Genomic DNA, 48,780 nt, shown 5'->3' with positions numbered 1-48,780 from the left:
TTAGAAAAATTACAGAATAACTTTACTTACACACTTTATGGTTTAGTACCAATAAATAACATAAAATACGATTGTTATTTTCTGTTGGGTTTAACTAATTTTGGGACAATTTTTTTTCTGCTATTTGCAAGTAATAATTTACCTATTCTGTGTGGAAACGAAGTCTCTAATTTTAAATACTTATCAGTATAGTTTTTAGTATTTTTAAATTCTTTTTCTCCAATAAAATTTAGAATAGTAATGTAAACTTTACAAAAAGTAACAAACATTTTTTTGAGTTGTTCTACTTTTTGATCATAGATAATTTGCAAATCATCAATATTGCTATTGATACTTGATGAGAATTCACTTCCTTAACATTTATGTGGATTATCATTTTTCCAATAATGAGCAGTTGATGGTTTTATTGTTAATGTAAAATTATCAAGCAATAAATGATTTTGAATTCCTAAAGCATAACAAATTTTACTGAAGAATGACAAGAATTATACTTTTTTATCTCACAAATAAAAGTGAATTTTAAGTAAAACTAAAATTGTTTTCAAAATTTAGAGCTTTTCAAAAATTTGAAAAACAAACTCAAAAACTGAATGATTCGATGTGTAAAAGGGTTCTAAAATACACTAACTCTCTGATAGTCAAACAAAATTGGTCTGATAGTAGCGCATGAGTGGGAGCACTAGTAAATCTTCACATTAGATATAAAATAATGGTAATAAATGTTTATCTTTAAATTGAAATAATTGTTAAAAATAAATTTCTTGGTTTTGAAAATATAATTCCTATATTTGGTAAACCAAATTGGTAAACCAATTTTTATGAGAAATACTTCAATCCTATTCTGCATATTACTAGTACTAATTTCATGTAAAATAAATAATTCAAATGAAATTTTAGTAACTAACAATGAATCGCTACAAAAAGCATTAAAAAATACAGTTGCTGGCGATATTATTGTGTTAAAAAATGGAGTTTGGACAGATGTAGAAATTAAATTTACAGGAGAAGGAACAAAAGAAAATCCAATTTCACTAAAAGCAGAAACTGCTGGGAAAGTATTTATAGAAGGAGTTTCTAGTTTAGAAATGAGTGGAAATTATTTAAACGTTTCTGGTTTATTTTTTAGAAACGGACATTCTCCTAAAAAGAATGTAATCGCTTTTAGAACAAGTGAAAAACAAGTTGCAAATCATTCAAAAGTTACCAATTGTGTAATTTTAGATTTCAATAATTTAGAACGTGATCAAGATAATCTTTGGGTGCAATTATATGGTAAGCACAACGAATTTAGTAATTGTTATTTAGCAGGAAAAACAAATGGAGGACCAACTTTAAGAGTAGATTTAAAAGGGAATCAAAGTATCAGAAATTACCATAAAATCATTAATAATCATTTTGGACCAAGACCAAGAAAAGGTGGCGCAAGAGGTGAAACCATTCAGTTAGGAAGTAGCTTTACATCAATGTCACCAAGTAATACATTAATTGCAAATAATCTATTTGAAGAATGTAATGGAGAAGTTGAAATTATCTCAAGCAAAACCAATTTTAACATTATTAAAAACAACGTTTTTTACAAAAGTGAAGGTTCAGTAGTTACAAGACATGGTAATTATGTATCTATAGATGGTAATTATTTTATTGGTGATGGTAAAAACGAAAATTATGGAGGAATCAGAATTATAAATACGGGCCATTGGGTTACAAATAACCTGTTTTACAAAATAAAAGGTAAGAATTTTAGAAGCCCGATTGCAATTATGAACGGAATTCCAAAATCGCCATTAAATAGATACAACCAAGTTACAGATGTAGTTGTGGCTTACAATACGTTTGTAGATTCAGACTCACCTTTTCAATTTGGAGTAGGACAAAATTTAGCACAAAAAGACGTATTACCAAAGTCAGAAATTCGTTCAGCAAGAGCCTTAAGAACAGAAGTTGTAAATAATGTAATTTATAATTCTAAAGGTGATGAAAACCCAATTATTGAACATGATAAAGCAGATGGAGTAACATTTAATAGCAATATAATTGATAATAATGGAGTTGATTTTAAAGAAAAAGATTGGTTAATTTCAAAAGATTTAACTTTAACTGATATTTGTTCTGATATTTCAGTACCTGTTTCAGGTTTTAGTGATGTAGCACCTTATAATGGTTTCGATTTTGAGAATATTACTGAAGATTTATTAGGAAATTCAAGAGGAAAATCGAATCAAATTGGTGCATTAGCAACATCACAAAATATCAAGCTAAACGTATTAGACAAATCTAAATATGGTGCAGATTGGTATTCTAATGTGTTTGAAGCTAAAGAACCAAAAACTATTTCTGTTGGTATAAATGATAATTTACAGGCAAAAATAGATGAAGCTGAAAATGGAGATATTATAGATTTAGGATTTGGTTTATTTGAAATTAATAAGCCATTAGTTATTAAAAAGTCTATTACTATTACAAGCTCTGGAGATGGAAAAGCTCATATAATTTATAATGGAGAAAAAGAAACTCCACTTTTCTCATTACAGCCTTATGGAAAGTTAAAAATTGAAAAAGTAATTTTAAAAGGAAACAATACAAACTATCTTTTTGCAACATTAAAAAAGAACATGTCAAATCATTTTGGCTTAAAAGTTAATTATTGTGAAATCAGTAATTTTAATTATGTATTAAGAGTTTACAAACAAGCATTTTCAGAAGAAATTATTTTTAAAGGTTCTTCAATTACAAATTGTGAAAATGGTTTAGAATTATCAGAAGAAACCAATGACAGAGGAGATTACAACACAGAATATTTAACTATAGATGGTTGTATATTTACTAACGTAAAACAAAATGTGATTGATTATTACAGAGGTGGTTATGATGAATCTACAATAGGGGGAAATTTATTAGTAACCAATTCAACGTTTACAAATTCTGGTGCATCAGAAAAAAATAAAAGACTTTTTAATCATAATGGAATTCACAATGTAAACATCAACAATAATATCTTTAAAAATAACAAAGTCAAATTTGTATCAATTCTTTGGGGTGCAAAAAATAATATCGAATCTAACAACACATTAATAAATTCTGGAATATTAAAAACCGAGGAAAACCTGAAGCAAACCTTAATGTACTAATTAAAAAAACTGCTAATGATAATAAATAAATTTTTATTTTTTACAATCTTTTTTTCTGCAATATGTGTTGGACAAAATAAAGAAAAAAACACAATAAAAGCCAGATTGATTATTACTTCTGATATGGGTGAAAATAAAAAACCTGTAGATAACTTAAAAGAAATTAAAGTAAAAGAAGAAGATAAAGTGTTTTTTTATGTGAAGTGGTTTAATCTAAATAAAAATAAATATGTTACATCTATTGATATTTTAGATATGGATGACAACTATTTAGTACAGAGTAGTAAATATAAATTTAAACCTAAAAAAAGAACACATAATACGTGGAATTCAAGAAAATTTAGAGAAGTAATAATACCAGAAGGGAAAATTAAAATCAGAATTATTTTAGATGAAGAAGTAATATCAGATAAAGTTGTTAATGTTAAATATATTAGAAACTAACTTATAAGATTCTAAGAAAAAACGAGATATTTATTATGCCAAAAAAATTAATAACATTTGGTGAGGTAATGATGCGTTTATCGCCTCCTGGATATGAAAAATTTTCACAAGCTTCTTCTTTCGAATTGGTTTATGGAGGAGGAGAGGCAAATGCAGCAATATCTTGTGCGTATTTGGGCATGAAAGCTGCTCACGTTACTAGGTTTCCAGACAACGCATTAGGTAAAGCTGCAACCCAATTTTTACGTAAACATTGGTTGAGTACAGAGCATGTTATTTATGGCGATCAAATGATGGGAAAATACTTTCTAGAAAAAGGAGCTGTGCATAGATCTAGTGAAGTAATTTACGAAAGAGAAGGATCTGCTTTTTCACAGATTAAACCTTCTATGATTAATTGGGAAGAGGTGTTAAGAGACGCAGATTGGTTTCATTGGACAGGTATTACACCTGCAATTTCAGAAGGTGCTGCACAATGTTGCTTAGAAGCTATAAAAACTGCAAATAAATTAGGCATTACTGTTTCTGGAGACATTAACTCAAGAAGCAATATGTGGAAATATGGAAGACCAATGCAAGAAGTAATTCCAAGTTTAACAGAATATTCTGATGTTGTAATTACCAGTAGTAGAGGAATTCGTGAAATGTTTGGCATTGGGAATGATGAGGATAGTTTTAAATCTTTATCAAAACAATTAATTGCTGCAAATCCTCACATTAAGAAAGTAGTTAAAAAAACGAGAAGAACTTTAAGTGCCTCTCATCATCAAATTCAGGGTAAAATTTGGAATGGTAAAAAATACATAAAAACTGATATGTTAAATATCACGCATATTATAGATAGAGTTGGTACAGGTGATGCTTTTGCTGCAGGTTTAATTTACGGGTTGTTACATTTTGATGATGAAAAAGCGATTGATTTTGCTGCTTCAGCTTGTGCTTTAAAGCATACTGTTCCTGGAGATGTAAATACTGTATCATTAGAAAATGTAATCAGTTTAATGCAAGGAAACACTAGTGGTGCTATTGTAAGGTAATTTAATTCAAAAGAAACAAAAATTACACTTTTTAATATTAGAAAATATGATTTTAAAAACCAAAAAACCAAATATTTATCTTGCTATTTTCTTAAGTTTATTTTTTGTGATAAGTAGTTGCAAAACAAAAACTAGTGATAAAAATAAAGATTCAAAAACTGTAAAATATCCAAGTGATGTACTACCTTTTATGGATAAATGGAAAATTCTTTTGGGTGATGGAACACGTACAGAGAATTTAATAAACTTTAAAAAAGATAATTTCTTTTATGTAGAAAATGATGGAAAAACAAATTGGGTTGTCTATAAAACACCAAATTCTGGAATCACATCAAGAACATCTAGTAATACAAGAACAGAATTAGGAGAAAAGAAGCACTGGATTCCTGAAGAAGGTGGAAGATTAACAGGAACCTTAAAAGTGATGCACGTTTCTACAACAGGTCATGCAAATGCTGCGTCATCATTTTCTGTTGTAATTGGTCAAATTCATAGTGATGAAGGTCATGAAAATGAACCCTTAAAAATTTATTATAAGAAGTTTCCAAATCATAAAAAAGGTTCTGTTTTCTGGAATTATGAAATCAATACAGAAGGAGATAATATTGGCAGGTTTGATTATTCTACTGCAGTTTGGGGTCATGATTTTTCAGTAGTAGGTTCTAGTCCAACAGGTTTTCCAGAAGAGCCCAAAGACGGAATTGAACTAGGAGTAGAGTTCACTTACGAAGTAAATGTTTACAAAGGAATAATGTATTTAACTTTTACAAGTAAAAATCATAAAACAATAAAATTCACCAAGAGTTTGATACAATCTGAATTTACAAAAAGAGCAGATGTTCCAAATCAAGTTAAAAAAGTATATGCCAATAGAGAAAAAGGAGGTGGTGTAGAGCGTAAAATAGCTTATGCAGGTGAATTAAACTACTTTAAACAAGGAGCTTACAACCAAGCCAATGCTAAAAGTACCAAATCAGAAGTTTATGGTGGAAATATTGCAAAACAATATGCAAATGGAAGTTATGCAGAAGTATGGTTTAAAAAAGCTACAGTAGGCAAAAGTATAGCTCCTAATTAGCTTTATTATCCAAATACCTATACTGAAACATAAATTCTTTTTCAAAACAAGAAGTTAATGGTTCAACAAAATTCATTTTCCAAAATAATTATAATTTCTAATTAAATTAAATATTTAAAAATTGTTTTTACAAATAAATTTTGATAATTCAATTTAATTTGTAAATTTGGTAAACCAATTTGGTTGACCAATTAATTTTTAAAACAATCTTTATGAAAAAAACATTACTTTTTATTACTTTATTAATAACATTTGTAGGCTATTCACAAATGTTTGATAACATTCCAACAGCTTCTGGTATTTACATAAACAAATTAATCGCAAGCCCTTCAGGATCAGATTTAACAAATGAATATATAGAAATTAGAGGAACTGCTAATGCAGTAATTCCTTCTGATTTATACTTTATTACTATTGAGGGTGATGGAAATAGCTCTAGTAGAGGTAAAGTTAGCGAAGCTATACTTTTAGGAGATGGGACAAGAACGTTTGGAGCTAACGGAATTTTAGCAATTATCACCAATTACACAGATACTGATGACAATTCTTTTACTGCAAGTCCATATAAGAGTGTTATTTCTTCTGACGCTACTGTTATCGAAATAGCATTGACAGGAACAGATGTAACTAGTTCTAGTTCTTCTGCTGTGGCTACAAAAACTCCAGATATTGGTTATGATGGTAATCTTATTGATGCAACTGCAACCTATATGTTGGTTACTGCAAGTTCAAATCCCAAAGGAGTTAGAATAGATGGTACTAGTGATTCTTCTGATGCAGATGGAAATATAAATGCATCTGGAGATCATACATCTTGGATGCTCTATGATTCTGTTGGTTATGGAGATGATGATGATGTAGATGCTAATGAAAATGGTGAGTTTTTATATGCACAAATAGTTTACGTACAAGATCACGCTTCATTTTCTGCAAAACACAAAATTACCACTAGTGCAACCATAGTAGATTATGCAACTACATCTGATGCAAACTATATTTTAAGACAAGGTAACAAGACAGGTTATACTATGAATGATTGGGTTATTTCTGCAAATGGTAGTAATTCTAGCGTGCCAAATTGGGTGTTCAGTACATCTAGTGCAAAAGTGTATCCAGATGAATTTTTAGGTTGGGAAGGTATTAAAGATGTTTACGGTCAATTAAATCCGGAAGCAGCAGCGCTATCTGTAGATAATGTTTTCGCATCTAAAGTAGGTATCTATCCAAACCCAGCAACACTGCAAGTAAATATTTCTTCAACATTAGAAATTAATACTATCAATGTTTACAATTTAATTGGTAAAAGAGTATTAAGTACATCAGCATTAAAAAATAATATTTTAGACGTATCTAATCTATCATCTGGTGTTTACTTAATGAAATTAACAAGTGGAACATTAACAGCTTCTAAAAAATTAATAATTAAATAAGAATTCAGACAGAATTTAAATAAGAACTCATAATTTTATGGGTTCTTATTTTTTTAAATTGTTCTAATGATAAAAATTCAAATACTTTTACTGGTATTATTAATCATAATTTCTTGTAATCAAAAAAAAGAAATTACCAATATTAATGATAATAATCAACATCCAAAATTAATACTTACAGCTAGAGGTGTTCAAGATATTAGATCAAAATTAGGAACTATTCCCATTTTTGATAACTCACTACAAAAAGTAAAAGAAGAAGTAGATGCAGAAATTGATTTAGGAATAGATATTCCAATACCAAAAGATTATTCTGGGGGTTATACACATTCAAGGCACAAACAAAATTGGTTCATTTTACAAAAAGCAGGCGTTTTATATCAGATTTTAGATGATGAAAAATATGCCAAGTATGTTAAAAATATGTTGATGAAATATGAGGAAATGTATAAAACATTACCTCTTCACCCAAAAACGAGATCTTATGCAAGAGGTAAATTATTCTGGCAATGTTTAAATGATTCCAATTGGTTAGTATATGTAAGTCAAGCTTATGATTGCATTTATAACTACTTAACAGAAGAAGAGCGAAACAAATTAGAAACCAATTTATTTAGACCATTTGCAGATCATATTTCTATAGATAGTCCTCAATTTTATCAAAGGGTGCATAACCATAGTACATGGGGTAATGCAGCTGTAGGTATGATTGGTTTGGTTATGGATGATGAAGACTTAATAAAACGTGCTCTCTATGGAATTGAAGGGAAAGAAATGGATAAAACTGCAAAAGATGATGATGGTGGCTTTATCAATAAAGATGGTAAAGCTGGTTTTTTAGCAAATATTGAAGAGCCTTTTTCACCTGATGGATATTACAATGAAGGGCCATATTATCAAAGATATGCAATGTACCCTTTCTTAATTTTTGGCGAAGCACTTCATAATGTAAAACCAGAATTAAAAATATTTGAATACAAAGATGGGGTACTTCTAAAATCTATTAATGCACTCTTAAATTTATCAGATGCAGATGGCGATTTTTTTCCATTAAATGATGGTCAAAAAGGAATGTCTTATTACACAGGCTCTTTAGTTACTGCAGTAGATATTTCTTATAAATATGGAAATGCAGATTCTGGTTTATTAAGTATTGCAAAAAAACAAAACAGAGTATTATTAGATGATTCTGGTTTAGCAGTAGCATTAGGTATTAAAGAAGGTAAAACACAACCTTTCCAAAAGAAATCTATAAACCTTTCTGATGGACCAAATGGAAAACAAGGAGGAGTAGGTATTTTAAGAAATGAAGATATTGAATTGGTTTTTAAATATGCATCACAAGGTTCAAGCCATGGACATTATGATAAATTATCTTTTTCATTATATGAAAATGGTGAAGAGCTAATACAAGATTATGGTTTGGCTCGTTTTGTAAATATCGAACAAAAAGGTGGTGGAAATTACCTAAAAGAAAACAAAACTTGGGCAAAACAAACCATAGCTCATAATACTGTTACTCAAAATGAAACTTCTCATTACCAAGGTAAATATGAAATAGGTAGTCAAAATCATCCTGACTTGCATTATTTTTCTTCAGAGGATGAAAATGTGCAAGTAGTAAGTTCTAAAGTAGCCAACACTTATAAAGGAACTGATTTACTCAGAACTATGGCTCTTATAAAAGATAAAGATTTTGAAAAGCCTTTTGTGTTAGATATTATGAGGGTTGAATCAAACACATTCAATCAATATGATTTTCCATTTTACTTTTTTGGACAAGTATTAGATACGAATTTTGAATATAAAACTTCTGAAATTCTCAAACCTTTAGGAAAAAAGAATGGTTATCAACATTTATTTATAGAGGCTTCAGGAAAAGCTATAGCTGGTAATAGTAAGTTTTCTTGGTTTAACAATAATAAATTTTACACATTAACATCTTTGACGAATAAAATTGATGATTTAATTTTTACAAGAATTGGTGCAAATGATCCAGAGTTTAATTTACGAAGAGATCCAGCATTAATTTTAAGAAGAAAAGATAGCAAGAACACAACCTTCATATCTGCACTAGAATCTCATGGAAGTTATAGCCCAGTTACTGAATCAGCTTTTAACTCTAAAAGTAGTATAAGAGAGTTAAAAGTAGAATTAGATTCACAAGAATATACAGCGATTTCAATTACTAGCATAAAAGGAAATACGACCTTATTTATAACTTCAAATAAAAAGGCTTCAAAAGAAGCAAAACATACAATAACAATTAATGGTAAGCACTATTCTTGGACAGGAGCTTACTATTATAAATAATTAAAAAAATATGAAACGAGTTAGCGAAAAGTACATTATTGCAAAAGATATAGAATGGGAAGTTCTTGGTGGAGGAGTATCAAGAAAGTTTTTAGGATATGATAATCAAATTATGATGGTAAGCGTTAAGTTTGATAAAGGTGCATTAGGCTCACCACATCAACACTTTCACACCCAAGCAACTTATGTTGTTTCTGGTAAGTTTGAGTTTGAAATTGACGGAGTTAAGCAAATTGTAGAAGCAGGAGATGGTGTATATATTGAGCCTAATTTATTGCACAGCGCAATTTGTTTAGAAGAAGGTCAATTAATTGACACATTTAGTCCAGTAAGAGAAGATTTCTTAACAGGAAACGGACCATCTTATTTTGGAGATAAAAAATAGTTATCTAACCTAAAACTCAATCTATTTATTAAATTATCATATCAGAGCATTATTTTTAAATTTTCATCATTTTATTAACTTTTTTTTAAGAATTATTTGTTTAAATAAAAAAAAGATTTATATTTGGTAAACCAATCTGGTAAACCAATATTTAATCAATCAAAAAAATAAAATATTATATGCAAATAATTTGAATTAATTTAACAAAAAAAGGATAGGTGCACGCCTATCCTTTTGAAAATACTTCGTCTGAAGGAAGTATAAATTAACACATAATATTAATTAAGCATTAAGTAAATCAAAAATACAAAATTCTATTTTTAATTAGCATTCAATTTTTGATTTTGTTTAAAATTATGTGGAATAAAATCGCATTACACATGCGTATCAATTACATTTTTTAAACATAAAATACAATTATGAAATTAAAATTAACATTTTTATTAATCTTTTTAGGAGCCATAACAATTTATGGGCAAAACTCTTACACTATAACTGGCGTTGTTATTTCTAAAGAAGATAACTCACCTTTACCTGGAGTTTCAGTAAGAATTTTGAAGGCGAGTAATGGAACACAAACCGATTTTGATGGTGACTTTTCTATTAAAGTAAAAAAAGGAGATGTATTAGAATTCTCTTATCTGGGTTACGCTTCTCAATCAATAACAATAGCAGATCAAAAAACATTAAAAATAATAATGGTAGAAGATGCTAGCGTTTTAGATGAGGTTATTGTTACTGGTTATGGAACACAAAAGAAATCACACTTAACAGGTTCAATATCTAAAGTAAAAAATGAAAAGTTAGATCAAATTGGTGTAGCAAGAGTTGATGACGCTTTGGTAGGGCAAGTTTCTGGTGTTAACATTCAAGCTACAGAAGGTGAAGCTGGTTCTGCCCCCACAATTAGAATTAGAGGTACTGGTTCTTTAATAGGAAATGCTGGTCCTCTTATTGTTGTAGATGGTGTTCCAGTAGATGAAGATTTTTTAGGTTCTTTAGATATGAATAATATAGAATCTTTTGAAATTCTTAAAGATGCAGCTTCAAGTGCAATATTTGGTTCAAGAGGTGGTAATGGTGTAATTATTATCACTACTAAAAGTGGTAAAGAAGGTGATATGAAAATTAGTTATAATATGTTAACTGGTTACAAATCCGCTCACCAAAGTGATGCTTACTATACTTCTGTTGCAGATGCTGTAGCTTTAGAGCAAGCAGCTACAGGTACACTTTCAGATAGAACTAGAGTAAAGCAATTAATTGGAGTTGATAATAATTGGCAAGACGTTATATTTGATGGTGGAATTTTTACAGACCACTCGTTATCATTAAGTGGAGGTACAGAAAAAACGAAATATGCAGCTTCATTTGGCTATTTAAACGATGAAGGTGTACTATTATCTGATAATTTTGAAAGAAGTACAGTAAATCTTAAAATAGATTATAAAGTAAATAAGAAACTAACTCTTGGTTTTTCTGCAAATCCATCTTTTACAACTCAAAAAAGATTTGATGGTTCAACACACGATATTTTAAGACAACCTTCTTGGTTACCAGTTTATCTTGATGAAAACACGATTAATTTTGTAAATAGATTTAGAGATGGAGGTAGATATGCTAATGCTCAAATTGGGGATTATGCAATACAAAGAATGTTTGATGATTTTGATTTAACAACTGGTATGCCAAGTACTGGAAGTGGTACAGATATTAGTAATACTTCAAATACAAACCCAGCTGCTAAAATATTAGAGAGAGATAGAGTAGTTCAAAGAAATAAGTTTTTAGGAAGCGTATATGGTAAATATAAAATTATAAGTGGCTTAACATTTAGAACTAAAGGATCTATGAATTACCAATATAGAAGAGAAACTAGATATCAGGGTGTACTTTCAAATAGAAATGGTGCTAGTGCTTCTAGATTAGATAGTACTGTAATCAAAACAACAAGATGGGTATTAGATAATACTCTTACTTATAAAAAAGAAATTGGTAAGCATGAAATTAATGCAGTTTTAGGTACTTCTTTAGAATCAAGAACTAGAAATTATGAAACTATTCAAGGTTCAGTTTTTCAAGATGATATTAATCCAACTATTGACAAAGCAGCATCTATCACGAATCAAAATGAATATAATTGGAAAAGAACCTTATTATCTTTCTTTGGTAGAGTAAACTATGCGTATGAAGATAAATATTTAGGCTCTTTTAGTTTTAGAAGAGATGGTAGTTCTGTTTTTGGTCCAAATGTAAAATATGGTAATTTTGCTGCAGCTTCAGTAGGTTGGAATGTTGCTAAAGAAGATTTCTTAAGAGATAGCGATATTGTAAATACTTTAAAGTTTAGAGTAAGTTATGGTGTTACAGGTAATAATGATTTTAGAACCGGAAATGAACTAGTTGATAATTATCCTTATTTAGCAATTTTAGATAATACTACTACTTCTGGTGTTAGTAATGGTGGAACAGCTTTAGTTGTTAACCCTCTTAATATACCTAATCCTGATCTCTCTTGGGAAAGACAAATAGAATTTAACCCTGGTCTTGATTTTGCTTTATTCAACAACTTTTTAACTGGTTCAATCGACTACTACAAAAGAACAAGTGATCAATTATTACTAAATAATCCTGTTTCTGGTACAACTGGTTTCAGTAATGCATTAGTTAATTTAGGTGAAGTTCAAAATAGTGGTATTGAAGTAGAATTGAGAACTAGAAATATTTCTAAAGAAAATTTTAGATGGTCTACCACGATTATAGCATCAAAAAATAAAAATGAATTAACTAATTATGGAGATTCAGATGGATTAATTCAAAGTGTAGATTCTAAAAGAGCTGCAGAATGGATTAACCTTGTAGGTAACCCAATATCATCATTTTATGGATGGGTTGTAGATAAAGAAATACCATTAGAATATATTAATGACCCATATCATCCAATAGGTGCATCTGCTCAAGATGTTTATGTTAGAGATTTAAATGGTGATGGTTTAATAGATGATGATGATAAAACTATACTTGGTAGTCCTTACCCAGATTTAGTATGGAGTTTTGCAAATGATTTTAGAATTGGAAATTTTGATGTTAGTTTTATGTTTCAAGGTAGCCATGGTGCAGAAGTTAGAAATATGGGAGATCAATATATTTTTAATCACTTTAATAGTGCTCAAGATTTTAATACTAGTACAACTCCAGATCAGCAATTTATTAGACAAAAGATATTTACTGATAGCATTATACAGGATGCATCATACATCGCTTTAAGAAATCTTAATATAGGTTATAATTTCTCTGATAATTTACTTTCTAAACTAAAATTTTCTAGAGCAAGGGTTTATGTTTCTGCCCAAAACTTGTTGTATATAACTGCTGATGGTTATACAGGTTTTAACCCAGAATCTATCAACAATACAAGTGCCACAACTTATGGTTATCAAAGAGCTGGTTCACCTGTATTTAGTACAATGTCATTAGGTTTAAATCTTTCATTTTAATATAAAAAAAATATGAAACAAATAAAAACAATACTTCTAATTCTAGTCATTACTGTTTTTTACAGTTCATGTGAAGACTCATTCTTATCTCCAGAATTAGAAACAGGTATAAACGCTGATAATTATTTTAAGAATGATGCAGAAATTGAAGCAGGTGTCTTAAATATTTATGATGGTATACAAGGTGTAAATCAATTACAAATTACTAACAATAACTTTAATCATGGAGTACAAGTAGAGTTTTACTTAACAGAGATGAGAAGTGATAATACTGAAACTAAATCTAATGAAGGTGAGGCTGCACAATTCGAATTCTTTAATGTAGAAGCTACTAATGGTTTAGTTGATGATTATTACAGAAGCTATTACAATGTTATTTTTAGAGCGAATTTAGTATTAGAAAATTTAGGTACAGCATCTGCAACAAAAAGTCCAGTTTTTGAAGGTGAGGCAAAATTTTTAAGAGCATACTCCTATTTTAATTTAGTAAGACTATTTGGAGATGTCCCTTTAGTAGATAAACTTATTTCTCCACTAGATAAGCAAACAGCTTTTACAAGAGTAGCCTCTACTCAAATTTATGATTTAATTGTATCAGACTTGCAAACTGCTATTTCTAATTTAGATGACAATGGTCCTAATGATAGAGGTAGTAAAGCAGCAGCTGAAGGAATTTTAGCAAAAGTGTATTTAACATTAGGTAGATATTCAGAAGCACAAACTTTATTAGAATCAATTATGAACCCATCTAGAGGTTTTGCTTTAGAAAGTAACTTTAAAGATGTTTTTTATAATGAAGGTAATGACGAGGTGTTATTTGCTATTGGATTTTTACCAGACTCAAGGTTAAATAGTCAAAGTTTTTCTGCTGAATGGTTAAATGCAGTTGGTAGAACAAGTGGTGTAAACTATGCTTCTTTAGATGCCAAAACTGTTTTAGATGCCAATGGTGGTAATAGAACACAATATTCTTATAGAGAAGATCAAGCTCAAGCAGGCAAATATCAGGTTGTAAAATATTTACCAGATGGTGATACTAATTTAGGAATAGCTCCAACTTCAGCAGATCCAAGATCAGCAGGTAATGATTGGGTAGTTTTAAGATATGCAGACATTTTATTAATGCATGTAGAAGCAATTATGGCTGGTGGTGCTTCAACTACTAGTACTAATGCTATAAGTTCATTTCAAAAAGTAAGAGATAGAGCAGGATTAACCACTGCTGTTACAAGTATTTCAGAAGATGAATTGTTACTCGAAAGAAGAGTCGAATTAGCTTTCGAAAACCATAGATTTTTTGATTTATTACGTTTTGGAAAAGCACAAGATGTATTTTCAGCATATTCTGCTGCAAATGGTTTAGGATATTCGTCAACAGATTTATTATTACCAATTCCGCAAAGAGAAATAAATATTGGTAATGGTCAATTGTCACAAAATCCTGGTTATTAAATTAATAATATTAAAAAGTAAAAACATGAAAATAAAAAATTCTAAATTCGGTTTAATAGCTTTGTTTGTTATTTTTCTGTCCTTGGTATATTCTTGTGAAGAAAATAATTTACCTGAAATAGGTTCAGTTGAAGATTTAACACCTCCAGAAGCAAATTTCTCTGCAACTGCAAATAAAGGAGATTGGCAAACGATTGAGTTTTCTAATCAATCTGTAAGCGCAACTACTTTTGCATGGGAATTTGGAGATGGAAATTCTTCAACAGATAAAGAACCATTTAACAAATATGCAGCCGAAGGCACATACAATGTAACACTAACTGCATCAGATAATAATGGTGTAACAAGTAAATTTACATCTTCGGTAGATGTTGTAAAGCCAGCTGTAGTTGTAATTCCTGATCCAAAATTAATAAATGCAGATTTTGTAAAAACTGCAAAATCTTCAGGTTCAGATTGTGCTTGTTCAGGCTGGATAAATAAGAGCTTGGGAGATCAAGGAGAATCTAGTTCAGGTAATGGTTCTGATGTTGTAAAGTTTGATAATAATGAACCAGATCATATTTATCAAGAGTTTGAAGTTACACCAAATGCAGATTACACAATTACTATTATTACTCAATTTAAGCCTTCAGCAGGTGGTACTTATGCAAGTCAATTAAACATGAGGATTCTTGCAGGTTCTGGATATACTAGTGGTTACACTCCAGTATACTACACTGCTACAGATGCATTTCCTCAAGATGGATATGGTTACGCATCAATAGCTCAAGTAGAAGACGCTACAAATAATCTTTTGAATGAAACTTTAAATAATCCTGGCGATGATAGTTACCTATCAAATACTTACACTTTCAATGCTGGTAATAATACAAGCGTTGCATTTTTTATGAGAGGTGTTGGTGGAGATAGCAGTGTTGGTAATTTTGGTTACACTAGTGGTGATGAAGAAATAAGATTAGATTCAGTTACTATAACAGCTAACTAAATTATAGAATTTTTGAAGAATATATATCAATGTTGTGAGTTTTTTACACTACTTATGTTTTCATTAGATTTAAGTTGTCAATCTAATAATGATATAGATTCTTCAAATAAAAACAGAAAACATAAACCTTAATATTCAAGAACTGAATTAAGAAATCAAATGATTTCTGAAAGTAATTATGAATGGCATATATTTAAAAATAGGTATTTTAGAAAATTATTTTAAAGCTGTAAATTATTTCCTAACAATAGATTTGTAGGCAAAATCTAAAGTGGAATATTATAAAATAGAGGTTACCAATAAGTATCATAAATAAAATAGTTTTTATATATTTATAGTATTGATTTGGTTAACCAATAAAAAGATAAAAATTTAAAGTATGAAATTAGAAGTACTTACTAAAAACGATAACAGAAAAATTGAAAATACTATTATAGATGGTATAAGAAATTTAATCAATTATAAAAATTTAGAACCAGGAGACAAATTGCCTTCAGAAAGAATGTTATCTGAAAAATTTAATGTAAGTAGAAGTATTGTTAGAGAAGCTATACAAAAATTAGAGTTTTATGGACTATTAAAATCTAGACCACAAAGTGGAACTTTTGTAGCAATTGGCAATACTGCTTTTAACGGAATGGTTGAAGATATTTTAAGATTAGATGAACCTAGTTTTAAAGCTCTTGTAGAAACTAGAATTTTATTGGAACTAAAAACTGCAAGATTAGCGGCCTTAAGAAGAACTGATGAAGATTTAACACAAATAAAAAGTGCTTTAGAAGCTTATAAAGAAAAAGTTATTAATAGTGAAGATGCTGTACAAGAAGATTTGTTGTTTCATCTAGCTATAGCAAAAGCAAGTGGTAACAGTTCAATGAATACATTTATGTTAATTATTACTCCAGAAATTATTACAAATTTTGAAAAATATCATGTTTGTGATAAAGGTTTAGCACAAGAAGGTATTAAAGAGCATGAAGATATTTATCAAGCAATTTTAAAACAGAACCCTAAAGAGGCTAAAGAAAAAATGAAAGTACATTTTAAAACATTATATCAATATTGTTACAATATTTAAAGTGATAAAAGAGAGAGTGCACGCTTTCTATTATCATTAAAAAAAATAATATCTGAAGGAAGGAATAAATTAATATCATATTTAATTAAGTAACGGTTTTTTAAATAATCCACACTACTTTTTTAACTAAATCTTTACAAGTAACCTTGTAAATAATAATACTTATATGAAAATAAAAGGCTTAAGATGGTGGATAATAACATTAATATTCATTGCCACTGTAATAAACTATATAGATAGAACTGCCTTTGCATTACTTTGGCCTCAAATGGGAGAAGACTTGGGGATGAACCAAGAAGATTATGCATTTTTATTTAATGTTTTTCTTGCTTGTTATGCTCTAGGAAAATTTGCTTCTGGTAAATTATACGATCAAATAGGAACGCGTTTAGGGTTTACAGTATCTATTATTGTTTGGTCTTTAGCTTCTGTATTTCATGCTTTTGCTAGAGGAGTTATTTCACTGTCAATCTTTAGAGGGCTTCTTGGTCTTGGAGAGGCAGGAAATTGGCCTGGGGCTGTAAAAAGTAATGGGGAATGGTTTCCTATTAGAGAACGAGCTACAGCTCAAGGCATCTTTAATGCAGGAGCCTCAATAGGTAATGTAATTGCACCATTTATAATAGTGTATTTGTACACAAAGTTTGGATGGAAAACAACTTATATTATTTTAGGAACAGTCGGAATGTTATGGGTAATTCCATGGTTATTTTTAAATAAATCTACCCCAGAGAAACATCCTTGGATAACACAAGAAGAAAGAGATTTAATTTTATCAGATAGAATTGATAAGGATGAAAATATATCAGAAGTAAAAGCAAAAAGTTTACCCGTAACAAAAATTTTAAGCTACAAACAATCTTGGGGAGTATTATTATGTAGGTTTTTTATAGAACCCATTTGGTGGTTTTTTGCTGCTTGGATGCCAATTTATTTAAATAAAACATTTGGGTTAAGTATAGAAGAAATAGCATCTACTATGTGGATATCTTATCTAATGGCAGCAGCAGGTAGTATAATTGGAGGATGGTTTACAGGTTTACTGATGAAAACAAAATCTGTTGATGCTGCAAGAAAAATTGCAATTTCTACTGGAGGCCTACTAGTTTTTATTGGTTTTGTTGGTATTATCCAGTTTGTTGGAGAAAATAATTTTATGACATTTATCTATTTAGCAGGTTTAGTGCTTTTTGGATTTCAATTTGCAATTGGTAATGTACAAACTATTTCTAGTGATTTATTTAGAGGACCTTCAGTAGGAACATTAGCAGGTTTAGCAGGAACAATAGCAGCCGTTTCTCCAATGATTATGAACTGGTTTATTGGGCAAATAACTTCAGGTGGTTCTTATACACCAGCATTTATTGCAATTACAATATCAGTAATTTTAGGGGTTTTATCAATATTCTTTTTTATAAGAAAGATAGAACCAGTAAGAAAAACAATAGAATAAAATAAAATAACTAAAAAATAAAGTATAATAATGAGTAAAAATGAAGGAAGAATTGCAATAATCACAGGTGCAACTGGTGGTATTGGTTTTCAAGTAGCAAAAAGATTAGGTAACGAGGGTTATACAGTTATCTTAAATGGAATAGATGATGAAGCTGGTGCAAAAAGATTAGATGAACTAAAATCTGAAGGTATTACAGCAGAATATTATGGCTTTGATGTTACTGATGAGACTGCTGTAACTTCAAATATAAATTATATTGGAGAGAAATATGGTAAAATTGATGTTCTTGTAAATAATGCTGGTGGTTTAGGAGGAAGATCTAGATTCGAAGAAATGACAACCGAATTTTATAGGTTTGTTATGGCATTAAATCTAGATTCTACATTTTTTGCATCAAGAGCAGCAATCCCTTTTTTAAAGAAAAGCGATTATGCATCTATCATTAATTATACCTCAAATGCAGGTTGGAATGCAGGTGGGCCAGGTGCAGGAATTTATGGTACATCTAAAGCAGGCGTGCATGCAATAACCAGAGCTTTAGCAAAAGATTTAGCTGAATATGGAATTAGAGTAAATGCAGTTTCCCCTGGTACAATAGATACTCCATTCCATGCTCAAATAAAATCTACAAAACCTGAAGTTTTTGCTTCTTGGGCTAATAATATAATGCTTGGTAGATTAGGTAAACCAGAAGATGTAGCTGGTGTTGTATCTTTTTTAGCAAGTAAAGATGCTGCCTTTTTAACTGCTGAAACCATTCAAGTTGGTGGTGGACAAGCTTTAGGTATATAATTTTAATTATTTTGAATTGTAAGGTTAAGCCGTTTTGTTTATGCAAAACGGTTTTTAATTTTTAAACTTAATTTTTTGAATATCAATAAAGCTATTTTATTTATGATTTTGAGTATTATTTGCTTTGCGTTTATGAACGCAATTGTAAAATATTTACAATCGTTTAATACATATCAAATTATTTTTTTTAGAGCTTTAGGTACATTGTTTTTTACGATTCCATTATTAATGAAACAAAATATTTCTTTTTTAGGAACTCACAAAAAACTTCTCTTTTTTAGGGGTATAGTCGGGGTTATATCTCTTACGTGTTTCTTTTTATCTCTAAACTATTTAGCCATTGGTACAGCAGTATCAATAAGATACACCTCTCCTATTTTTGCTGCGATTTTAGCGTTAATTTTTATCAAAGAAAAAGTAAAATCTATTCAATGGTTATTTTTTACTGTAGCTTTTATAGGCGTCTTAATTATTAAAGGATTTGGTGAAGCTGTTAATTCATTTGGTTTATTACTAATTATCATTTCTGCTTTTTTTCAAGGATTAGTATTCGTAATTATTAGAAAACTTGGAGATAAAGAAAACCCTTTAGTCATTATTAATTATTTTATGATAATGGCATTACTTTTTGGAGGTATAATGTCTATTAATTATTGGAAAACACCAAATATATTAGAGCTCTTATTATTAATAAGTTTAGGTATTTTAGGCTTTATAGGTCAACTATACATGACCAAAGCTTTCCAGAGTAATGAAACAAACATTGTAGCACCCTTAAAATATTTAGAAGTAATATTCTCAATAATTATAGGTGTTTTTTGGTTTGGAGAAATCTATAATTTATTAACATTGTTTGGGGTTGTATTAATTTTACTTGGGTTAATATTCAATATCTATATCAAACAGAAAAATAATACTCTATGAAAAAAATTACTATTATTATTTTAGTTTTAAGTTACAAATTATGTGTTTGTCAAGTTTTATTGGATGCAAATGGACAAGGAAATACATATGAAGAAATTACCCAAGTTTTAGCTCCAGGATATAACCCTGTTGAAGTTCCTGATTGTAATCATAGTATTTTTGGAAGACATATAGATGAAATTTTTGATACTAGTTTAAATGTGTATGTTTTTCGTTTTATATTGCATACAACACCAGATAATGACAGGTGCTTAAATTTTGATAGACAGCGTAATGAAATTAAGTCTTATGATAAATCTCCTGATAATTTATTGGGTATTGAAAATGAAATTGTTGAATATAAATGGAAATTTAAATTAGATATTGGCCTACAGGTTTCGTCAAATTTTACTCATATTCATCAATTAAAATCAGTTGGTGGCTCTTTGGCAAGTATGCCTATGTACACATTAACTTTAAGAAAATCTAACCCAGATAGAATTGAATTAAGATATGCAGAGACAGATACACAAATAACTTTAAAACAGACTGATTTAACACCATTAAAAGGTGTTTGGATACAGGCAATTGAGACTATTAAATATGGCACTAATGGAACATATAAAATTGTACTTAAAAAAGTTAGTGATGACACTGAATTATTTAGTTACACTAATAATTCAATCATAAATTGGAGAACAGGTGCAGATTTTGTGAGGCCAAAATGGGGTATTTATAGAAGTTTAAAGAATAGTTCTGATTTAAGAGACGAAGAAGTTTTATTTGCAAACTTTAGTATTGAAGAATTATCAACATTATCTAATAATAATGAGCAAATGTTTGATGATAAAATTCAGTTATTTCCAAACCCATCTAAAAATTTAGTAAAAATTAAAGAAGGTATATCAGATTCTTATACTTCTTTAAAAATTTATAATAATCTTGGTCAAGAAGTATTGCATCAAAAAAGCAACCTTAAAATAATCGATATTTCTGAATTTACTTTAGGAGTCTATCAAGTTATTTTTCAAAAAAATAAAAAAAATATTGCTATTAAAAAATTAGTAATTGATTAAACCAATGGTATTTATTTTGTTATTCGTTTTTAATAAATAAGATTTTTTACTTGGTATAAAGTTATCTTTATTTTCCCATTTTGGATTTTTAAAAACAACATTGTCCCTAATTGCCCCTTCAGATATTTTTAATTGACCACTATTATGGATTAAACAATTTCTTATAATATTCGTTTGTCCTTTAAGTTTTATAAAATACGCCAAATCATAACTTTTTTCAAAAACAGAATTTATAATTTCTACTTTAGGTATTGATTTTAATTTTATAACATTATCTTTTTCTTTGCTTCCAACCTTACTAAAAATACTGTTAGTTATTTTTAAATTACCCTTGTTATCATTTATTAAAGGATCAGTTTTTGTATAATTAACAGCAAATTCGTCAATATTTTTAAATATAGAATTTTCAATTAAAATATGTTTGGCATTGTATTTTCCAAAACCAGTTTTTTCATAAGACAAATTTAAGCCTCTGTAACTGTCTAAAAAAATTGAGTTTTTTATACTTATAGTATCTGCTAATGTACCAACATAAGCTTTAAAAATACTACCACCATTAGTGTTATTGAAATTTTTAAAATCACAATTTTTAATAAACAAATTGTAAAGGTTTGCATTATTTTTATCTGGAGAAACAATAGCATATTTTACTTTAGTGTCATTATCTCCATCAAAAATGATATTTTCTAATTTTAAAGTTGAGTTTTCTTGTACTCTAAAAAAATAATTTAATGATTTTGGAAGATTATTATTTGCTTTGATAACAGTATTTTTACTTCCTTTTATTAATATATTTCCTTTTATTTTTTTTGTTTTATCAATAAAATAAATACCATCTTTCAAGATTATTTTTGTTTTTGAAGATGCTTTTTTTAATGCTTTTGCTAATGTTCCTGTACCTGGCTCTACAGTAATTATTTTTTCTTTGATAATTTTTTTTGGTTCTTCTATTTTTGGTTTCCAATAAGGGCCAGTTTTAACTAATAGAGCTTTAGGAAATTTAACATTATCAAAATTAAATGCACCTACAATAAAAGGGTTTCGTTCTTTGTCATTAATATCTTTTAACGGAGTTGTTTCATTTTTGAAATCTGATATCAAAAATTTATTTTTTGACGAAGGCATTGGAAAAGACTGAAGTAATTTCCAATCAATTTTTTGTTTTTTAAATTGTTGTGAATCAAAGAAATTTTCTGAATCTACGATGTTATTCTTAAATTTTATTCCAGAAATATCATCTGATATTTCAACAACTTTACCTCCATTGGTATTTGCTATTAAGTTGTTGGCAAAAACCATATTTTCAGCTGGTAGTGTACGTTCAGAATCTTTACCTGCACCAAATTCAATTGCACCACAATTAATGATAGTATTATTTTGAATATTTACATTTTTAACTTGTAGATATCTGTTTAAAGGAGAATTAGGAACTCCATTCATAACTACAATTGGTCCTCTAAAGCCATCACCTTTTAATCCTACTAACAAGTTATTCCTTATAATATGACCTTCATTAATAACCCTTATACCTCCAGTTTTTGCAATATTATTCCCTATAAAAACATTATTTTCAACTAAAGCATTATTTCCGTGCCTTAATGTTAAAGTTCCTTTACTGGCTAAAAATAAATTATTCCTAAAAATATTATCTGCAGATTTATTAGATATTATTTCAATTTCGCCATCACAATTTTTAAAAGTGTTATTTTCTACAATTGTTTTTGAAGATTTCATTGAATTTGTGCTAGTACCTATTCTTATTGTTTCTCCTCCATTTTTACCCAATTCAGGTCTTTTACCAAAAAAATTGTGATCTATTTTGTGATTGTTTTCAATATGTTCATCACCTTTTAACCAAACAACAAGTGTAGTTCCATCATTTGTTTTACCAGTAAAATTATTATGATCTACCCTATTATTTTTACCCCATAAATCTACCCAATGTGAATTTATTGTATCATCATCTGGGTTATAATATGATATTGTATTATGAGTAAATCTACAGTAAGAGGCAAATTCTTTAGAGTTCTTTTTAAAAGAAACTATAGATTTTTTAGTAGGACTCCCATCTTTAAACCATAAACCAGTAACTACAATGTGTTGTCCATAGATAACCAGATTAGAATTACCCGTAATTATTACTTTACCAGGAGTTTCAGCTTTTATAGTGATAGGTTTGTCTTTTTTCCCTACACCAAAAGCCTTAATTTCTACATCTCTCCAAATACCATTTTTTAAGATTATTTTAGTTCCAGGAATTGCTTTTTTTATAACATCATTATATTCGTCTATGTTTGATACTTTAAACACATTTTGAGAGTAAATTAAGCTACAAGAAAAGAATATCAGAATTGTTGTAAAAGTTTTCATTTAAAATTGGTTTACCAGTTTGGTTTACCAAATATAATAAATTTTAACAATTAGACTAACTAAAAAAGAAAAAAGCTGAATTGATTAAGTTAAAAAAAACATCACTCTATTATATACTTACCTGGTGTAGCTTTTTCCTTTTTATTCTTAAAATCTCCTGTTAAATTTGGGCTTCTTTCCAAAGAATAGTTACTAGATTTCTTTATGTCTTTATTAGAAACAATATCTAAAACACCATTGAATTTATTGGTTAAAACAATACTTTCTGTATTTTTTTCATTAATATCTAAATCGCTAGAAATTGCTATTGCAGATTGTGTTTTTAAAAATAGGTCTTGAGGGTAATGTTTCAAAATTTTAGCTTTGGTAATGGCTTTAAAAATTAAATATACTTGACCTGGATATAATATTGTATTATCTGGAACCATAAACATTGGTCGCTTAAAATCTCCATTATTAAAACTTTTTTCATTATAAATTTTATATTCACTGATGTCTATAATCTTTTTAGATTTGTTTACAATTTCTATAAAATCATCATTTTCATCAACTTTGCCATCAAAATTATAATCTTGTCCTTTACCACTTGCAAAATTCACTTCATTTATCACTAAACCTTTGTACCCTTTTCTACCTTTATTACCATAAAAATCTTTTACTTCTATGTAATCTCCTTTTTCAGTATTAAAGTCTATATCATCAAATTTGAAAACAATTTCAAAATCTTTTCCTTTTCTATACTTGAATTTTATAGGATAAATATCAAAATTATCTTCTGGATTTCTGTAGTCAAAATCGTAATTATTGCCTCTATTAGAGTTGTCTCCAGATTTTTTCTTCTTTAAATATGGCATTCCATCTCTGGAATTAAAATTCAATTTAAATGTATTTTCTTTGGAAGTGCCAGAATTGTGTTTCAACACAATCTCGTTAAAATGATCTTCTAAATGATCTGCTCTAACTCTTACATAAAGGTCATTGCCTTTTTTTATAGCCCAGTATTCTAATGAATTATTTTCATTTTTTGCGTTATCTAAAAACAACAAAGGATTAATCTGTGGATCTATAAATTCTCCATTTTCATCCTTTGAGTTTTTATCATATTTGTAATCGCTATCTTTATTATCTAGGTATCTTTTAGAGTAATAAGAGCCTATTCTAATCTCAAAATGATTATGAGGATAGTTTCTACTATTGGTGTTTCCTAAAGCAGCAACAACATCACCTTGTTTTATTTTATCTCCTTTATCTACATACCTTTCATTTAAATGCAAACTCATAGAATAGTAAATATCGGTTACTTTTCCGTGAAAATACATTGGAGTATCCATTTTGTGCTTAATCACCAAAGTGTGTCCAAAACTTTTATGCACAACACCATCTGCAACAGCTTTTATATCATCACCTATATTACCAACAATATCTAATGCTCTATGAAAATCGTAAGTAACTTCATTGGCTTTTATTCTGAAGGAAAAAGGAGAATCAACATCATAAATACTTCCACTTGGCCAAATAATATCATTTACATATTTTACTTTTAAACCTGTATCTGTAACTGTAAAAACATCTTCTTTACAAACGTTTTTTTGGTCATCAATTTGTAAGCAAACTTTGTAGGTTCCTGTTGTTTTATATTGATGTATAGGTTCTTTTTCTGTGGATGTTTCTCCATCACCAAAACTCCATAAAAATGTTGTTTCAGGTTTTAATTCTACTGAAAATTTATCAATATGAAATTTAATTTCTTTATCTACATTTCCTATTGAAGCAGTAAAATTTACTTGAGCAACTAAAGAAGTTGTTATAAAGAATAGGAGTGAAGAGATAATTTTTGATGTCATAATTAAAAATATTAATAAAAGCAATACGTTTGTGTTCTACTAAAAACAAACTTTATACCATTATTTGTCTAATGTTGTAAACACTATTCTTTAATAATTTTTTGAGTAAAATAGGTGTTATCCTCTTTTAAAATTCGAATTAAATAGATATTTTCCTGAAGTTTACTTACATCAACTTTATTATTTTCAATGAATCCTGATTTTATTTTTTTACCTAAAAAATTATATATTATGTAGCTTTTACTTGTATCATCGGATATAAATAGTGTGTTTTTTGCAGGATTTGGATATAGTGAAAGTTTATATTTATTTTTAAAATTGATTGTGCTTAATCTAGTATCATCAAAAATACCTGGTGTTGCTGCATCGTCTTTTCTTACAAAACCTCCTGTAAGTTCTGGCTCTCTAACTAAAGAAAATGTATCATCTGCTTGCCCAATATTCCCAAAATTATTGGTAGAAACATAATCTATCAGGTTTTTATTATTGTCTGTTAAATACATAGTTTCTTTAATTTCCTCATCAAAAATACTTAATGTAGAGGCGTCACTAGCATTATTTTTTACAGAGAGTATTTCTAAATTTGGATTGTTGTTTTTATAGTTTGCAATTTCTTGTGTAGAAATGTAAGTAAAAATCAATAGTGCTTTACCTGATGCTAAATTGATGTTAGGAAAAGTATATCTAGGCATCCCAAAATCAAACCGAACTTGGTCATAAATTTTATAATTGTTAAGATTTATGGTTTCATTGGAATAGTTTACAATTTCTATAAAGTCGTCTTTAAAATCTTCATCTCCATCTTTATTATAGTCAAAATTAGAAGTTGTTGCACTTTGGTAATTGATTTCATTAATAACGAGTTTGTTCTGCTCTTTTTTACCTTTGTTTCCAAAAATATCTCTTACTACAATATAATCTCCTACTGCTGTATTAAAGCTTTGGTAATTTTTAAATTCTAATCTTATATAGTAATCCTTTATTCTATATAAACCAGAAGTATTAATTATATCCCCATTTTCATCTCTTCCATAGTTTTGTGCAAAAATTTCTACATCTTCAGCATTACTATTATATCCATTTGTGTTATAATCTGTGTTTGATTTTTCTCCAAAAAAATCAAAACGACTTGTTCCACTTCCTGAATTTGGCAAACCTTCTCTAGTATTTAAGTTAAATTTTAATTCTTTTTCATTAGTTGTTCCTGAATTATATTTGATTGCAATTTCATTAAAATCATCTTCTAACAAGTTAGATTTTATAGTTACTATTAGTCTATCATTTTGAACATTTAAAGAATATCTTAAAGAATTATTATCATTAGAAGTGTTGTTTAAAAAAAGATACGGATTTACACTTGGATCTATTAGATTGGTAAAAAAAACACTATTAGCATTTGGTTGATCTGCAGTAATGGTAAGTGATGAGCCTATTCTATGTTGCGCACCTACATTAATTTCAAAATGATTGTGATAATAAGTTCCTGTTCCACTGGAACCTAGTTTGCCAATTAAATGTCCTTTTTGTATTAATAGGTTAGGGTTTACAGTTACCAATTGTTGATCTAAATGTAAAAATCTTGAATAATAAGTACTGACAACTGTTCCGTGAAAAAACATAGGTGTATCCATTTCGTGTTTCATTGTGATAATTTTTGCACCACTTGCTGCTGTATATACATCTACTACATAACCATCTGCTATTGCATAAATATTATCTCCTAATTCTCCTTTAATGTCTAACGCTCTATGAAAATCATTTACCACTCCAGAATTCTTTTTTCTGTGAGTAAAAGGTGCGTGAATGTCTTGTGCACTTCCATTTGGCCACATAATATCATTTACATATTTTATTTTTAAACCAGTTTCTGTGACTGTAAAAACATTGGTTTTAACTAATGGAGTGTTGTTGTTTACTTTTAATGAAACAGTGTATGTACCAGCATTTGCATAAGTATGGATAGGATTTATAGCTGTACTTGTTGTACCATCTCCAAAAGTCCACAAAAAAGTAGTGTAATTGTCTTTTGCGTATTGATTTGGGTAGAAAAATAGTTGCTTATCTGCATTACCCAAAGATGCTGTAAAGTTTACATTTGCATCTGTTTGCGAAAAGACAGTTAATGGCAAAAGAAGGTAAAAGAAAGCTATTTTCATAGTTGTATTTTATGCAGCTTTTTAAAAGTACTTATTTTAGAAACCAACTGCAGTGTCATCTCCTCTTGGATCTGCTGCTCCTTCCAATCTTCCATCAGGTAAAACTAGAATGGCATCTAATCTTCCAATAATTAAAGATTCTTTTTCTAAAATTTTATATCCAAAAGCTTTCAACTCTTTTTTAGTAGTAGCATCAAACTTATTTGGCTCTAATTTAATTTGATCAGGTAACCATTGATGATGAAATCTCCCTGATTTTACAGATTCTTGCATTCCCATATTAAAGTCTAAAACATTTAAAATATTTTGAGCTACTGTTGTGATAATTGTTGATCCTCCAGGGCTTCCTAAAACCATTTTTAATTTTCCATTTTCTTCTACAATTGTTGGTGTCATAGAGCTTAACATTCTTTTATTGGGTGCAATTGCATTTGCTTTAGAACCTAATAAACCAAAAATATTTGGAGTTCCTGGTTTGCTGGAAAAATCATCCATTTCATTATTTAAAATAAAACCACCACCTTTTACCACTACTTTAGATCCATAACGTAAGTTTAGAGTTGTGGTTACAGAAACTGCGTTTCCATAAGAATCTACAATAGAATAATGTGTAGTTTCATCACTTTCATAACCTAAAATTTTTCCGTGAGAAACTTCTGATGAAGGTGTAGCTTTATCCCAAGAAAAAGTACTCATCCTTTCTTTTAGGTATGTAGCATCTGTTAAACTATCAATAGGAACATCAACAAAATCGATATCGCCCAAAAAATGCGCTCTATCTGCATAAGATCTTCTTGAAGCTTCTGTGACTAATTGTATGTATTTTGTTGAATTATGCTCAATCCCTTTTAAATCATAAGGTTCTATAGATTTTAAAATTTGTCCTAAACAAATACCTCCACTTGCAGGTAAAGTCATAGAAGTAATGTCGTAGTTTTTGTATTTAAAAGCTATGGGTTTACGCCAAACTGCTTTATAATTTTCTAAATCTTCTTTTAAAATAATTCCTCCTAATTCTGTTACGTAATCTACTAATAAATTCGCTGTTTTGCCTTTGTAAAAACCATCTGGTCCTTGGTCACGAATTCTTTCTAATGTTTGTGCCAATTCTTCTTGAACCATTAATTCTCCCTCATTCCATTTTCTAGCAAACTGCGTTTTGTAGTTATTGGCCTTGTTAAACATTTCTGTATATTGAGAAATACGTTCTGCTTGCTGTTTTGTCATATTAAAACCATTTCTAGCCAAATCGATTGCTGGCTGAACCAAGTCTTTAAATGGAAGTGAACCAAATTTTTGATATACTTCATAAATACCAGCTACAGAGCCAGGAATAGCAACTGCATTTGCTCCTAAAACACTTTTACGATCTATAATATTACCATCTTTATCTAAATACATATCTCTATGTGCTTTACTTGGTGCTTTTTCTCTAAAGTCTAATGCTCCTTTTGTGCCATCGTTATTTCTATAGACCATAAAACCACCACCAGCAATATTACCAGCAACAGGATACACTACTGCTAAAGCCAAATGAGTAGCAACCATAGCATCATAAGCATTACCTCCTTTTTTTAAAATAGCTGCACCAACTTGAGAGGCTTCAATTTTTGCAGAAACTACCATTGCTTTTTCGCCAATTTCGCCAATAATTTTCTTGTCCTCTTTTTTACTTTGGCAAGTAATCATAAATAAAGAAAGTGAAAAGAGAAGTATTATTTTTTTCATAATTTAATAATTGTTATTGTAAATTTATGACAACATTTACTTTAAAACTATATACCAATTATAATTTTATCTACCTACCAATTTTATTAAAAAAACAGCTACCAATTTTGTAACTGTTTTTAATCTTTTTTTTACTTTTTTATAATTTTTTTGACTTCATGACTACCATCTTCTTTAAAAACACGTATTAAATAAATGCCATTTTTTAAATTACCCACATTTATTTGGTTATTCTTAATTGTGTTTGCTTTTATTTTTTTGCCTAAATAATTATACATTATAAAGTTTTTATATAAATGGTCTGACACAAATAAGGTTTTGTGAACTGGGTTTGGATAAATGACATTATCAACAGATTTTGTAATGTTTTCTGCTAATTGTTTTGTTTTGGTTGATGATTTAGCTCCTAAACATATATTTGAAGAAATACCTGGAGAGTTGTCTTCTAAACCAGAGCAGTCTGAATGCATTTCAAAATTTCCTGATGAATTTATTACTATTGAATGATTGTTATTAATTCCTGAAAAATCACTATTATTATAGACCTCTTCAATAATGACTACATTATTATCATTTTTTATATAAACTGCATCAACTTCATTTAAAGCCAAACTGCCATCAGAAGCTGTAGCTTTTACAACGTCATCATTATACGTGTCATCAAATAAATTATTGTCTCCACTAAAAACTAAATACACACCACTTTCTGGAATAAAAGTTGTAGCTGGTACAGTATGTCTTGGTGTGCTAGATGGATATCTAGTTTCATCATAAAACTCATATCCAGAGATGTTTAAGGGAAAAACGGTATTGTTTTTTAGTTCTATAAAATCGTCTTTGTAACTAGAAGCTCTGTAACTTACTTCACTTAAAATTAATGGATTCTCTATGTCGTTATTGTACCCTGGACTGAAAAGTAAACCATTTATGTCTTCTTGTGGGACAAAATTCCCACTACTATTTTTAGCATAAGATTGATTTTTGTTTGAGGTAATATTAGGAATACTTCCTAAATTATTAAAATTTAAAACCTCTTGATTTTCTTTTGTTTTTACGATAACGTTTACATTTGTTGGATTATTAAAACCAAGCCATTGAGAAGCTTTTGCCATTTTTGTATTACTTAAGTAAGAAGGTAAATTATTTCCTTTATTATATAAAACAAAGGTTTCATTTGGTGCTATTTCTAAACTTTGATTTTCTGTATATCTTAATGTTCCATTGCCTGAACCTGTATAAAATTTATAATCTTTAATATCTAAATTTCTACCTGATATATTTATAAATTCTAAAAATCTATCCTCTGAAGCAGCATTATTATCTTTATCAATATCTCCTATTTTATTGCCATTTACTGTTGTGTTAATAGTTCCTATAAATATTTCATTAAGAGCTAATTCTACTAAATCTACTTTCACTCCTTTGTTACCATACATGTCTCTTGCTCTAACATACACATCATTAATATTTTTATTATTAGAGTTATCTAAAATAAAAGTAATTTGATATTTTTTATCACTAGTAATTTCGTTTAATGTTCTAAATTTGAATTTAATAGGATTTATTATCACATTATTTACAGATGATATATCATACCTTTTATCACCATAGTTTCCTGAAACAAAAGGTAAACCACTTCTGGTATTGAAATCTAATGTTTGCTTTGTCTCACCTGTATAACCTAATGTTATTTTATTAAAATGATCTTCTAAATAATCTGTTTTAACTGTGATGTGAAAAGTGTTACCTACCTCCTTTATTGTATATTTTAGAGATAGATTATCATTGGCATCATTATTTAAAAATAATAGTGGGTTTACTCTAGAATCTATTGGATCTGTAGCGTCAAATTTATCTGTAAAAAACTCATTTCTTTTGTTATCATTGCCATTTGGTGATACACTGTAATTATTTACATTTGTCATTGAGCTTTGTGAGTAGCTTGTACCAACACGTATTTCAAAATGATTGTGAGGATAGTTATTACTACCTGTTGTTCCTAATTTGGCAATGAAATCTCCTTTAGTTATAGTTTGATTTTTAGCTACATACATTTCATTTACATGATAATACATAGAAAAATAGTGCTCTATTACTTGCCCATGAAAATACATTGGTGTATCCATAGTGTGCTTTATGGATACGATTCTAGAATCACTAGTGTCTGACTGATTTTTGTACCAATTTACAACACCATCAGCAACAGCGTAAATATTTTCTCCTTCATTACCCACAATATCAATTCCTCTATGAAAATCAAAATCGTCATTAGACATTATTCTATGACTAAATGGAGAATCGATATCAGATACACCTCCATTAGGCCATTGAATATTTGAGTTATCTACATATTTTACTTTAAAACCATCTTCATCAAAAACTGTAAATACATTATTCTTAACTTCAGCCCAATTTGTGTTATTTGTAACCGATAATTTTACAATAAGATTCCCAGTTTTGCCACTTGGTATTGTAAAAGTTGGTTCTCTTATGTTATCAACTGTTTCGCTATAACCATCTATTTCAAAATACCATTTGTAGTCATTTGCATTGATGTAAGTTTGTTTTGTATGATTATTTATCTTAAAATATATTTTATCTGAATTAGAAATACCTCTATAAGCTGTAAAATTTACATTATCAACATCATTAGAAAAATCGATACTGCTACTACTAGAATATTGGATGGAATTATTAAACGGTGTTTGAGTTTGAGCTACTATTACCGTAAACGAAAAGAGAAATAATAGTTGAGTAATTTTTTTCATAATAAGTTGGGTTTGGTTTTTTGGTTATTGACAATTAAACAACCTTAAAATAATTATTAATTAAAAAAATGTAGTAATTATTAGTTATTTAATACTAATTACTCAAATATAATATGAATTTATAAAAATTGATATATACCAATTTTATTTAATTTTACATACCAAAATAAATGAAAGAAACTTATTATTTTAAAATTATTACTTTTTGAAAGAAAGCTTTTTCTTTTGTAGAAACCTTGATGTAATAGATGCCTTCTTGCTCTATTTTTATAGAAAAAGTAGTACTATTTGAGGAATAGTTTTCAGTAAACTCAACCTCTTTACCAAGTAAGTTATACACTTTAATATTACCTATCTCTTTTAATTTGAAGCTAATTTTTCCTTTACTTGGGTTTGGATAAATTAGATTATTGTTGATATTTTCTGTTGTTAAATTTAATGCCTTGGTAAATACTCTATCAATAGCATTACTTACTTTTTGCCAGCCACTAACATTATTTCTTAACTTTTCGCGCTCTTGCTCTAAACTTATAAAACGCCCTGAAGCAGAAGAAAAGTGAGTATTACAAGGCTGTGAAGAACCATTAATTAATCTACCTTGAGTATTTGTAAAAGCAATTAATCTATTCCAAGATAAATCTTTATGTGGTATTTTAAAGGTTAAACTACTATCTTCAATTAGCAATTCATTTTTTAATAAATCTATATAATCAATAGTAGGAGTTGTTCTTGTTCCATTACTTAAAATCACACTAGGATCATCAGCAGTTTTTCCAAAACCATGCAATTGAATAAAAATTGAATTTGCTATTTTTTCATGCAAAATTTTAGTGGATAAATGAAAAATTGCTTCTTCTGAATGTGCTACATCAGAAATTCTAAATGGTTCTGAACCATTATCGCAAGTTGAAGTTGTACCAGAACAAGAAGAAAATGAACTGCTATTGCAACGTTCTGTACCATTTAAAAATACAGCTTTTGCTAATGTGTTTTTTAAACAATAAACAGCTTGCTGACCTGTATTTGTGTCATTTAAAACGTGAGGTGCAGTAATGATTAAATTGTTAATCACAGAATTTTTAGTAAAAATATATGTTCCCCAATGATTTGAAGAGTTGCTATTTTTTTCTAATATGTAAAAAGTTTGGTTAGTAGAATTGTCTAAAAACTCTGTGATTTTATAACCTATTTTACCTAACTGTAATCTTGCATTAGGTATATCATTAGTCAAAACATAATCTAGTGAATTTTCCCAAATATTAGATTGTGTAATTGATGGGCTTTTATAATCATCGCCTGAACTACCAGGAATATTTTTTATAATAGCATCAATATAATCCTCTAGATCTCCATTAGTATTTTGAGATGAACAATTAATACTAAAGTAAGTAAAAAGAATAATTAAAAATGGAAATTTTATTTTCACAATAGGTAGTTTTAAAAAAAACTTCACTGATGATTTTATGAGTTCTTTTCAAAGTAAATTAAATAGGTCTCGCAAATATGATACCTTTTAGTTTATCATATTTTTTTCCGTTTTTCTCTTTAATTTTATCTCCATATACTAAATTATACCATCTTTTACCTGTTAAACTCCATGTATATGCATAAGGTCTTTTTCTTTCGTTTTTACCCACTTTAAATACCATTTTACCAAAACCAATTCCACTTGGTTTTCCTTTTCTTTCTTCTGCAACAGGAGTGTCAAAATTGTATCTTGTGTCAATAGATTTTGTATGACCTATTGAAGAAGAGCTTAAAACTTGTACTTTAAATTGATTGCTTTTTTTACCTTGTTCTACATTCCAAGCCACCCAAATTAACCCAGTAGAATTATTATCTTGTTCTTTTCTCCATTTATCATGATATCTTGCTATAATTAAATCCCCTTTTTGCAAAGAATCTATAGAAGTAAATACTTTCCAATATTTGTTACTTACAGATATTTTTTTAGGATCTTTTAAAATATCATTTCTAAAATAATCATAAAAAGTAGGCACAGTAGGTCTTTTTATATTCCATTTTTTACCATTTGCTTTTTTGATTGTTTTTTTATTATTCAATAAATCTTGATAATGTTCTGGTAGTACTTTTTTTAATAAAATTTCTGCCACAAAACCTGGTCCATCATATTTGTAAATACCATTTTTTTCATCGATAACATGATCTTTAGATAACGCATATTTGGTCGTTTTCATATTCTCCCAAACCTCAATAGCTCTATTTGTAAATTTTGCGCTAGCAGAGTTACCATCTGCTTTTGTAAGGTCTATTTTCTGTTGTGCAATAAAACTTGTCTGGATTGATAATGCCACTAACATAAAAAATGTTAAAGCTGATTTTAAATTAGTCTTCATATTTTATATTTTTTCTTCTGTTTTTAAATGTGCTGTTTTTTTATTTTGATGATTAAATGTTTGCATCAATTGATATACATAAGGAATTTGTTCCTGAAAACGTGTTAAAATATCTTCTGAAATATTTTTTCTACTAAAAGGAACAACTTTAACGTATTCTTGAATTTCATCTGCATTTCTGCCATATTTATATTCGTAAGGAAAACGACCATCAACATCAATTTTATTATTTGCATTATTTTTATTGGGCACACTAATGTAAAACTCGCTGTCTTTTATATTTCCATTTGGATTAAACATTTTTTCTTGTGCCAAATATTCGTGCAATTCCTTTGCTGTATCTACTGCAGGATCAACTAATTTTATGTTTTCTACCATAAAATCTTTGTATAAATACGCTCCGTTTTTGTCTTTATAATTATATAATTCTTTTAAAATCAGACCGATTTCATCTGTTAAATATGGATAATGTGTACAGCCTAAAATGATAGATTTCAACTTATTTTTGGTTTTTGACAGTCTAATCTGCTCCATTAAAGTAACCAAATGATAGCGAACATAATTTTCTGCATCGTTAATTTGAAGTATAGAGCAGTCACCAGTTTTTTCTGTATCACATAACATTTTGCTGTTATCAAAATCAAAATTATAGACATCAAAAAGCATTTTATCTATTTTTACATCGCCATTTAAACTTGGTCCTTTGTAATCTTTTCTTGGCTTTTTCAAATTTTTATTAAAGTAGTTTGCATCTTCATCAACTGCTTCTGCAATACCAATACCTCCTTGAGAAAATACTTCAATATTACCAGTATATTCCATTTTATTTTTCATTTTTAAAATGGTGTTATGATATCCTTTAGAAGAAACTGTACCTGCAGTTGCAAGTACACCAATTATTGCATCTTCGTTTTTACCAATAGTTGCTAAAGTACCTCTTACACCAGCATCTATAACTCCAATTACTTTAATATTTGAGTTTGCTTTTTTAATAAAATCTTCAATATATTCTTTACCATAAGCAGTAGCTGTGTTGCAAGCAATTACTAATGCTTTTACAGGTTTTTTATCGGTGTTTACGGTTTGGTCATTTTCATCAGAATAAAACTTATTACTCATTAAAAACTGTGCATCTTTTATAATGTGTTCTTTTAATAAATCTACTTTGTTTTCTTTCGAGTAATTTCCATAAGGCATATTGGCTTGGTCTCCTAAATAGATAAAAGATTCTTTATCAAAATCTAAAACTCCGTCTTTACCTTTTTCTTTTGTATTATTTTGATTCTCATCATAATTTACAATCGCTTTTAAAACGGTTAAACCACCTGTTCCAGAATCAAAAACACCAATAGGTAAAGTTGAATCTGTTGTGGGATAATTATCTATATCTATGTGATAGAAACTTTCTTTATCGTTAATAATTGAACTAACAATATTTTCTTTTTTAACTGAATTTTTACCTTCATTTTTTTTGCAATTTGATAAAAATAAAAGTGAAAATAATACACTGTAAATAACTGTTTTGCTCATAATTTTTTACTTTTTTTGATGTAGCTATCTAAAACTACATAGGGATATAGTTTTAAATAGCTGAAAATGAGATTGTTTATTTTTTGAGGACTTTTCCGTTTAAAATACCTGTAAACTTGCCTTTATCTATGACAATTTTTCCGTTAATGATGCTATATTCTAATCCTTCAGAAAGTTGAAAAGCATCTGTATAGTCTGCTTTATCTTTAAATGTTTTTGGATTAAAAATGATAATGTCAGCAAAATATCCTTTTTGAATTTTTCCTCTATTTTTAATTTTGAAGATATCCGCAGTTTTTGCACTACTACCATTGATAAAATCTACCAAGCTTACAATTTTATCTTGTACCACATATTTATGGTACTTTCTTGGAAAAGAACCATATTTTCTTGGGTGCCCAGTATTTCCATCAGAGCCAGTAACCACCCAGTCTTGTTTCATAAAATTATGAATGTCTTCTGGATTCATATTAAATGATGCAACTCTTATGTAACCAGTTTTTAAAGCTTCATAAACTGCCTCTTCAGCAGAAATATTTAACATTTTAGAAATTTCCAAAAGGTTTTTACCCACAAAATCTTTTTTATTAGATTTTACGAATAACAATTTATCTGCACCACCTCTTCTTATAATATTTTTTTTGGTTTCTTCTAAAATTACTTTCTTCAGTTTTGGGTTTCTATATCTTATAAATAACGAATCATTTCCTCCACTTTCTACCCAACGTGGTACAACTGCAGCTTGCAAACCAGTTGCAGAAGCATCATAAGGATATTGATTAGCAGTAACAATAATTCCTTCTTTATTCGCTTTTTCAATAGCATTTATAATCGCTTTACTTTGCATCCAAACATCAACACCTAAACATTTTATATGAGAAATATGTATAGGTAATTTAGCTTGCCTTCCAATTTCAATAGCTTCTTCAATAGATGCTATTAAACCAATATTGTAAGAGCTTTCATCACGTAAATGTGTATCGTAAATACCATCATTTTTTGCAACAATTTTAGACAATGCAATTACTTCTTGAGTATTAGAATAACTTCCTGGTGAATAGAAAAGTCCTGTAGAAATTCCAAAAGCACCAGCATCCATTTCTTGCTGTACTAATTTTTGCATTTGTAGAATTTCTTTTTCTGAAGCTTTTCTATCACTTTTACCCATTACCTGATTTCTAACAGTTCCATGACCTACTAAAGGAACTACGTTTGTACCAATTTTATGTGTATCATAAAGTTTGATATATTTTGATGTCGGATAAAAACTATCTCCATCATTACCCGTAATTACAGTTGTAATTCCCTGAAACATGAAAGGTTTATTGTGCGATGTTTTAGAGTTTTTCAAATCTCTATCTGCATGTGTGTGCGGATCTATAAAGCCTGGAGAAACAATCATATCAGAGGCATCAATAATTTTTTTTGCAACTATTGAAGCTGAATTTTCATCACCAATAAATACTATTTTATCATTTTTTATGCCAATAGTATTATTTTTTGATGCTGAACTAAAACCATCGTAAACTTTACCATTTGTAATTAAGATATCTACTTCTAGTTTCTCTTTATTACAGGAAATTAGTAGTATGAAAACTAAAACATATATGACGTTATTGAAGACTTTCATATTAATTTATATATCCTGGAACAGCAATACTACTCATTGTTTGTAAACCTGCTGGTGCTTTTAAAATACTATTAATGCAGTTAATGGTAATTGCACAGGTACCAATATCGCCATTAATTCCGCCTTCTATTTCTGATGAAAAATTAGGAACTCCTTTTATGGAAACTTTATCGAAAGATTTTTTTTCGCCAATGGCAGCTTTAAAGTGCATCTTTATTTTTTCTACTCCATTTACATAGCCATAGCCAATTTGTTCTACACCTCTTGCTTGTCCTTTTTTAACTTGTATAGCATCAGAAGCAACTGCTTCTTCAGCCATAACTGGGTCTAAACTTTCGGTTACTTTATCTAGTTGCAATCCTATAGCATCAGCTAGTAGATAAACAGATTCTAATAAGCCAACGTGTCTTAAAGTGCCTTCTGCTTCTTTTTTTCTAAAGGCATCAACATCTAAACCTGCTCCAATTTTTTTCTGAAAAGGAACTCTTCTTGGTGTAGCGTCTTGAATTCTTTCTACTGTAATGTGTTCTATTTCTTTTGAAATTGATGTAAGTACAGATGGTAAATAATCCATTAAAAAACCAGGATTAATTCCTGTACCTAAACAAGCAATGTTATTTTCTTTACAAATAACATCTAATTTTTTACTCAACTCTGGTTGTAATTGCCAAGGATAAGATAATTCTTCACAGGTTGATATTACTGGAATACCAAATTTAGCGACTTCTTCTACTTGCGGAATTAATTTTTCTAAACTAGAAACTGTTGTTATAATTACTGCATCAGGTTTTTTTTCTAAACTAGCAATAGCACTTTCAACAGAATTGTATATTACTACTTCCTCTGATAAGTTTTCATTTAAATCAGATAGATTTTTGCCTACATAATTAGGATTTATATCTACACCTGCAACAGTTTTTACTGTTGTTTTATCTGCTATGTATTTAGCAATTTGAATTCCCAAAGGACCAAAGCCAATTTGTAAAATATTCTTCATTTAATAATTGTAATTTTATTGATTTATCTCTGTAGGATCAAAAATGGTAAGCCCTTGAGGAGCATTTGGGTTTGAGTTATATTCAGATTGAGCTGGTATAAATCTCTGTGGATAAATACTTATGTTATTGTTATTAAAAGGAACAGGTACCATTAAATCAGAATCAGTAGCTCTTAATCTTCTTAAATCATTCCAAGGCATGAACGTACCAAAACCTGTTACATAACGTTCTTCTATAATTTCTCTTAAAAGTGCTCTGTCTTGTGGTATATTATCTTGATTATCTATGCCTCCTGGAGCAAAATCAGCTAAAACATAAGGGTTATAAACTCTAGTTCCTGCTCTATTAAAAGACTCTGAAGTTAAATGAAAAGCTCTTACTTCATTTAAATGAATTAAACCTTGAGAAGATGAAATAGTTCTAGCACCAGTTTCTGCAAGAATTAATAAGTTCTCTTGATAAGTTACCAAGTTCATAGGAGTTCTTTCTCCATTAATTCGTATGGAACTATTAAAGCCACTTGCTGAATCTATGTTTAGATAATTTCTTCTGGCTACCTCGTTAGTTTTTGAGTTTCTTCGAGTATTAGGATTTGTAGATGCAATAGCAATTAAGTTTCTACAGAAAGTATTATTAACTGACATAAACCCTTGATTCCCTCCAGCTCCAAATCTGTACAATAAATTCTCTGTTCCAAAAGTAGTTGTTGGAAAGAATTTCATAGAATTATCTGGCGCAGAAATTCCTAATAATGCATTTTGATATGCTAAAGAATATTGTTTTGTTTGTAAATAATAACGTGCTTTTAAAGTATATGCAACTTCAATCCATTTTGCTTTGTCTCCACCAAAATGAATATCTTCATCTAAACCTGCACTTAAAGTTGATGTGTCTTGAAACATTGTAATAGCATCGTCTAAAAGATTTTGTAAAGCAGCATAAACATCTGTTTGTTTATCAAATTTAGGATCATGGTAAACATCATTTGGATCTATATCAGAATAAGGAATATCACCCCAAATAGCAGTTGCAGTTCCAACAGCATTGGCTTCGATCATTTTACTTATTGCTATTATTAGTCTTCCTTCTGCATCCAAGCCATTTACATCGTAATATTTGGCTATTTCTCTATTTTGTTTTAGTATACCATTGTATAAATATTGCCAAGCACTGTTAGATTCTGATGCTGTAATACTGTAATTGTACAAGTTTAAATAGTTTGCTATTTCTCCTCTGTATTGACCAGACCACATACCAGAAATACGTTGCAAATGACTTAAATTAATAGAAATATTTGCCAACATTGTTCCTTTAATCAATAAATCTGCAGGAATTATTTCTTCTGTTGTAACTGCATTCGGATTAAAGTTATGATCTTCAAAAGACTTCTCACAAGAGAAAAATAATGATATGCATAAACATCCAATTATAATTTTATTTTTCATAATTCTAAAAACTAACATTTAATGATACTAAAAAAGTTCTTGTGGCAGGATTGGTAAAATAATCAATACCAAAACCATTGGTTACACCAGTTTGATTGGTTTGCGGATCTACACCTTGAATGTCAGACCATAAAAACAAGTTTCTTCCTGTAATATTAATGGTTGCAGAAGAAAGTTTTGTCGCTTTTTTAAATCTTTTTGATTTTAAAGTATAACCAAGAGTAACTTCACTTAAACGTGTCCAAGAAGCATCTTGATTTATAGCAAATTCATTAATTACAGAATCTCCAAAACCCTGAACAGTGGTGTAATAAGGTTCATTCAGTAATACAGGTCCTGCTCCAAAATCTTTAATATTTCCTCTTACTTCAACTCCTGCAGGATGTACAACACCTGCATAATCTGTAATTGGAACATCTGGAGTAACTACGTTTCCAACATCTGCATGGGTACCAAAACTGCTTAAAATAAAGCGAGTTCTTTCTGCAAATGCACCACCTTGAGAATGCTCTACCAAAATATTAGCAGAAAAGTTTTTATAATTTAATTTTAAACCTGCTCCACCTCTCCAATCTGGGTTTGGGTCACCAATTACACCTTCTTCTTCAGCTATTTGAGGAAATCCGTTTGCATCTAAATCAAAAGAACCATCAGCATTTCTCCTTGCTCTAGAACCCCAAAGTACACCTAACTGCTCCCCTAAAACTGCTCTAGAGCTGATAGATTGAGTTGTTAAAGGGATGGAATTTGTACCTTTTATTTGTGTAACTTCATTACGGTTGTTATTAAAGTTCCCATAAATAGAGGCTTTTAACCCTTTTCTTTGATTAATAAACTTATAATCGAAATCTATTTCTATACCTCTATTTTGCATTGTAGCTCCATTATCATAGATGTTGTCTGCACCAGAACTAGGAGATAAAGGCACTCTAAATAAAATATCTCTGATTTCATTAAAATAATAGGTTACATTTAATTTTAATCTTTTATCAAATAAAGAAAAATCTAAACCAGCTTCATATTCTGTTTTAATTTCTGGCTTCAAATTAGGATTTCCTAAATTATTATTAAATCGAAAGCCTCCTCCAAATTGAAGTAGCTCTAAAGGGTCTCCAAAATCTGAATACGTTGGAGATTCATACGTAGTTTGAGCTCTGTGTGGGAGTGGTTCTACGCCTACTTGCCCAACACCTAAACGTAGTTTTGCCGTATTTACAAAGTCTAGATTACCAATAACTTCTGTTTCTGAAAAAAGCCAAGAAAAATCTACAGAAGGATAAAAGAAAGCACCATTTATGGTTGAAGCTTTTTCAACTGCAGCTGTTGTATTTAAAAAGAATTGATTTTTATACTCAAAACCAGCTGTGTAAAAGACTCTAAACTTTCGTCTTCTAGTAATAAAATTCCTAGGAAGTTCTGGATCTGAATTATTTGTAAAAGTTTGTGCATCGCTATTAATTAAAAATTGTTGCGCTCTGTTATAAACTGATTTTCTTAATTGACTGTTGTAATTATACCCTAAAATAAAGTTACCATTTAGGTTTTCATTTAAGCTAAACGTTTTAGTTCTAGCAATAAAATCAACATTAAATATACTTCTATTAATATTATCTAATTGAAAACGACCTGCACCTCTTCCTGCTGTATTTATTGGAAAGAAATATCTTCTTTCATCAAAATACGTATCATAACTAGGTCTTAATTTTAAAGAGAGCCAATGGTTTACCTTATAATCGAAATCTGATGAAAATATTATTCTATCCACAACACTTGGGCTTTCTTGATTAAAAACTGTCCATAATGCGTTGTTGTAACCAGGATTAGCAGATGCGCCTATCGGATTTCTGTAAGAACGCTGTCTTCCTCTAGAAGGAACTCCATTAGTATCAAAATAAGTACCTTCATAACCTGAAATGTCAAAGTCTGGTGATGCTCTTAATAATCCTAAAAAAAGACCTGCAAAATTAGAACCTTGTTGTATTCTATTTGATTCTGTTCTTGTATATCTAATTCTAGTGTTTACTTTTAATTTTTCATCAAACTTATATCTTCCACTAAAAAAAGCGGATGTTCTTTTGTAATTACTTCTTTTAATAATACCATTTTGATTGGCATGACTAAAACTTAAATAATAACTTCCGTTATCATTTGCGTTACTCATACTAATAAATTGTTTTGTAGAAAAAGCTTTTTGTATTACCTGATCTTGGTTTGACTGCACAAATGTTTCTTGAGAGTTTTTAGTTTGTATTCTTAACCATTCTCTATTATTTTGATCTAAAAAATAGCCTTCTTGATCTTTTGGAAAAAATACATCTGGTGCCCCAGAGCGTTCGGAAATTCTATCTCCCCAAGAAAAACTATCTGTTATTGTGTTGCTATATACACCTCCTCTACCTTGTCCAAAAGTTTCTTGTAAACCATGCATTCTAGAAATCTCATCCATATAATAAGAACTCCTATAACGCACTTTAATTTTACCTGTATTTTTACCTCTTTTTGTAGTAATTACTATTACACCATTAGCTGCTTGAGAACCCCAAACTGCTGCTGCAGAAGCTCCTTTTAAAAAGTTTATAGTTTCTATATCATCATCACTAATATCATTTAACCTAGATTGTTGAGAAGTACCTCCATCAGGATCATTACTTCCGTTAAAATTGTCATTACTAATTGGTACACCATCTAAAATAATTAAAGGCTGTGAGTTTCCTGTTATGGTGTTTGCTCCTCTAAATTGAATAATAGAACCTGCACCTGGATCACCATTAGAACGTGCTATTCTTACACCAGAAACCTTACCTTGCAAAGCGTTAATTAAATTTACTTCTCCAGTATTTTCTATATCTTCGGATTTTAAGGTAGATACTGTTGCTCCTAAAGTTCTTTTGTCTACTTGGATGCCTAGTGCATTTACTACAATCTCATCTAAACTTTCTGCATCCTCTTCTAAAACAACAACTATTTTTAATTTATTCTCTACTGATAACTCAAGTGTTTTATAACCCAAATACCTGAAAACTAAAATGGAGTTATCTTTTGAGACTTTAATGCTAAATTTACCATCAAAATCTGTTACCACCCCTTTTTTTGTACCTTTTTCAGAGATAGACACGTTAGGTAATAAACCTGTATTGTCTTTAACTGTACCAGTTACAGTTTTTTGAGATGATAAATAACAAGTTGATAATAACATTGTTATTAATAAAATTTTTTTAATCATTGCTTTGGTTTAAATTTCTGATTGATAGAACTCTATTTTGAGCTTTTAAGCCCCAAAAGGGGTACAGGTTAGAAACCTGTACCAGGAGATTCTGGGCTTTGTGCTTGTGCTTTTTGAGGATTTAAAATCATATATGTTCCTAAAGCAGTTAATGCTGCATATTTACCGTAATTTCCTATTTTTTTAATAGCATCTTTACGAGTAATCTCTTGTTTATTTTCAGTTTGTTTTTTCATCTTGTAGTAATATTTAAAATTCTCGTAAGTTTATTATTCTAAAGTTATTTTTTTGTTTAGTTTACCAGTTTCGGTTTCTAATTGAACTATGTAAACACCTGTTGCTAAATTTGGTAAGTCAATATCTTTAATACCTTTTGAAGTGAAAGAGGTGTTTAATACTTGCTTTCCTAAAATGTTGAATAATTTTAAACTCGCTTTTCCTTCAGATAAACCAGTGACTCTTAATGTTGAGCTATTTATTTTATAGATACTTATATTATCTTCTAAACTTAAATTATCTGTATTTAAAACACTAGATTTTGTGTGTAAGTAAAAACGTCCAATTCCATCAGATTTTTCTGTTAGAGTCACTTTATAATTGCTATTGGTTTCATCTAATCTTGTAAAAGTGTTTGTTAGTTTATCTTCTAAAAACACTTTTATTCCTGTTGGTAAGTTTAGGCTTTCAGTTGTAAAAGTTATTTCTTTATTAGCATCTGCATTTAAACCAATAGGAATTACCATATTCTCGTAATCTGAATTTGGTAAAGACTGTACTTGAAAGTTTTTACCTTGGCTTTCAGAAACCAAATGTGAATAAATTGCAAATTTGTTTGGTGTAGCTCCAAATAACTCACCTTCATAACCTACATCAAAACCTTTTGTAGCATTATCTAAATAAAATATTTTGTTGTAGTTTTTTATAGAACCGTCTGTAATCCACAAACTAATTTCAGTTTTTCCTGCCCCTTTTTGAAAAGTATCAGTTCCGCTATTATTACTTTGATTAGATTCAGAAAAGTTAAAGTTGGTATTTCCAGAAGCATTGGCTTGTACAAAGAAACCTTGACCAGGTGAAACTATAAAATTTTCACCAGCAGTTTTTACTTCATACTCGCCATCTGTCCCTAATGTTTGATTCCAAACCCAAATTGTTTTTGTGTCAGAAACAGATCCGTTTCCATTTAAGAAAGTAGCACTACTTAAGTAAGATGCATAAGGGTTACTTAAAACGTTAAAACGATTGCCAGTAGTTAAAAGTGTTACATTAACACCAGCATTGTCAGTATTAATTGTTCCTGTGTAAGAAATATCACCTGTTGTACTTCCTCTTTTCAAAGAAAATCCTTGCCCTGGACTAAAAGTGCCTGCATTACTATCATCATCTTCTAAATAAGACCAAGAATCTGAAGCTGTATTGTATGTAGCTAAACCTCTTCTTGTTGCACTTGTTGCTAAACCATTTGTTGTTGCATAAGCATCAGTATAAGCTTGACCAACAACAGGAGAACCTGTTAAATGCCATCCTTTTAAATTACCTGCTACAAATGTTAATTCTCTATTGTAAGTTATATTTCCTGAAGATGAACCTTCTACAATTAAAGAACCTCCAGAATTGATATTTAGTGTACCTGCATCAATTAAATTACCTGTAACTTTTAATGAATGAGTTTCATCAATTGTTAAAGTTCCTTTTACATCTAAATTTGTAACTTCTAAATTATTTACATTTATTGTTACTGTTCTACCAGCAGGAATCACTACATTTTCAGCAGAAGTTGGTTTAGTTCCTTTACTCCAATTCGCGTCTAAATCCCAAATTCCACTTGCTAAGTTAAAACTATTTTCAAATGTTGCTGTAAGCGTTGTTAATGGGGTTGTACCATCTGCTTGAAAACCTGGTGAGAAATTATTACTCCCAGTAAGGGTTGTATGTTCTACAAAAGTATCACCTGTAATTTCAGGACTTCTATTTATAGATTGATTGTTTGTTGCTGAACCATATTGATGAACAAAAACAATATTATCACTAGCATCTTTAATGTAAATAGTTTGACCCCCATTAAACAAAGTAAAACCACTTGAGCATGTTAATACTGTTGCACCACCAAATCCACCAGTAGGTACTGCTGCATCATTAAAAAGAACTAATGCTTCTCCTTGTGCAATTGTGGTTGCTCCAAATGTATGGCTAGGTGTATCTGAATTTATTCCATCTATATCGTATAATTTATATCCATTAAGATTTATTGAAGCTCCAGAATTATTAACAAATTCTAAAAATTCATCATTAGACGCATCTCTTGTTCCATTTCCATCTGCATCTCCAGTAATATCACTAGCAGGATCTGCATGTATTTCATTTAAAACTAGAATATTTGTAACAGAAGATTGTAAAACACCAGGACTAAAATTGGCTCCATTAATAGCATTATGTTTTATAAAACGACCTGTAATAGCAGGTAATCTTTCTAAAGATTGGTTATCACCTGTATCTAAATCTAATATGTTAGAGCCATTGGGGTCAAATGTTATCACATTAGCATCAGAAGCATCATCAACAATTACTTTATCACCTGAATTTAATAAAGATAAGCTACTACAAGTTTCAGCAGTAGTATTAGGCAAAGCATTTATAGTAGAAACGTCCCCACCACCAAAAATAACATAGACACCACCAGCTGGAATGATAACTGTAACATCTGCAACATCATCACCATTAGTATCTCCTACTACGTGTCTTAAAGTTTTAGTTACACCATCAGCAGTTTCATCTGATATTTTATATCCAGTAATATCTAGAGGAGTTGAATTTGAATTTACAAACTCTAGAAACTCATCATTATCACTACTTCTTGTACCATCCCCATTTGCATCTCCTGAAATGTCTGTTGCTGGATCATAATGTGCTTCATTTAAAACTAATTGTGCAGAAGTAGTTGCACATATAATTGAGAATAAAAATAATAAATAAAATTTCTTCATGATTTTTTGTTTTATTTGATTAAGATTTTTTTGTTAAGATTACCATATAAACTATTGTTTATATTTATTAAATAAACACCTTTAGCCATTTCAGATAAATTAAAGCTGTTTGTGTTTTTTATATTAAATGTTTTTTGAAAAACTTTTCTCCCTAAAATATTATAGATTTTTAAATTATTTTGTCCTTCTAAATTTCCTTCAATTCGTAAGGTATTATTGTTAGCTACATATACTTTTATATTTTTTCCTAAAAAATTACCAACACTTAAAGCTGCAGAAAAGTTTGTACCATCTATTTTTTTACCTGGCGAGAATCTTGCAGTAACTCCATCTATAGCATCGTGTTTTACAAAATTACCTGTAATATCTGGGCTTCTTGTATAAGATCTGAAATCATTCCAAGTATCAACAACACTATTACTACCAAAACCAGTAACATAATTATCATTTGCATCAGAAATAACCATAAAATCTCCAGCATCTGTAAGGCTCAATAATCCACTACTGGCAGTGTGTACTGTTGCAATTCCAAAATCTGCAGTTAATGTACCTCCTGAAAACACTACGTAAGCTTCACCTGCTGGAATAACTGTTGATGCAGGCACAACGTGTCTTGGTGTGCCAGAAAACGCAGCAGAAACTCCATCTAGAAATAAATTTGTTCTATCAAAAAATTTGTAACCACTAATATCTATTGCTTGATTTGTTGTATTAATAATCTCTAAAAATTCATTTTCTACACCTCCTGTTCCATCTCCATTAGCATCTCCTGTGTTAGTTCCAGGTCTTACAAAAATCTCATTGATAATCAAATCTCCACCTGTTGGTAATGTTGGTAGTTCTCCTGGACTTTGATATTGACCATTTAAACCTAAATGATAACCAAAATCTCCAGTTACTGCTGGATACCTAGTTAAAGATTGATTTGCTCCTGCTTCTAATCCAAAAGTTTCTGGCATTGCAGGGTCTCCTTCTGTTCTTCCATCTGCATAAGGTATTTCATCATCATTAAAACTGATTACTACATTGCTAGATGCATCTGTTATTGTTAAAATTTCGCCACTATTAGTAAGTCCTAAACTTGAACAAGTTTCAAAAATAACGTTTGGTAAAGCCGCTTTTATTGTAGTTAAATCTCCACCACCAAAAACCACATAAATTCCTCCAGCTGGGAGAATAACAGATACGTCAGCTACATCGTCATTGTCTGTATCTCCTATTACGTGTCTAGGATCATCTGTATTTGCTATATCATCAAATCTAGTTGCATCATAAATTTTATAACCAGAGATATCTAAAGGAGTATTTCCACTATTTATAAGCTCTAAAAATTCATCATTATCAGAGCTTCTGGTGCCATCTCTATTTGCATCACCTGCTAAACCTACTGAAGCTGGATCAAATAGTGCTTCATTAAGCACTAACTGTGCTGAAAATGAAGTGCTTGCCATTAAAAAAAGGGATAAAATGTAAATTTTCTTCATACTTTTAGTTTTTATTTATTTTTATTGTTGATTAAAATTTTCATCATTTCGTTTGCAGCAACTTCACTTTTAAATTTTATGAAGCTTTTTGGTGTTTTATCACCTACTTCATAAGTTAATGCTACTGCTTTGTGTGCTTTAAAAAACCATGCTTTTGAAACTGGTTTTCCTGGGTTTGAACCTCTTTTGTTAACTTTATACGTGGGGATGTTTTTCTCTAAAGCGTTAAACCATTCTTTCTCAAAATTAGGCATACTCGTAGAAGCTTTATCTTTATTTGTATAATACACATCTTTTGATGTTGAGTGAAAATCTATACCTAAAATTATTTTAGATTCACCTTCTATTTTACTTTTTTCAATAAAATTTACAACTTGTTTTATTTCTGGTTGATTATATATTGACCAATCTCTATTTAAATCCACACCACCATAATTATGTCTCCAATGTCCTAAATCTACTCCATCAGGATTTACAATTGGAAAAGCCAAGACTCTATATTTGGTCAAAAAATCATCAGATAGTTTTGATTCGTTTAAAATAGTTTTTAAAAAGTTTTGAAACGCATAATAACCTGTAAGTTCTGGCGGATGCTGACGCGTTAAAATCACAATTATTTCTTTGTTTTTTTTACCACCTTTATAAATATCTAAAACAGGAATATTTTTGCCTAAATATGATTTACCTGCACTATATGTTTTTACAAAAATTTCTTTATTTTTAATTAAACCTGTATACCAATTTTTTACATCTGTTGAGTTATGTATTTCTTGAGCTGCAACTGTTAGTGTATCTGTTGTTAAATTTACTTTAATTGTTGTAAAACCTCTTTTTTTACTTATGCTGCTGTTATTTATAGTAGACCATTCTCCATTTTTTTTAAGTTTTGGAATGTATCTATGATTATAATCTTCTGGGTAAATGAATTTTAGATAAAACGATTTAGATTCTTCAGACCAAATTTTAAAACCATAATTTGCACTATTATTTATCGGTTCGTTTTCTGGGTTTATGACTACTAAAGCTGTGCTATCGTTTAATTTTTTGAAGTTATTTAATCTAGCACCATCAAACTTATTACTTGCACAAACTCCTATATTTTCGAGTCTGTAGATTTTTTTTTCTTGCAAATCAATTTTTTTAGAAATTGTATTTACATATTTATCAAAAGTAATTTTTTTAGCTAAAATCTCATCTTTAGCAGTT

General features: G+C 29.3%; 32 protein-coding genes (1 of these 32 cut by a window edge). 16 read left to right on the top strand and 16 right to left on the bottom strand.

The genetic code is table 11. The features are described 5' to 3' along the window. The 16 genes from BTO18_RS17870 to BTO18_RS11290 form a co-directional block, all read left to right on the top strand. On the top strand, positions 1 to 192 hold a 192-nt coding region (locus BTO18_RS17870; RefSeq protein WP_211295601.1), incomplete at its 5' end, for a hypothetical protein. A 626-nt stretch (positions 193 to 818) separates the two neighbouring features. Beyond that, entirely contained in the window at positions 819 to 3,128 is a 2,310-nt protein-coding gene (locus BTO18_RS11360) for a chondroitinase-B domain-containing protein (protein ID WP_105017563.1), read from the top strand. A 15-nt stretch (positions 3,129 to 3,143) separates the two neighbouring features. After that, positions 3,144 to 3,572 (top strand): hypothetical protein, encoded by a 429-nt coding sequence (locus tag BTO18_RS11355; protein WP_105016333.1) that lies wholly within the window; start codon positions 3,144 to 3,146, stop codon positions 3,570 to 3,572. A 35-nt stretch (positions 3,573 to 3,607) separates the two neighbouring features. Then, positions 3,608 to 4,609, top strand: coding sequence for a sugar kinase (locus BTO18_RS11350; protein WP_105016332.1), 1,002 nt, complete (start codon positions 3,608 to 3,610; stop codon positions 4,607 to 4,609). 46 nt (positions 4,610 to 4,655) lie between these two features. Further along, positions 4,656 to 5,687: a polysaccharide lyase family 7 protein gene (locus tag BTO18_RS11345; protein WP_105016331.1), complete on the top strand. Its 1,032-nt coding sequence runs from the start codon at positions 4,656 to 4,658 to the stop codon at positions 5,685 to 5,687. Positions 5,688 to 5,899: 212 nt separating this feature from the next. Beyond that, on the top strand, positions 5,900 to 7,117 hold the full coding sequence (locus tag BTO18_RS11340) for a T9SS type A sorting domain-containing protein (protein ID WP_146106920.1): 1,218 nt from the start codon (positions 5,900 to 5,902) through the stop codon (positions 7,115 to 7,117). Between the two features lie 66 nt (positions 7,118 to 7,183). Beyond that, the gene (locus tag BTO18_RS11335) at positions 7,184 to 9,430 is read left to right on the top strand and encodes an alginate lyase family protein (RefSeq protein WP_105016329.1); all 2,247 of its coding nucleotides are present in this window, start codon (positions 7,184 to 7,186) and stop codon (positions 9,428 to 9,430) included. A gap of 10 nt (positions 9,431 to 9,440) precedes the next feature. Beyond that, positions 9,441 to 9,815 carry a cupin domain-containing protein gene (locus BTO18_RS11330; RefSeq protein WP_105016328.1) on the top strand — a complete coding sequence of 125 codons (375 nt, stop codon included), beginning with the start codon at positions 9,441 to 9,443 and terminating at the stop codon, positions 9,813 to 9,815. Positions 9,816 to 10,234: 419 nt separating this feature from the next. Beyond that, entirely contained in the window at positions 10,235 to 13,312 is a 3,078-nt protein-coding gene (locus tag BTO18_RS11325; protein WP_105016327.1) for a SusC/RagA family TonB-linked outer membrane protein, read from the top strand. A gap of 12 nt (positions 13,313 to 13,324) precedes the next feature. Continuing rightward, on the top strand, positions 13,325 to 14,764 hold the full coding sequence (locus BTO18_RS11320; RefSeq protein ID WP_105016326.1) for a RagB/SusD family nutrient uptake outer membrane protein: 1,440 nt from the start codon (positions 13,325 to 13,327) through the stop codon (positions 14,762 to 14,764). Between the two features lie 25 nt (positions 14,765 to 14,789). Further along, positions 14,790 to 15,752 carry a PKD domain-containing protein gene (locus BTO18_RS11315; RefSeq protein ID WP_105016325.1) on the top strand — a complete coding sequence of 321 codons (963 nt, stop codon included), beginning with the start codon at positions 14,790 to 14,792 and terminating at the stop codon, positions 15,750 to 15,752. Positions 15,753 to 16,131: 379 nt separating this feature from the next. Beyond that, entirely contained in the window at positions 16,132 to 16,830 is a 699-nt protein-coding gene (locus BTO18_RS11310) for a FadR/GntR family transcriptional regulator (protein WP_105016324.1), read from the top strand. Positions 16,831 to 16,996: 166 nt separating this feature from the next. Continuing rightward, entirely contained in the window at positions 16,997 to 18,283 is a 1,287-nt protein-coding gene (locus tag BTO18_RS11305; protein ID WP_105016323.1) for an MFS transporter, read from the top strand. 30 nt (positions 18,284 to 18,313) lie between these two features. Next, positions 18,314 to 19,078 carry an SDR family NAD(P)-dependent oxidoreductase gene (locus tag BTO18_RS11300; protein WP_105016322.1) on the top strand — a complete coding sequence of 255 codons (765 nt, stop codon included), beginning with the start codon at positions 18,314 to 18,316 and terminating at the stop codon, positions 19,076 to 19,078. Positions 19,079 to 19,153: 75 nt separating this feature from the next. Then, on the top strand, positions 19,154 to 20,002 hold the full coding sequence (locus tag BTO18_RS11295) for a DMT family transporter (protein WP_262904422.1): 849 nt from the start codon (positions 19,154 to 19,156) through the stop codon (positions 20,000 to 20,002). Further along, positions 19,999 to 21,057 carry a T9SS type A sorting domain-containing protein gene (locus BTO18_RS11290; protein WP_105016320.1) on the top strand — a complete coding sequence of 353 codons (1,059 nt, stop codon included), beginning with the start codon at positions 19,999 to 20,001 and terminating at the stop codon, positions 21,055 to 21,057. The genes BTO18_RS11295 and BTO18_RS11290 overlap by 4 nt, the downstream gene beginning before the upstream one ends. Here BTO18_RS11290 and BTO18_RS11285 read toward each other — a convergent pair. From BTO18_RS11285 to BTO18_RS11215, 16 genes are all read right to left on the bottom strand, one after another. Then, positions 21,043 to 23,427 (bottom strand): polysaccharide lyase 6 family protein, encoded by a 2,385-nt coding sequence (locus tag BTO18_RS11285; protein ID WP_105016319.1) that lies wholly within the window; start codon positions 23,425 to 23,427, stop codon positions 21,043 to 21,045. The two genes, BTO18_RS11290 and BTO18_RS11285, sit on opposite strands and share 15 nt — an antisense overlap. A gap of 101 nt (positions 23,428 to 23,528) precedes the next feature. Continuing rightward, on the bottom strand, positions 23,529 to 25,271 hold the full coding sequence (locus BTO18_RS11280) for a peptidoglycan DD-metalloendopeptidase family protein (RefSeq protein WP_105016318.1): 1,743 nt from the start codon (positions 25,269 to 25,271) through the stop codon (positions 23,529 to 23,531). Positions 25,272 to 25,354: 83 nt separating this feature from the next. Beyond that, positions 25,355 to 27,427 carry a lamin tail domain-containing protein gene (locus tag BTO18_RS11275; protein ID WP_105016317.1) on the bottom strand — a complete coding sequence of 691 codons (2,073 nt, stop codon included), beginning with the start codon at positions 27,425 to 27,427 and terminating at the stop codon, positions 25,355 to 25,357. Positions 27,428 to 27,463: 36 nt separating this feature from the next. Continuing rightward, positions 27,464 to 29,155: a gamma-glutamyltransferase gene (gene ggt / locus BTO18_RS11270; protein WP_105016316.1), complete on the bottom strand. Its 1,692-nt coding sequence runs from the start codon at positions 29,153 to 29,155 to the stop codon at positions 27,464 to 27,466. Positions 29,156 to 29,286: 131 nt separating this feature from the next. Beyond that, on the bottom strand, positions 29,287 to 31,923 hold the full coding sequence (locus BTO18_RS11265) for a peptidoglycan DD-metalloendopeptidase family protein (RefSeq protein WP_105016315.1): 2,637 nt from the start codon (positions 31,921 to 31,923) through the stop codon (positions 29,287 to 29,289). Between the two features lie 184 nt (positions 31,924 to 32,107). Further along, the gene (locus tag BTO18_RS11260; RefSeq protein ID WP_170063262.1) at positions 32,108 to 33,349 is read right to left on the bottom strand and encodes a T9SS type A sorting domain-containing protein; all 1,242 of its coding nucleotides are present in this window, start codon (positions 33,347 to 33,349) and stop codon (positions 32,108 to 32,110) included. 58 nt (positions 33,350 to 33,407) lie between these two features. Then, entirely contained in the window at positions 33,408 to 34,280 is an 873-nt protein-coding gene (locus tag BTO18_RS11255; protein ID WP_105016313.1) for a hypothetical protein, read from the bottom strand. Between the two features lie 3 nt (positions 34,281 to 34,283). Next, entirely contained in the window at positions 34,284 to 35,810 is a 1,527-nt protein-coding gene (locus tag BTO18_RS11250; RefSeq protein ID WP_105016312.1) for a glutamate racemase, read from the bottom strand. A 76-nt stretch (positions 35,811 to 35,886) separates the two neighbouring features. Continuing rightward, entirely contained in the window at positions 35,887 to 37,440 is a 1,554-nt protein-coding gene (locus BTO18_RS11245) for an N-acyl-D-amino-acid deacylase family protein (protein WP_105016311.1), read from the bottom strand. 1 nt (position 37,441) lies between these two features. Next, on the bottom strand, positions 37,442 to 38,437 hold the full coding sequence (locus BTO18_RS11240; RefSeq protein WP_105016310.1) for an NAD(P)H-dependent amine dehydrogenase family protein: 996 nt from the start codon (positions 38,435 to 38,437) through the stop codon (positions 37,442 to 37,444). Between the two features lie 15 nt (positions 38,438 to 38,452). Further along, positions 38,453 to 39,883, bottom strand: coding sequence for a SusD/RagB family nutrient-binding outer membrane lipoprotein (locus tag BTO18_RS11235; protein ID WP_170063261.1), 1,431 nt, complete (start codon positions 39,881 to 39,883; stop codon positions 38,453 to 38,455). Between the two features lie 4 nt (positions 39,884 to 39,887). After that, on the bottom strand, positions 39,888 to 43,106 hold the full coding sequence (locus BTO18_RS11230) for a SusC/RagA family TonB-linked outer membrane protein (RefSeq protein WP_105016308.1): 3,219 nt from the start codon (positions 43,104 to 43,106) through the stop codon (positions 39,888 to 39,890). 68 nt (positions 43,107 to 43,174) lie between these two features. Next, complete coding sequence (locus BTO18_RS17665) at positions 43,175 to 43,342, bottom strand: hypothetical protein (protein WP_170063260.1); 168 nt, start codon at positions 43,340 to 43,342, stop codon at positions 43,175 to 43,177. Positions 43,343 to 43,375: 33 nt separating this feature from the next. Beyond that, entirely contained in the window at positions 43,376 to 46,090 is a 2,715-nt protein-coding gene (locus BTO18_RS11225) for a DUF8693 domain-containing protein (protein WP_105016307.1), read from the bottom strand. A gap of 11 nt (positions 46,091 to 46,101) precedes the next feature. After that, entirely contained in the window at positions 46,102 to 47,574 is a 1,473-nt protein-coding gene (locus tag BTO18_RS11220) for a lamin tail domain-containing protein (protein WP_105016306.1), read from the bottom strand. Between the two features lie 11 nt (positions 47,575 to 47,585). Next, positions 47,586 to 48,780: the 3' portion of a M14 family metallopeptidase gene (locus tag BTO18_RS11215; RefSeq protein WP_226789086.1), read on the bottom strand. The gene runs 77 nt beyond the window's last position; only the last 1,195 of its 1,272 coding nucleotides appear in the window; the start codon falls outside the window, past its right edge — the gene reads right to left on this strand; its stop codon occupies positions 47,586 to 47,588.

The organism is Polaribacter porphyrae, assembly GCF_002954685.1.
GTDB classification, from domain to species: domain Bacteria; phylum Bacteroidota; class Bacteroidia; order Flavobacteriales; family Flavobacteriaceae; genus Polaribacter; species Polaribacter porphyrae.
The sequence above is the reverse complement of the archived record's forward strand: the minus strand, read 5'-3'. Positions and strand labels throughout refer to the sequence as shown.

Bases quoted from the DNA above. Each gene is read 5' to 3' on its own strand.
- BTO18_RS11220 (WP_105016306.1), bottom strand. From the start codon at position 47,574: ATGAAGAAAATTTACATTTTATCCCTTTTTTTAATGGCAAGCACTTCA.
- BTO18_RS11325 (WP_105016327.1), top strand. From the start codon at position 10,235: ATGAAATTAAAATTAACATTTTTATTAATCTTTTTAGGAGCCATAACA.
- BTO18_RS11310 (WP_105016324.1), top strand. From the start codon at position 16,132: ATGAAATTAGAAGTACTTACTAAAAACGATAACAGAAAAATTGAAAAT.
- BTO18_RS11230 (WP_105016308.1), bottom strand. From the start codon at position 43,106: ATGATTAAAAAAATTTTATTAATAACAATGTTATTATCAACTTGTTAT.
- BTO18_RS11300 (WP_105016322.1), top strand. From the start codon at position 18,314: ATGAGTAAAAATGAAGGAAGAATTGCAATAATCACAGGTGCAACTGGT.
- BTO18_RS11320 (WP_105016326.1), top strand. From the start codon at position 13,325: ATGAAACAAATAAAAACAATACTTCTAATTCTAGTCATTACTGTTTTT.
- BTO18_RS11355 (WP_105016333.1), top strand. From the start codon at position 3,144: ATGATAATAAATAAATTTTTATTTTTTACAATCTTTTTTTCTGCAATA.
- BTO18_RS11275 (WP_105016317.1), bottom strand. From the start codon at position 27,427: ATGAAAATAGCTTTCTTTTACCTTCTTTTGCCATTAACTGTCTTTTCG.
- BTO18_RS17665 (WP_170063260.1), bottom strand. From the start codon at position 43,342: ATGAAAAAACAAACTGAAAATAAACAAGAGATTACTCGTAAAGATGCT.
- BTO18_RS11360 (WP_105017563.1), top strand. From the start codon at position 819: ATGAGAAATACTTCAATCCTATTCTGCATATTACTAGTACTAATTTCA.
- BTO18_RS11290 (WP_105016320.1), top strand. From the start codon at position 19,999: ATGAAAAAAATTACTATTATTATTTTAGTTTTAAGTTACAAATTATGT.
- BTO18_RS11345 (WP_105016331.1), top strand. From the start codon at position 4,656: ATGATTTTAAAAACCAAAAAACCAAATATTTATCTTGCTATTTTCTTA.
- BTO18_RS11340 (WP_146106920.1), top strand. From the start codon at position 5,900: ATGAAAAAAACATTACTTTTTATTACTTTATTAATAACATTTGTAGGC.
- BTO18_RS11255 (WP_105016313.1), bottom strand. From the start codon at position 34,280: ATGAAGACTAATTTAAAATCAGCTTTAACATTTTTTATGTTAGTGGCA.
- ggt (WP_105016316.1), bottom strand. From the start codon at position 29,155: ATGAAAAAAATAATACTTCTCTTTTCACTTTCTTTATTTATGATTACT.
- BTO18_RS11315 (WP_105016325.1), top strand. From the start codon at position 14,790: ATGAAAATAAAAAATTCTAAATTCGGTTTAATAGCTTTGTTTGTTATT.
- BTO18_RS11225 (WP_105016307.1), bottom strand. From the start codon at position 46,090: ATGAAGAAATTTTATTTATTATTTTTATTCTCAATTATATGTGCAACT.
- BTO18_RS11285 (WP_105016319.1), bottom strand. From the start codon at position 23,427: ATGAAAACTTTTACAACAATTCTGATATTCTTTTCTTGTAGCTTAATT.
- BTO18_RS11350 (WP_105016332.1), top strand. From the start codon at position 3,608: ATGCCAAAAAAATTAATAACATTTGGTGAGGTAATGATGCGTTTATCG.
- BTO18_RS11240 (WP_105016310.1), bottom strand. From the start codon at position 38,437: ATGAAGAATATTTTACAAATTGGCTTTGGTCCTTTGGGAATTCAAATT.
- BTO18_RS11265 (WP_105016315.1), bottom strand. From the start codon at position 31,923: ATGAAAAAAATTACTCAACTATTATTTCTCTTTTCGTTTACGGTAATA.
- BTO18_RS11280 (WP_105016318.1), bottom strand. From the start codon at position 25,271: ATGACATCAAAAATTATCTCTTCACTCCTATTCTTTATAACAACTTCT.
- BTO18_RS11250 (WP_105016312.1), bottom strand. From the start codon at position 35,810: ATGAGCAAAACAGTTATTTACAGTGTATTATTTTCACTTTTATTTTTA.
- BTO18_RS11330 (WP_105016328.1), top strand. From the start codon at position 9,441: ATGAAACGAGTTAGCGAAAAGTACATTATTGCAAAAGATATAGAATGG.
- BTO18_RS11335 (WP_105016329.1), top strand. From the start codon at position 7,184: ATGATAAAAATTCAAATACTTTTACTGGTATTATTAATCATAATTTCT.
- BTO18_RS11305 (WP_105016323.1), top strand. From the start codon at position 16,997: ATGAAAATAAAAGGCTTAAGATGGTGGATAATAACATTAATATTCATT.
- BTO18_RS11245 (WP_105016311.1), bottom strand. From the start codon at position 37,440: ATGAAAGTCTTCAATAACGTCATATATGTTTTAGTTTTCATACTACTA.
- BTO18_RS11235 (WP_170063261.1), bottom strand. From the start codon at position 39,883: ATGAAAAATAAAATTATAATTGGATGTTTATGCATATCATTATTTTTC.